The 55,247-nt window shown below is 61.1% G+C and carries 57 protein-coding genes and 1 pseudogene (2 of these 58 only partly in view); 28 read left to right on the top strand and 30 right to left on the bottom strand.

The window, feature by feature from the left end; translation table 11 throughout:
- Together RWJ89_RS05130 and ftsZ are read left to right on the top strand one after the other, a co-directional pair.
- A protein-coding gene (locus RWJ89_RS05130) for an NmrA family NAD(P)-binding protein (protein WP_168285149.1) crosses the window boundary here: on the top strand, positions 1–743 show its 3' portion. The gene continues 103 nt to the left of window position 1, outside the view; the window shows 743 of its 846 coding nt (coding positions 104–846); its start codon lies off the left edge, out of view; it ends in the stop codon at positions 741–743.
- A gap of 170 nt (positions 744–913) precedes the next feature.
- Positions 914–1,933, top strand: a complete 1,020-nt coding sequence (ftsZ, locus tag RWJ89_RS05125; RefSeq protein ID WP_003540976.1) for a cell division protein FtsZ — start codon at positions 914–916, stop codon at positions 1,931–1,933.
- A 124-nt stretch (positions 1,934–2,057) separates the two neighbouring features.
- Here the strand turns inward: ftsZ and RWJ89_RS05120 are convergent, their stop codons facing one another.
- The 4 genes from RWJ89_RS05120 to RWJ89_RS05105 form a co-directional block, all read right to left on the bottom strand.
- On the bottom strand, positions 2,058–2,336 hold the full coding sequence (locus RWJ89_RS05120) for a hypothetical protein (protein WP_168285150.1): 279 nt from the start codon (positions 2,334–2,336) through the stop codon (positions 2,058–2,060).
- A 235-nt stretch (positions 2,337–2,571) separates the two neighbouring features.
- Positions 2,572–2,781: a hypothetical protein gene (locus tag RWJ89_RS05115; RefSeq protein WP_131663707.1), complete on the bottom strand. Its 210-nt coding sequence runs from the start codon at positions 2,779–2,781 to the stop codon at positions 2,572–2,574.
- Position 2,782: 1 nt separating this feature from the next.
- On the bottom strand, positions 2,783–2,983 hold the full coding sequence (locus RWJ89_RS05110) for a hypothetical protein (protein WP_168285153.1): 201 nt from the start codon (positions 2,981–2,983) through the stop codon (positions 2,783–2,785).
- 81 nt (positions 2,984–3,064) lie between these two features.
- Positions 3,065–3,490 (bottom strand): hypothetical protein, encoded by a 426-nt coding sequence (locus tag RWJ89_RS05105; RefSeq protein ID WP_168285154.1) that lies wholly within the window; start codon positions 3,488–3,490, stop codon positions 3,065–3,067.
- Positions 3,491–3,593: 103 nt separating this feature from the next.
- On the opposite strand from RWJ89_RS05105, the gene RWJ89_RS05100 reads away from it, so the two are divergent.
- The gene (locus RWJ89_RS05100; protein ID WP_020050601.1) at positions 3,594–3,767 is read left to right on the top strand and encodes a hypothetical protein; all 174 of its coding nucleotides are present in this window, start codon (positions 3,594–3,596) and stop codon (positions 3,765–3,767) included.
- A 147-nt stretch (positions 3,768–3,914) separates the two neighbouring features.
- Here the strand turns inward: RWJ89_RS05100 and RWJ89_RS05095 are convergent, their stop codons facing one another.
- Positions 3,915–4,364, bottom strand: coding sequence for an anthrone oxygenase family protein (locus tag RWJ89_RS05095; RefSeq protein ID WP_376775300.1), 450 nt, complete (start codon positions 4,362–4,364; stop codon positions 3,915–3,917).
- Positions 4,365–4,453: 89 nt separating this feature from the next.
- Between RWJ89_RS05095 and RWJ89_RS05090 the strand changes: the two genes are divergently transcribed.
- Both RWJ89_RS05090 and RWJ89_RS05085 read left to right on the top strand, forming a co-directional pair.
- Positions 4,454–5,053 carry a TetR/AcrR family transcriptional regulator gene (locus RWJ89_RS05090; RefSeq protein ID WP_168285155.1) on the top strand — a complete coding sequence of 200 codons (600 nt, stop codon included), beginning with the start codon at positions 4,454–4,456 and terminating at the stop codon, positions 5,051–5,053.
- A 140-nt stretch (positions 5,054–5,193) separates the two neighbouring features.
- A complete protein-coding gene (locus RWJ89_RS05085; RefSeq protein ID WP_316030652.1) occupies positions 5,194–6,126 on the top strand; it encodes a hypothetical protein in 933 nt (310 codons plus the stop codon).
- 46 nt (positions 6,127–6,172) lie between these two features.
- Here RWJ89_RS05085 and RWJ89_RS05080 read toward each other — a convergent pair whose 3' ends face one another.
- From RWJ89_RS05080 to RWJ89_RS05070, 3 genes and pseudogenes are all read right to left on the bottom strand, one after another.
- Positions 6,173–6,616: an SRPBCC family protein gene (locus tag RWJ89_RS05080; protein WP_168285157.1), complete on the bottom strand. Its 444-nt coding sequence runs from the start codon at positions 6,614–6,616 to the stop codon at positions 6,173–6,175.
- 113 nt (positions 6,617–6,729) lie between these two features.
- Positions 6,730–6,822 (bottom strand): annotated as a pseudogene (locus tag RWJ89_RS05075) (GFA family protein); the annotation flags it as partial.
- A gap of 32 nt (positions 6,823–6,854) precedes the next feature.
- Positions 6,855–7,394 (bottom strand): GFA family protein, encoded by a 540-nt coding sequence (locus RWJ89_RS05070; protein ID WP_168285158.1) that lies wholly within the window; start codon positions 7,392–7,394, stop codon positions 6,855–6,857.
- 123 nt (positions 7,395–7,517) lie between these two features.
- On the opposite strand from RWJ89_RS05070, the gene RWJ89_RS05065 reads away from it, so the two are divergent.
- Both RWJ89_RS05065 and RWJ89_RS05060 read left to right on the top strand, forming a co-directional pair.
- Positions 7,518–8,186, top strand: coding sequence for a TetR/AcrR family transcriptional regulator (locus RWJ89_RS05065; RefSeq protein ID WP_316030651.1), 669 nt, complete (start codon positions 7,518–7,520; stop codon positions 8,184–8,186).
- 227 nt (positions 8,187–8,413) lie between these two features.
- Positions 8,414–8,893, top strand: a complete 480-nt coding sequence (locus tag RWJ89_RS05060) for a DUF4168 domain-containing protein (protein WP_131663716.1) — start codon at positions 8,414–8,416, stop codon at positions 8,891–8,893.
- 149 nt (positions 8,894–9,042) lie between these two features.
- On the opposite strand, the gene RWJ89_RS05055 is transcribed toward RWJ89_RS05060, so the two are convergent.
- Positions 9,043–9,411 carry an ectoine synthase gene (locus tag RWJ89_RS05055; RefSeq protein WP_312889398.1) on the bottom strand — a complete coding sequence of 123 codons (369 nt, stop codon included), beginning with the start codon at positions 9,409–9,411 and terminating at the stop codon, positions 9,043–9,045.
- On the opposite strand from RWJ89_RS05055, the gene RWJ89_RS05050 reads away from it, so the two are divergent.
- From RWJ89_RS05050 to RWJ89_RS05015, 8 genes are all read left to right on the top strand, one after another.
- The gene (locus RWJ89_RS05050) at positions 9,305–9,622 is read left to right on the top strand and encodes a LysR substrate-binding domain-containing protein (protein WP_312887172.1); all 318 of its coding nucleotides are present in this window, start codon (positions 9,305–9,307) and stop codon (positions 9,620–9,622) included. The genes RWJ89_RS05055 and RWJ89_RS05050 overlap by 107 nt on opposite strands.
- Positions 9,623–9,845: 223 nt before the next feature.
- Entirely contained in the window at positions 9,846–11,492 is a 1,647-nt protein-coding gene (locus RWJ89_RS05045) for a putative bifunctional diguanylate cyclase/phosphodiesterase (RefSeq protein WP_168285160.1), read from the top strand.
- Positions 11,493–11,559: 67 nt separating this feature from the next.
- Positions 11,560–12,051 (top strand): hypothetical protein, encoded by a 492-nt coding sequence (locus RWJ89_RS05040; protein WP_168285161.1) that lies wholly within the window; start codon positions 11,560–11,562, stop codon positions 12,049–12,051.
- Positions 12,048–13,220: a class I SAM-dependent methyltransferase gene (locus RWJ89_RS05035; RefSeq protein WP_316030650.1), complete on the top strand. Its 1,173-nt coding sequence runs from the start codon at positions 12,048–12,050 to the stop codon at positions 13,218–13,220. The genes RWJ89_RS05040 and RWJ89_RS05035 overlap by 4 nt, the downstream gene beginning before the upstream one ends.
- Positions 13,220–15,577, top strand: coding sequence for a SpoIIE family protein phosphatase (locus tag RWJ89_RS05030; protein ID WP_206116997.1), 2,358 nt, complete (start codon positions 13,220–13,222; stop codon positions 15,575–15,577). Before RWJ89_RS05035 ends, RWJ89_RS05030 begins: the two co-directional genes overlap by 1 nt.
- 3 nt (positions 15,578–15,580) lie before the next feature.
- Positions 15,581–16,141: a slr1658 superfamily regulator gene (locus RWJ89_RS05025; protein WP_131663721.1), complete on the top strand. Its 561-nt coding sequence runs from the start codon at positions 15,581–15,583 to the stop codon at positions 16,139–16,141.
- Positions 16,142–16,148: 7 nt separating this feature from the next.
- On the top strand, positions 16,149–16,487 hold the full coding sequence (locus RWJ89_RS05020) for a slr1659 superfamily regulator (RefSeq protein WP_131663722.1): 339 nt from the start codon (positions 16,149–16,151) through the stop codon (positions 16,485–16,487).
- 279 nt (positions 16,488–16,766) lie between these two features.
- Complete coding sequence (locus tag RWJ89_RS05015; RefSeq protein WP_168285163.1) at positions 16,767–17,414, top strand: hypothetical protein; 648 nt, start codon at positions 16,767–16,769, stop codon at positions 17,412–17,414.
- A gap of 169 nt (positions 17,415–17,583) precedes the next feature.
- Here RWJ89_RS05015 and RWJ89_RS05010 read toward each other — a convergent pair whose 3' ends face one another.
- From RWJ89_RS05010 to RWJ89_RS04990, 5 genes are all read right to left on the bottom strand, one after another.
- Positions 17,584–19,761 carry a beta-galactosidase gene (locus RWJ89_RS05010; protein ID WP_221997840.1) on the bottom strand — a complete coding sequence of 726 codons (2,178 nt, stop codon included), beginning with the start codon at positions 19,759–19,761 and terminating at the stop codon, positions 17,584–17,586.
- A gap of 17 nt (positions 19,762–19,778) precedes the next feature.
- The gene (locus RWJ89_RS05005) at positions 19,779–20,924 is read right to left on the bottom strand and encodes an ABC transporter ATP-binding protein (protein WP_316030649.1); all 1,146 of its coding nucleotides are present in this window, start codon (positions 20,922–20,924) and stop codon (positions 19,779–19,781) included.
- A 58-nt stretch (positions 20,925–20,982) separates the two neighbouring features.
- On the bottom strand, positions 20,983–21,834 hold the full coding sequence (locus tag RWJ89_RS05000) for a carbohydrate ABC transporter permease (RefSeq protein WP_221948948.1): 852 nt from the start codon (positions 21,832–21,834) through the stop codon (positions 20,983–20,985).
- A complete protein-coding gene (locus tag RWJ89_RS04995) occupies positions 21,834–22,718 on the bottom strand; it encodes a carbohydrate ABC transporter permease (protein WP_316030648.1) in 885 nt (294 codons plus the stop codon). The genes RWJ89_RS05000 and RWJ89_RS04995 overlap by 1 nt, the downstream gene beginning before the upstream one ends.
- A gap of 195 nt (positions 22,719–22,913) precedes the next feature.
- Positions 22,914–24,188 (bottom strand): ABC transporter substrate-binding protein, encoded by a 1,275-nt coding sequence (locus RWJ89_RS04990; protein WP_132610027.1) that lies wholly within the window; start codon positions 24,186–24,188, stop codon positions 22,914–22,916.
- Positions 24,189–24,385: 197 nt separating this feature from the next.
- On the opposite strand from RWJ89_RS04990, the gene RWJ89_RS04985 reads away from it, so the two are divergent.
- Entirely contained in the window at positions 24,386–25,603 is a 1,218-nt protein-coding gene (locus tag RWJ89_RS04985) for an ROK family protein (RefSeq protein WP_132610029.1), read from the top strand.
- Between the two features lie 161 nt (positions 25,604–25,764).
- On the opposite strand, the gene RWJ89_RS04980 is transcribed toward RWJ89_RS04985, so the two are convergent.
- Positions 25,765–26,310 (bottom strand): AAA family ATPase, encoded by a 546-nt coding sequence (locus tag RWJ89_RS04980; RefSeq protein ID WP_316030647.1) that lies wholly within the window; start codon positions 26,308–26,310, stop codon positions 25,765–25,767.
- A 278-nt stretch (positions 26,311–26,588) separates the two neighbouring features.
- On the opposite strand from RWJ89_RS04980, the gene RWJ89_RS04975 reads away from it, so the two are divergent.
- Both RWJ89_RS04975 and RWJ89_RS04970 read left to right on the top strand, forming a co-directional pair.
- Positions 26,589–26,975 (top strand): cupin domain-containing protein, encoded by a 387-nt coding sequence (locus RWJ89_RS04975; RefSeq protein WP_316030646.1) that lies wholly within the window; start codon positions 26,589–26,591, stop codon positions 26,973–26,975.
- A 296-nt stretch (positions 26,976–27,271) separates the two neighbouring features.
- Positions 27,272–27,799: a cupin domain-containing protein gene (locus tag RWJ89_RS04970; protein WP_316030645.1), complete on the top strand. Its 528-nt coding sequence runs from the start codon at positions 27,272–27,274 to the stop codon at positions 27,797–27,799.
- 79 nt (positions 27,800–27,878) lie between these two features.
- Here the strand turns inward: RWJ89_RS04970 and RWJ89_RS04965 are convergent, their stop codons facing one another.
- Positions 27,879–28,613 (bottom strand): phosphotransferase family protein, encoded by a 735-nt coding sequence (locus RWJ89_RS04965; RefSeq protein ID WP_222038192.1) that lies wholly within the window; start codon positions 28,611–28,613, stop codon positions 27,879–27,881.
- 452 nt (positions 28,614–29,065) lie between these two features.
- Here RWJ89_RS04965 and RWJ89_RS04960 point away from each other — a divergent pair, with 452 nt between their 5' ends.
- Positions 29,066–29,401, top strand: coding sequence for an antibiotic biosynthesis monooxygenase family protein (locus tag RWJ89_RS04960; protein WP_062943321.1), 336 nt, complete (start codon positions 29,066–29,068; stop codon positions 29,399–29,401).
- 191 nt (positions 29,402–29,592) lie between these two features.
- Here the strand turns inward: RWJ89_RS04960 and RWJ89_RS04955 are convergent, their stop codons facing one another.
- Entirely contained in the window at positions 29,593–30,456 is an 864-nt protein-coding gene (locus RWJ89_RS04955) for a DMT family transporter (protein WP_316030644.1), read from the bottom strand.
- Between the two features lie 88 nt (positions 30,457–30,544).
- Between RWJ89_RS04955 and RWJ89_RS04950 the strand changes: the two genes are divergently transcribed.
- Positions 30,545–31,954, top strand: a complete 1,410-nt coding sequence (locus tag RWJ89_RS04950) for an aminotransferase-like domain-containing protein (RefSeq protein ID WP_316029640.1) — start codon at positions 30,545–30,547, stop codon at positions 31,952–31,954.
- A 218-nt stretch (positions 31,955–32,172) separates the two neighbouring features.
- On the opposite strand, the gene RWJ89_RS04945 is transcribed toward RWJ89_RS04950, so the two are convergent.
- Positions 32,173–32,574: a response regulator gene (locus RWJ89_RS04945; protein ID WP_003560657.1), complete on the bottom strand. Its 402-nt coding sequence runs from the start codon at positions 32,572–32,574 to the stop codon at positions 32,173–32,175.
- A gap of 9 nt (positions 32,575–32,583) precedes the next feature.
- Positions 32,584–34,281, bottom strand: a complete 1,698-nt coding sequence (locus RWJ89_RS04940) for a sensor histidine kinase (protein ID WP_316030643.1) — start codon at positions 34,279–34,281, stop codon at positions 32,584–32,586.
- Between the two features lie 135 nt (positions 34,282–34,416).
- On the opposite strand from RWJ89_RS04940, the gene RWJ89_RS04935 reads away from it, so the two are divergent.
- Complete coding sequence (locus tag RWJ89_RS04935) at positions 34,417–34,953, top strand: GNAT family N-acetyltransferase (RefSeq protein ID WP_168287137.1); 537 nt, start codon at positions 34,417–34,419, stop codon at positions 34,951–34,953.
- A 171-nt stretch (positions 34,954–35,124) separates the two neighbouring features.
- On the opposite strand, the gene RWJ89_RS04930 is transcribed toward RWJ89_RS04935, so the two are convergent.
- A complete protein-coding gene (locus RWJ89_RS04930) occupies positions 35,125–38,004 on the bottom strand; it encodes a helix-turn-helix transcriptional regulator (protein WP_168287138.1) in 2,880 nt (959 codons plus the stop codon).
- 318 nt (positions 38,005–38,322) lie between these two features.
- On the opposite strand from RWJ89_RS04930, the gene RWJ89_RS04925 reads away from it, so the two are divergent.
- Both RWJ89_RS04925 and RWJ89_RS04920 read left to right on the top strand, forming a co-directional pair.
- Positions 38,323–38,904, top strand: a complete 582-nt coding sequence (locus tag RWJ89_RS04925; protein WP_131642774.1) for a glutathione S-transferase N-terminal domain-containing protein — start codon at positions 38,323–38,325, stop codon at positions 38,902–38,904.
- Entirely contained in the window at positions 38,901–39,755 is an 855-nt protein-coding gene (locus tag RWJ89_RS04920; RefSeq protein WP_168287139.1) for an alpha/beta fold hydrolase, read from the top strand. Before RWJ89_RS04925 ends, RWJ89_RS04920 begins: the two co-directional genes overlap by 4 nt.
- A gap of 55 nt (positions 39,756–39,810) precedes the next feature.
- Here the strand turns inward: RWJ89_RS04920 and RWJ89_RS04915 are convergent, their stop codons facing one another.
- The 3 genes from RWJ89_RS04915 to RWJ89_RS04905 form a co-directional block, all read right to left on the bottom strand.
- Positions 39,811–40,725 (bottom strand): phosphotriesterase family protein, encoded by a 915-nt coding sequence (locus tag RWJ89_RS04915; protein ID WP_131642776.1) that lies wholly within the window; start codon positions 40,723–40,725, stop codon positions 39,811–39,813.
- Positions 40,726–40,931: 206 nt separating this feature from the next.
- Positions 40,932–41,588, bottom strand: coding sequence for a Vgb family protein (locus tag RWJ89_RS04910; protein ID WP_065282502.1), 657 nt, complete (start codon positions 41,586–41,588; stop codon positions 40,932–40,934).
- A 49-nt stretch (positions 41,589–41,637) separates the two neighbouring features.
- Positions 41,638–42,858 carry a helix-turn-helix domain-containing protein gene (locus tag RWJ89_RS04905; protein ID WP_168287140.1) on the bottom strand — a complete coding sequence of 407 codons (1,221 nt, stop codon included), beginning with the start codon at positions 42,856–42,858 and terminating at the stop codon, positions 41,638–41,640.
- Between the two features lie 119 nt (positions 42,859–42,977).
- On the opposite strand from RWJ89_RS04905, the gene RWJ89_RS04900 reads away from it, so the two are divergent.
- The gene (locus RWJ89_RS04900) at positions 42,978–43,775 is read left to right on the top strand and encodes a DUF899 domain-containing protein (RefSeq protein WP_316030642.1); all 798 of its coding nucleotides are present in this window, start codon (positions 42,978–42,980) and stop codon (positions 43,773–43,775) included.
- 5 nt (positions 43,776–43,780) lie between these two features.
- On the top strand, positions 43,781–44,131 hold the full coding sequence (locus RWJ89_RS04895; RefSeq protein ID WP_131642783.1) for a hypothetical protein: 351 nt from the start codon (positions 43,781–43,783) through the stop codon (positions 44,129–44,131).
- A gap of 296 nt (positions 44,132–44,427) precedes the next feature.
- On the opposite strand, the gene RWJ89_RS04890 is transcribed toward RWJ89_RS04895, so the two are convergent.
- The 7 genes from RWJ89_RS04890 to RWJ89_RS04860 all read right to left on the bottom strand — a co-directional run bounded on the left by RWJ89_RS04890 (position 44,428) and on the right by RWJ89_RS04860 (position 51,506).
- Positions 44,428–45,069 (bottom strand): metallophosphoesterase family protein, encoded by a 642-nt coding sequence (locus RWJ89_RS04890; RefSeq protein ID WP_131642779.1) that lies wholly within the window; start codon positions 45,067–45,069, stop codon positions 44,428–44,430.
- A gap of 441 nt (positions 45,070–45,510) precedes the next feature.
- The gene (locus RWJ89_RS04885; RefSeq protein ID WP_168287143.1) at positions 45,511–46,341 is read right to left on the bottom strand and encodes an inositol monophosphatase family protein; all 831 of its coding nucleotides are present in this window, start codon (positions 46,339–46,341) and stop codon (positions 45,511–45,513) included.
- On the bottom strand, positions 46,338–47,168 hold the full coding sequence (locus RWJ89_RS04880; protein WP_222420123.1) for a glycerophosphodiester phosphodiesterase family protein: 831 nt from the start codon (positions 47,166–47,168) through the stop codon (positions 46,338–46,340). The genes RWJ89_RS04885 and RWJ89_RS04880 overlap by 4 nt, the downstream gene beginning before the upstream one ends.
- A 10-nt stretch (positions 47,169–47,178) precedes the next feature.
- Complete coding sequence (locus RWJ89_RS04875; RefSeq protein ID WP_131643034.1) at positions 47,179–48,285, bottom strand: ABC transporter ATP-binding protein; 1,107 nt, start codon at positions 48,283–48,285, stop codon at positions 47,179–47,181.
- Between the two features lie 2 nt (positions 48,286–48,287).
- The gene (locus RWJ89_RS04870; protein ID WP_077978656.1) at positions 48,288–49,205 is read right to left on the bottom strand and encodes an ABC transporter permease subunit; all 918 of its coding nucleotides are present in this window, start codon (positions 49,203–49,205) and stop codon (positions 48,288–48,290) included.
- 4 nt (positions 49,206–49,209) lie between these two features.
- Positions 49,210–50,100 (bottom strand): carbohydrate ABC transporter permease, encoded by an 891-nt coding sequence (locus RWJ89_RS04865; protein ID WP_077979233.1) that lies wholly within the window; start codon positions 50,098–50,100, stop codon positions 49,210–49,212.
- A gap of 98 nt (positions 50,101–50,198) precedes the next feature.
- The gene (locus RWJ89_RS04860) at positions 50,199–51,506 is read right to left on the bottom strand and encodes an extracellular solute-binding protein (RefSeq protein WP_077978657.1); all 1,308 of its coding nucleotides are present in this window, start codon (positions 51,504–51,506) and stop codon (positions 50,199–50,201) included.
- 208 nt (positions 51,507–51,714) lie between these two features.
- Here RWJ89_RS04860 and RWJ89_RS04855 point away from each other — a divergent pair, with 208 nt between their 5' ends.
- The 3 genes from RWJ89_RS04855 to RWJ89_RS04845 form a co-directional block, all read left to right on the top strand.
- Complete coding sequence (locus tag RWJ89_RS04855) at positions 51,715–52,866, top strand: ROK family transcriptional regulator (protein WP_017961112.1); 1,152 nt, start codon at positions 51,715–51,717, stop codon at positions 52,864–52,866.
- 387 nt (positions 52,867–53,253) lie between these two features.
- Entirely contained in the window at positions 53,254–54,135 is an 882-nt protein-coding gene (locus tag RWJ89_RS04850) for a transglutaminase-like domain-containing protein (RefSeq protein ID WP_132610073.1), read from the top strand.
- 97 nt (positions 54,136–54,232) lie between these two features.
- Positions 54,233–55,247: the 5' portion of an LLM class flavin-dependent oxidoreductase gene (locus RWJ89_RS04845; RefSeq protein ID WP_025395152.1), read on the top strand. It continues 8 nt past the right edge of the window; the window shows 1,015 of its 1,023 coding nt (coding positions 1–1,015); it begins with the start codon at positions 54,233–54,235; the stop codon falls past the right edge of the window.

Here is a 55,247-nt window from a genome sequence, read left to right as displayed (position 1 = left end):
AGGCGAGCGCGGTCGACGGTGGCAATATCGAGGCCGTGGTGCTTGATGTCCTGGATAGTGCGGCACTGAGGGCTGTCTTCCAGAGAGGTCGACGCGCTTTTCTCCTCAACCCGCCGGCACATCCCGGCACCGATACGAACGCCGAAGAGCTGAAGACTGCACGAAGCATTGCCGCGGCGCTGACGGATTCGGACCTTGAAAAACTCGTGGTGCAATCGACCTATGGCGCCAGGCAAGGCGATGGCATCGGCGACCTCTCGGTGCTGTATGAGTTGGAGCGCCTGGCTGAGGCAAGCGGCATTCCGGCGGCGATCAACCGCGCGGCCTACTATTATACCAATCTCGATATGCTGCTGGAGCCGGCGCGCAAGGGTATGATCACCACCGCCTTCCCCGAACACTTCATCTTGCCGATGGTTTCTCCCGCCGATCTCGGTAAGGTGGCCGCCGCGCGCCTGGCAGGCTCAGTCAGTGATGTCGGCATCAACTATGTGGAGGGACCGCGGCGATATGCTTTCGCCGATGTCGCCGCAGCTTTCTCCGCGGTCGTCGGAAAGTCGGTGAAGGTGAAAACGACGCCGCGCGACCAGCTCGAAGAAAGCTTTCGCAAGCTCGGCTTCTCGCCTGCCGCCGCCCGCTCCTACACGCGCATGACCGAGGCGACGCTCGACGGCCCCGAATTGCCGCGCGAGCCCAATCGCGGAGAGATCACCCTCGAAGACCACATCGCCGCGCTTCGGTGAGCGGCGATCGCGGACGCATTCCTGTCGAGAACGATAGTCACATGTGAAAAGGTTCGCTGCCCCCGAGACGTCTTTCGCCTCGCCTCTGCCTTGTTGCTCGCGTATCCTGACGCCCGATTCGCCGTCCGCATACGAGGGTGGGCATGAACGAAGCATCAAAGGAGAGCGCGATGACGGACGCCAAGGGCGGCATTTCTGGACTACGGCCGCATATTACAGTCATCGGCGTCGGCGGCGGTGGTGGCAATGCGATCAACAATATGATCGCGGAAAAGCTGGCGGGCGTCGAATTCGTCGCCGCAAACACGGATGCTCAGGTGCTGGCCACCTCCAAGGCGACGCGCCGCATCCAGCTTGGCGCGAATGTGACGGAGGGTCTCGGCGCCGGTTCGCTGCCTGAGGTGGGCCATGCGGCTGCCGAAGAGTCGCTCGATGAGATCATGGATCACCTGGCCGGCTCGCACATGTGTTTCGTCACCGCCGGCATGGGCGGTGGAACGGGCACGGGTGCTGCACCTGTCATCGCCCGCGCTGCGCGTGCCGCCGGCATCCTGACGGTCGGTGTCGTCACCAAGCCCTTTACCTTCGAGGGCAACCGCCGCATGCGGATGGCGGAAATCGGCATCGAGGCGCTTCGCCAGGCGGCCGATACGGTCATCGTCATTCCCAATCAGAACCTCTTCCGCATCGCCGATGCAAAAACGACGTTCGCCGATGCCTTCATGACGGCCGACCGCGTGCTCTATGCGGGCGTCGGCTGCATTACCGACCTGATCGTCAAGGAAGGCCTGATCAACCTCGATTTCGCCGACGTGAAGTCGGTCATGTCAGGCATGGGCCGTGCGATGATGGGTACCGGCGAAGCCTCCGGTGAGAGCCGCGCGATGAAGGCGGCGGAGGCGGCGATTGCCAACCCGCTTCTCGACGATATCTCGATGCGGGGCGCCAGGGGTGTGCTGATCTCGATCTCTGGTGGTTCGGATATGACGCTGTTCGAAGTGGACGAAGCGGCAAGCCGCATTCGTGACGAAGTGCAGGAAGACGCCGATATCGTCGTCGGCGCGATCTTCGACCGTAGCCTCGACGGCAAGTTCCGTGTCTCTGTGGTGGCGACCGGCCTCGAAGGCAGCCCGCTGCCCGCATCCGCGCCTCACGCCGCCGAGCAGATCCAGACGCGCACGCTGCAGTAAGCGCAGCGGCGCGACATATCCGAGCACGACAGCCTGCCGCGTCTTTTCAGACGCGCGGCGCTGTTGTGCTTCAATGTCATGCGCTCCGGGGAAATCGCTGCGATTACCGGTCGTTGATTCGCGATCACCTGTCGTTGATCGTGGGAAGGTGCGTTTCGACCTCTATGCGGCGCTTGTCATCCAGCGGCTCAATGTGCTTTTGCCAGAAGGCCTCGGCCTCCGGCGTGTCATCCTCCCAGTGGCGGATTTTAACGATATTGTCATCGATCTTCGCCAGCCGTTTGCCGCCAAGCCGCAGGTATTCCTCCGCCAGTTCTTTCGATCGGGTCGTTTGCATGTCGTGTTCCTCCATAGGCGAACCGAAAGGCCGATCGTCATTACCGGGTTGGCCGGCAATCGGCATCCCCGTTATCGGCGCTTCCGCGCCTTCCAGTTAAACAGTACGGCGGGATCATGGTTCCAGATCATCGGCCAAAACGGGTCCACGCGGCCGGCTGAAGGCGTCAGCCGCCATCCATGTTCCGCACGGCCCGCCGCTCTTGCTGCCGGGACAGCAGGAGACGCTCGTACTGACTGGAGAGCGGCCTGCCGGAACGAGCGACAAACATTCTGAAGCGATGGTATTGAACGACCCGGCCTTAGCGCGAGCGCCCCTCGTTCATATCGGCCGGGTCATAGTTGATATCCCAGTCCTTCTCGGGCTTCTTCCTGCCGGGCGGGTTCTTGTTCACCGTCGCATCCTCCGAGCCGGTGATGACGGTCGGCTTGGCGCTGGCGACGCCGCTGCTCTTCCGGTCGGCCCGCGACTTGGCGAACTGGCCGGCCGCGTCTTTCTCGGGGTTGGCCATATCATTCGCCCTTCTGCTTCAGCGCGTCGCTGATATTCTTCGTCTCCGGGTCGCGATTGTTTTCGCCATGCGCGTCGCGGTCGCGATCCGGATCGTCCTTGGCCTTCATGTAGCCACGAGGCTTATTTCCCTTCGGGCCTTCCCAGCGGGGTGACTGGTCGGTCGTGCCGGGGGCGCCGTCTTTCGGTGTCGTCATGCCCATCGTTGTTCCTCCTTGGTTGGAACAAGGAAAACCGAAAAGATCATCAACTGTTCCCGCGGCAACACTTTCGCGTAAAGCGGCTTACCGTATCGAGGCGAGCGTTGCGCAGCAGAAAGCAAGCAAGGTGACTGCGGCATTGACCGCATGCGAATATTCCCATTGGGCGCGAAGGCTTTCCCAATTTTCCGGCTGCACGGTCCAGTTCTCCGTCGCCGCGTTCGCCGGCTGGGTGAAGACCATGAAGATGACGAGGTTGAGCGCGATCAGCGCCGCTGCCGCGACCGACAGCATCATGGCGGTTCCATCAGCCCTGAGTGCCACGGCATTGCCGATATTCGCCAGAAGCGCCAGCGGTAAGAGGAGACCGACGACCCACCATCCGGTGTAAGCCTGTTGCGCAATGAAATAGTCCGCCTTCGCCATCCCGATCTTGTTTAGGAGCGCGAAGGCGTGCGCCGCAGGTGCTGCGAGCGCCAGACCCGTTATGATGACGGCGAGGAATCTCATGGCGGATAAACTGGCCGCGAGGCGATGGGTTCCCGCAGAAAATATGGAACAGTGTCGTCCGCCATCGGTTGACCAGAGGTCCACCACAAACATGGAACCGAAAATGAGCAAGACCAACGTTCGTAAACTTCAGAAACGCGCTGAACAGCAGGTCAAGAACACCAGCGCCGGCGGCCATCTCGGCGGCACCTATTTCGGGCAGCAACCGGACGGAAAAACCGTCTCGTCGACCACCAACGACAGCGCCAAAGCGCGGCCGAATGACGGAAGCAACTGAGTTGTTTCCGCCGCCACGCGAAAGAATCCTTTTGCGGATTACTTCATTCACGGCGCAGACGCGCCGTGGCTGGATGGCTGTGACATCCCTCGGGTCAACCCCGAAGCCGTCATAGCCTTGCCACTCCCAAAGCTGCAAGTGCCAGGGCTATTCCGGAAGCCAACGCCCTCGCCTGGTTCCAGACCTGCCATCGCGGCGAATAGTCCCGCCAGATATCCCGCGCCGCCGCGATGTCGGAGGAACGGCAGTCGCGGCCAGTGCCTCGTTCATCGGCACGTTGACCATCAATGTGAGCATCAGCCCGAAAACCAGATAGATGGCCGCCGCCGCGCAGAACCAGAAAGCCGCCGCTCCGCGGCCGCTGAAATGCGTGGCTGCGACAGTCAGCCCGAGAATAACGGGCGTGAGGAAGAAGGCCGGGAAAAACACAGCGTTGCGGACCGACGCATTCATCGCCTGCATCGCCGCGATCGCCACCCGCGGGTCGGCCCGGTCGAGCCCCCACATCGTCGAGCAGACCCAGGCGTAGAAGAAGCCGAAGATCGCCCCCGAGAAAACGATCGATGTTACCGACAGTCCCAGAACCGTGCCGCGCATGGCTTTCCCTCAAATCCGTACAAATTTATACGTCTTTACATAGGCGTATAAGACTGTACGATTACCGTCAAGAGGATGTGAGTGGCCGAATGCGGGAAGACACGAAGACTAGGCGGCAAGCCGACATCGAGCAGGCGGCCTACCAGCTTCTGAAGGAGAAAGGCTACCGCAGCACGTCCATGCTCGATATCGCCAAGACGGCGAAAGCCTCCAATGAAACGCTCTATCGCTGGTACGGCGACAAGAACGGCCTCTTCAAGACGATGGTCGAAAGCAATGCCAAGGCGACGAAAGCGGCCCTTGATGCAGCGATAAGGGACGAGGTGGATCCTCTGGAAACCCTGGGGCACGTCGCGCCGATCCTGCTTTCGATGCTGCTCGGCGACAAGGCAACCTCCCTGAACCGGGCCGCTGCCGCCGACGAAAGCGGCGAACTGGGAGCGACGATCGCCGCCGCCGGCCGCGATAGCGTCTTTCCGCTGATCGAGAAGCTGATCGGCCGCGGCCTTGAAACGGCAGCGCTGGCGGCGCCATCCGCAGGTGTGGCGGCCGAATGGTTCCTGAGCTTGCTGATCGGCGATCTGCAGATCAGGCGGGTGAACCGCACACTGCCAGAACCGTCGGACGAGAATATCCGTGCGCGCGCCGCCGCCGCCATGAGCGCATTCGGAAAGCTCTGCGGCGCATAGAGCAATCCGAGTAAAGTGCTGTCACCACCCTGCCCGCGTGATCGATGCAGCCGCTATTGATCGGCGACGCCTTCGCTCTAGCTTCTGCTCGCGGCAGAGCCGCCGCGGGATACGATCTTTGGGCGAAGGCGGAGGGCGACGTGGCATCCTATTCGATTGACGATGCGATCCGGGAACTTGCCCCGGCTCTCGGCAAGGCGCCGGCAGGCGCGGTCAGCGGCGATTGGACCGCCACCACGATGCAGGCGGGGCATTCCTCTCGGACGGGCGGCTACCTCGATGCCGAGGGAAAGCATGTCCCTGAGGATTCCAGACATCCGCTCGACATCATCGCGAATGTCGTCGAAAAGCTCGAAGCCTCAGAGGTGCCGCGTTTCAACAAGGTGGTGATCCGCTGGAAGAAGCCGAAATTTCCCTTCATGCAGGCGAAGATCACGCTCGAAACCAGTTATGACCAGACGATCGTGCCGCGCGGCCCCGACGACCCGATCTACGAGACCGCTGCCGCCGCGCGGCGCGCCTTCTGGCAGAGCCGCGGCACGCTGCAGGAGGACTTCGCCGTCGAGCGCGGAACGGCCAATATTCACGCCCAGACAAAATGGTTCGGCCCGCATCGCCGCATCCTCGCCATCCATGCGCCGGGAAGGCTGACACTTGCCACCGACGGGCTGTCGACCCCCTGGGCCGGCATATCCGAACCGGAAAACGGCGTCGAATGCGAGCTTTTCATGGAATTCGACGCCGCGACACTGGATGAGGCCGGGATCGAAAACTGGGCGAACCTGTTGATCAACATCGGCGACCTCGTGGCAGACGGTTATCGCGTCGCCCGCGATGTCGAAAAGCACGGCGCCATCCTGTTCTGCCGGCTGACGGAGGATTACCGCCCAATGACCCGCATCATGCTGAGCCGCGACCCCGAGCGCATCGACGGCCTGCCTTTCGGCTCCGTGCCGCTGATCCGGGCAACGCCGATCGCGGAAACCGAAATCGAAGGGCAGGATCTTTCCGACGACTGGGGCGCTGCGGCCGCCCGCAACGCCCTGGCCAAACGCGGCATGAGGATTGATTGATGTCGCCGAGGCCGGACGATTGCCGTCCGGCCGGCGCGATCTTTTGCTATTCCTGGATGTCGGGTTCGACGACCCTGGCGAGGTTTCGCAGTGACTCCTGCCAGCCAAGATAACAAGCCTCGGGCGGAATGACGTCAGGCACGCCTGCCTGCACGATATCCATCTCGGTGCCGACCGAAACCTTCTTCAGCGTCACGGTGACTTCCATTTCGCCGGGCAGGTTGGGGTCCTCGAATTTGTCGGTGTAGCGCAGACGTTCGCCGGGGACGAGCTCGAGATATTCGCCGCCGAAGGCGTGGCTATTGCCCGTCGTGAAGTTGCGGAAGGACATTCTGAACGTGCCGCCGACAACCGGCTCCGAATGATGCACGGTGCAGAGGAAGCCGTTCGGCGGAAGCCACTTGGCAAGCGCGTCCGCCTCCAGGAATGCGCGATAGACTTTCTCCGGGCTGGTCGCCAGAACACGGTGCAGGCGTATGGTACTCGGCATGGTCGTGATCCTTTTGAATAGACGGAATGGACGAACCTAGGACGGGTGAGGCTTGGCCGATCCGACACCGGATCGAACTTTTCTTCAAGAAAAATTTCTTGGAGTGTCGTGGTTCAACCCGGCATCCCGTCGAACTGCGGAAGATCGAGCCTTGCCCAGGTCAGCCGGCGCCGGGTGAACATCTGGACCCCCGGCTCGATCTCCTCGCGTTATGCTTTCGATGAGGATTTTTTCGTCATCAGGCATCGATAGCTCCTTTGACAGTGATGTCGGGGACTTTGAAGCCCATCGCAATCCACGCGGTGAGAAGTCTGCCATAGAAGCCGGCCGTCGCCAGTGCGCCGGAAGGCACGTCATCGGGCACGCGCGCGCGATCGAGCGCATTCTGGGTCATCGTGCGCAATTGGAGGGGTGGAAGCTCGTCCTGCTTCCAGAGATTGCCGTAGAGGCTAAGCCAGTGACCACCCTTGAACTCCAGAAAAATGGGCGTGTTGCAGCAGGATGCCAGGACACGTCGCGTTGAAGCATTGGGGCCGAGGCGGAACTCCCTCAGGTTTTCGGTTCCGGCCAAAAGGCTGATCCGATCCTTGCGATAAAGCACGTAGCGCGTACCGCCATGGATCGTCCGGATCGCCTCCGGCAAGGGAAGCGACTCCAGCCTTCCGGCTGCGTCGCTGCAGCTCTTACAGTGGCATTCCGCGCTGATGATCGGGGCGCCGCGCACTTCGAGGTGAAAGGTTCCGCAGGCACACGTCAGATGGGTTGTCTTGTTGTTCATGACATCGCTCGCTGTTGAGGATCGCTGGATAGCCGCAAAATCAAACTAGACCGTTTAGTTCTGTTATAAGAACTAGACGGTTCAGTTTGATCGTATCAAGTAGGGTTGGAGCGGAGATCGAAAATGTTGATACCGGGTATGGAAGCCGACCTGGCCCAGGGGCGGGCCGGCACTCGTTCGGAGCGCAAACAGGCGGCGATCGTCGGTGCCGCGGCCGAAGTCTTTCTGAGCACCGGTTATGCCGGAGCCAGCATGGACGAGATCGCCAGCCGGTCCGGCGTATCCAAGCAGACGGTCTACAAGCACTTCTCCAGCAAGGAGGCGCTGTTCGTCGCGGTACTCACCCCGATGATGGGAGAAGCAGATACCGCCGTTCGCACCGGCCTCCCCCAGGTGGAGAACCGCGCTCAGCTGGAAGCCTATCTCCTTGACTACGCCGTCCGCCAGCTCACCATCGTCCTGACGCCCGGGCTGATGCAATTGCGCCGGCTCGTGATTGCGGAGGCGCAACGCTTCCCGGAACTCGCCAAGCTGCTTTACGCGCGCGGCCCTGCACGGGCGCTCGAGGTCATGGGCAGCGCTTTCGAACAATTGGCCGGCAAGAAGCTGCTGCAGTTCTCCGATGCAACGGTGGCCGCATCACAGTTCAACTGGCTGGTGATGGCCGATCCCGTCAACCGGGTGATGATGCTAGGCGATGCGGCCATTCCGACGAAGCAGGAGATTCACCGCCACGCCGAGGCGGCCGTCGCCACGTTCCTGGCGGCATTTCTGCATCCAGATAAGCGATGAACGCCGTCGAAAGTCGGGGTATCACAGCGGCAATGACTTGAATTTTCCGCACGTGCCAATAGGCCGGCGGTCACAAAGCCGCCGCTCAATCGTCAGAAAATCGCCCCGTTACCGCCGCACCGTGCCCTCTTAAAGGTTCCATCGTCGTGACCTCGCCCGGCCTTCGAGCGGCTGAGCGATCGACCGAGGCGGTCTTGCTGCCGATCAAATCATGCACTTGAAGAGGAATGAATATGATCACTCGCTACACATCTGTCGCAACATTGAGCGCGGCAGTCTTCAGTCTGCTTGCTTTCAGCCCGGCATCCGCTGTCGACATGGCCCAGGCGCAACAGCAGCCTGCACAGGCGCAGCCGCCGATGCAGGAACAGCCCGGCGGCAACGGTGCGAGCGCGCCCGTCAGCGACCAGAAAATCGAGGCCTTCGCCGTTGCCTATCTGCAGGTCGACAAGGTGAGACAGGAATATTCGGCCAAGATCGGCGCGACGAAAGACGAGGCTGCCAAGCAGCAGTTGCAGGAAGAAGCCAAGAAGCAGATGGTCGATACCGTCCAAGCCTCTCCCGACATCTCCGTCGAGGAATATTCGTCGATCCTGACGGCCGCGCAGAGCGACCCGGCTCTGGCCAAGAAGGTTCTGGAAAAGATCGGCACGCCGCCGCCGGGCCAGCAGCAGCCACAGCAGGGCCAGCAGCAGCCGCAGCAATAGGCTGCGCGGGCGTACTAAGTCGCTACGAATAGGCAGCAGTGCCCGCCATTTGCCGGGCCCTGCTGTCCATCTCGGCAGTCGACGAAGAGATCGGCTGGAACAGGATGTCGTCCGAAAATCGCTCACACTTTTCGGCATGGTGCTCTGGTTCAGTATTGCGACCCGCTCTTGTTGTTCAGGTCGTGCCGTTCGGTGCCCGTCAGCGGCGGGTTGAAGATGCTGACGAGAATGAGATCCTGATCCTTGCCGCCGCGCAGATAATGCCGGTCGTGTTTGTCGAGCACATAGATATCGCCGGCGCGGATCGGAAAGACGTTGCCGTCCATATCCTCCACTTCACCCTCGCCCCTGATGCAATAGCAGGCTTCCAGGTGATTGCGGTACTGAAGCAGGGCCTCGCTTCCGGCGCCGATCTGCTGCACGACGAATCCGTCCGATGGCTGGAAGGAATGGTTCCGCAAGGCCGGCCAGAAAGCGCCGGAGCCGCTTCGATGCCCGATATTCCAGGATTTCAACATGCTGGCGACGGCCGTAATCGCCGGCCATGGCGTGGCGCTCTGCCCTGTCGAGGTGTTCCGCCGCGAGATCCAACACGGCGATCTGCTGGTACTTTCCGCCATCGCGACGGCAGAGAACCAGGGCTATTACGTCATATCGAACAGCTGGGCGAAAAAACCGGTCCACCGCTTTATCGACTGGTTCATGACGGAGTGCGGATCGGCAGCGTGAGATCCGCTACCCGCGGCTCATCGAAAGGTCGCTGCCGAGACGATGGCTGCAAACGGGCCGCGGTAATAAAGAGGTGGCATAAGCCCATCCTTGCGCGAGTTGGGTAGAGGTTGGGGATTGTTAATCAGAAATGCCTAATGTAAATCTTGGCGTGCACAAGTTGTGTGGAAGCTAATTTGCTACAATATCTGGTTATGACACGAGACTGGGGAGGGCCTCGTACATGCGGAAAATTCGTGCGGCCCCCACTGGAGAAACAGAGGCAAAAACATTGAGCTCGATCGACCGGCTCTTGTTCTTTGACCGCGATTTCAATCCCGTCGAGAATTTGCTGGGCAATGAGCTGCCTGCTTCTGTCAAACCAGCAGCGTCGTTTTGGGAGCATTTTCCAGAATTGGATAAATCGGCGATTACACTCGCCCTCCGTTCATTGGGCGACAGTGCCCAGCCCCTGCGAATATCGGGTGATCTTGGCGCGCCAGCGTCGCACGGACTGACGATCTATCGGATCGGAGATCTGTTTGCCGTGGTTCGGTCCGAGGAATCTATCGATGATGAGCGCGCAACCCTTTTGCATCTGGCCACCCACGATCCGCTCACTGGACTGCCGAACCGGCGCCAGTTCAGCGAGGACCTCGCTGTGTTGTTACGGGAGACCGCGGGCTCGGACGAGACCCTGTCCCTGATGCAACTCGATCTTGACGATTTCAAACCCGTTAACGACACGCTTGGGCATCCGGCCGGCGACAAGCTTCTTCAGCTCGCGGCAAGCCGCATTCAAGGGTGCCTGAACAAGGATGACAGAGCCTATCGACTGGCGGGTGACGAATTCACCGTCATATCAAGGGGCCCGGGCCATCCCGCCAAAGGACACCAGCTAGCAGAAGCTTTGATTGATGCATTCAAGAAACCCTTCACGATAGATGGCATCGCGCTATTTGTCGGTGCCAGCATCGGCATATCTGCTGCTCCAGCGGACGGTACAACTCCGGAGCAGCTGATGAAGGCATCCGACGTCGCACTCTACGCCGCGAAGAAGGACGGGCGCGGTCGCGCAAGACCGTTTGATCCTTCAATGCTCGAGTTGCTGGAACAACGCGAACTGCTGCGCCGCAGTCTTCGTATGGCGCTGGTCCAACAACAATTCTCTATTGAGTACCAACCCATCGCCGAGGGCGGTTGCATTGTCGGCTTCGAAGCATTGCTGAGATGGCACCACCCCCTCCTTGGGAAAATTCCACCAACGGCATTTATTCCGATGGCCGAAGCCGATGGAATGATGCCGGAAATAGGCGCGTGGGTTTTGGAGCAGGCATGCGGCGAGGCGATGAAGTGGCCGGAGAACTATATCGTCGCCGTCAATCTGTCCCCAGCTGAATTCCTGACAAGCGGCCTCACCGATCGGATCTCCCAGACGTTGGACCTGGTCGGCTTGCCGCCCGACCGTCTGGAGCTTGAGATAACCGAAAGCGTGTTGCTTGAGCGCACCGTCAACAACATCGACACACTGAATACCCTCAACGTGCTGGGGATACGAATCTCGCTCGATGACTTCGGTACCGAATATTCTTCGCTCAGCTATCTGAAGACATTCCCTTTCGACACGATCAAGATCGACAAATATTTTATCACCGATCTCGAAAGCGATCTGAAAAGCCAAGCAATCGTCCGCTGCATCGTCAACCTCGCCCACGACCTCGATATGCAGGTGACGGCCGAAGGGGTCGAGACGCCAGGTCAGGCGGAATGGCTGCGCAGTGTGGGCTGCGATAGGCTTCAAGGCTATCTGGTGAGCAGGCCGCTTCCGGTCGAGGCGATCGGCGAGTTCATCAACCGGGCTGAAACATCCGTGAGCCACGCGCTGGTATAACAAACGAGCGATTTTTCGCCGTGCTCGTGAGGACATCTGACGCTCCAGACAACTGATGGAGGCTGTATTGGAAGAGGAAGCATCTGGCTTCGATGACCATGCATTGGCGCCGATGGTATCGCTGGAACTGAACGTTGCGACGTTCAAATCTCAGTGGGAGTTTTGCGATAGGATTACCGAATATCTCTCAGACATTCTCGGCCAAGGTCACAGCGATCCCGCTCGATATTCGAATTTTCTTTCCGTCGCGGCCAACGAGCTCGTTGAAATTGCCTTCCGCTCGACGAGTGAGCCGGGAAGTATAAGTTTCAGTCTCTATCGGAGCGCGACGTTCAACCGGCTGAGAATTGCCTTTGCCCGCGAGGACCGCGAGAGCACGAGTATGGGATCAAGTGAACGCCAGTCTCTACCGGGCGCCGGGTCTGGCCTGAAGTCCGACGGGACGATTTTGCTCAGAGATCTGGCAACCATATTCCGCGCCGTTATCCGAATTGAACAAGACGGCGCCCGCGGGATGCAAATCATCGCGGATTTCCCCTCGGCCGAGGATTTCCAATGACCCTGCTTGCCCGCCCCTTCACCGTCCATTTTGATCCGACAGATCAGGAGCTGTTGCTGTCCGGCAAGATGCGGCCGGAAAGCCCCGACGAGATTGCCGATGCCCTTGAGCTTGTGCAGCAAAGTTTGGAAAAATACAGCGGCGTCGTTTACCTCAATGTCAAACGTCTGACGCATATCAACATGACGGCGTTCGCAGCCCTTTCCGAGGTGCTCGCGGCAAGCTGCCGGACCAGGCCGGAACGGAAGATCGTCATCGTTACGTCGAGCGTGGTGGCATGGTCGACCTCGTTGTTCCAGACCTTGGCGGCAGCACAACCAAACCTGTCGGTTGAAGTCTACGATTCGGCGTTTTATCCAGGCCAGAGCTTTGTCGAGGATGAGAGCTTCATTCCTATTCTGCGCACCCAGACGAAAATGACATGGCGGCACGAACGCGAACTGTTGCCTCGCCATGGTCTGCGCAATGGTCTTGCCATCGCGGACATCTGTTGCGGAATTGGTGATTTCGCAGCCTTGCTTCAACGCGAATTTAAACCCACACGCCTTGTTGCCCTGGACCATTCCGTTCGTAGCCTCGAATATGCTCGCAGGGTCGCTGCCGACTTCGATCTGCAGGGGATAGAGTATACCTATGGCGACGCCTCTCAGATGCTGCTTCGGGAAAATCAATTCGACTTCGTGACCTGCCGACATTCGCTGCAGATTTTCAACCGTCCCGAGATGCTGCTGCGGGAGCTTTACCGCATCTGCAAGCCCGGCGGCCGTGTCTACATCACCAACGAGAAAAATTCGCATTGTCTGGGCGAGCCACATGCTGAATCCATAAAATGGACTTACGAGGAAGTCGCCAAACTGTTCAAGCACTTCGACATGGATGTCGAGATGGGACCGAAAAGCCGCCATCTCCTTGCCGACGCGGGGTTTGATAACATCAAGGTCGATTGCTTTATGGTCACCAATATTGACGGCGATCCCCAGGATTTCGCAGACATCATCGAAGCTTGGGAAAATGTCTATGCAGGTGAGATGGCCGTTCGACGGGGCGACTCATCAGATTTCATTCGCAGGTTCCGGCAAGGATTCAAGGATCATGTCTTTGCTGCTCTTCACCCCAAGGGTTATGCAGGCTGGCCGATCTGGGCAGCTTCCGGCCGAAAGCCGCTGTGATGGAGGGGAGATCATCAAAGAGGTCGGCAAGACTAGGCTCGTTTCGGGCAAAGTTCATCTTGGTAGTCGGTGGCGCTGTCCTCTTTGATTTGCTGGTCAGCGGTGGGCTGGCACTTTGGAATGTTCAGAGACTGTCGCGCGACGCCACCCTCGAAGTCGGACAGGGTCTGGAAGCGGCAAGCCAGGAATACATCCGCACATATGCCGATTCCACCGCAGCACAGGTGAGTTTGCTCCTGCGGCAGGTTCACAACGACGTCAGCACCTTGGCGGGTGTACTTCAGGCGCAGATCGACGATCCCGAGCGTAATTCCGATGTCGGCGCGGCGATCGCCCGCACATCTCCCGGCAGCGTAAGCCTCTCTTACGATCAAAAGGCGAACTGGTCTCAGAACGTTCCGGGCTCAGTCTCCGTTGTCAGCGTCTGGAGTTACTTGCTCGGAGTAGACCACAACCCAAGACCCGACGTTCAGACCGATATCCGGACCAGCGCGGTTCTGGACCTTGTTGCGCCGAGCTTGCTGCAGCACGGTGCTTCAAAGCTGCAGATGTATTACATCGGATCGAAAGAACGGCCAATCTTCAGAACAGCGCCCTATACCGACCAGGCTCAGACCTTCGACCGCCTTTATCCTGGTCATAACGAGGCCAATTTCTGGGACTTCTTTTTTCCCGGACTTTATGAGTCCTGGCAGGGCTGGGCCAAGGATATGAAAACGCGGCCGGTCGCGGACGATATAACCCAGACAGCACCCTATACGGACGCGATTACCGGGAAACTGATCGTTTCTTTCTTTCAACCTCTATGGACAGCCGACAGGAAGGATGTCGCCGGGACGGCTGGCGCGGACATCACACTCGATCAGCTCGCGCAGACTGTTGAAAATGTGAAAGTGGCTCAGTCCGGCTTTGGATTTCTCGCTATGTCCGACGGAAACGTTGTGGCGATCAACAGCACAGGCGAAAAAACCCTCGGTCTGCGTTCTGCGAGCGATGCGAGCGGAAGCGGAGTGACCGGACTGGAACGCTCCCTGAAGGGAAGCTCCCAGCCTGCGATAGCAAAACTGGCCCTTGATCGCGAACTGGGCATCCAACATTTGTTGTTGCAGCAGGAGGGTAACGAGGTCCCCTATATCGTTATCGTCAAGAAACTCCCCGCGACCAATCTCTGGTCCAGCGGCCCGGTTCGGCAAGAGGCGATGTCTCTTGGAGTGGTTGTGCCTGAACGAGAAATCCAGGCCTCCCTCTATGCGGCCCAAGCCAAAATTTCGGAAGCTACCAACCGGATCGTGATCTACCAAATCCTGGCGATCCTAATGTCACTGCTTGTTGTGGCTATAGCAGTAATTGCGGCTTCGAAACGAATAACGAGCGGAATTAGTGCACTTGCAGATGCCGCCAAACGGATTCAGGCGAAGGATTATTCGGTCAGGGTGGCCATAACAAGCAAAGATGAGGTCGGCGAGGCTGGTGAAGCATTCAACCGGATGGCCGAACAGATCAGCTATCACACGGAAAATCTCGAGCAGCTTGTCGAAGAGCGAACGGCTCAAATCGAAGATGCAAAGGAAGAGATTTCGACGCTGAACGCACAGCTCCAGCGAGAAAATAGACGTCTCGGAACAGAGCTGGCCGTCGCCGAGAGGATCCAGCTCATGGTTCTTCCGCTGCACCAGGAGCTTGAGGAATTTCAGGCCCTTGAGATCGCAGCCTATATGAGACCTGCAGAAGAAGTCGGCGGCGATTATTACGACGTATTGAAGAACGGAAGCCGATTGAAGATTGGCATCGGCGACGTCACCGGACACGGGCTCGAAAGCGGCGTGCTGATGCTGATGGTTCAGTCCGTCGCGCGCGCGCTGCAGGAAGCCGGAAACACCGATGCAGTCAAATTTCTCACCGACCTGAACAGCGCCCTGTTTAAAAATATCGTGAGAACTAAAATCGATAAGCATCTCACTCTGGCGTTTCTTGACTATGACGGCAAAGAGATGATCCTGTCGGGACAACACGAGGAAGTTGTCGTCGTGCGGGCGAACGGCGAGGTCGAGCGCATAGACACCATGGATCTGGGTATACCGATCGGGCTGGAAGCCGATATTTCTGCCTTCATTAAAACCCGTGAAATAACCTTCGAGACGGGAGACCTCATACTCCTGCACACGGACGGCGTAACAGAAGCCGAAAACGACGCGGGAGAACTGTTTGGCATCGAGCGCCTGTGCCGCGAAGCACTGCGCTTGAAGGACCAGAGCGCTGAGAAAGTCGTCGCCGGAATTATAGCGACATTAATGCTCTTCATCGGATCGCAGAAGATTTACGACGACATCACGCTTCTCGCAGTGCGACATAGGTGAGACATGACGCCAACGGTATATGGTATCGAATCTCTGGCGGGCATAAGCTTGGATTTAAGCACTCGCCTCACGTTGAGCGACGGACCGCTTCAGCTTGGGTGGAAGCACTCAGGAATGACTTCGGACTTTATAGCGGAAGTCATGGCTCTGCGGTATTCCCGTTCAAGGAAAGACTACGTGCAGGCGCATCATGACATCGGATATCTCAGCAATGAGTTGATCGAAAATGCCGTTAAGTTTCGACAGCCTGGGGAGATCCTCATTGAAGCCGGCATATTCGACGGTACTTTTTTAATAAGGGTGAAGAACACGATCGATGGCGTGACATCGTCTCGCTTTCAGCAACTGCTGCATCGCCTTCAATCGAGGGACCCCGGCGAACTTCTTCTTGAGCAAATCGAAACCAATGCCATATCGGCAGAAAGCGGTTCGGGCTTGGGGTTACTGACCCTTCTGAGCGATTACGATGCAAAAATGGCATGGGCATTCGAAGGGAAAGATAACCAGCGTATCATACTGACGACGACTGCAGCCGTGGCGATGCCGCCCCCCTCCAATCTGTGAGCGAAGAATGGAAATCAGCGACGAAAACTTCCGCGTATGGGCTGAGAAAAACGAAGTCTATTTCGATGGCGTATTCCGGCTGGCAGGACCGGACGCCTATGCGCCTATTTACTCACTGGTATCCGGCCTGCTCCATGAGGGGCACAAACAGGTGACGTTCAACCTGACGGGTCTCGAGTTCCTCAATTCCTCCGGCATAAATCTCCTGGCCAAGCTGACGATTGAAGCCAGAAAGATGGACAGCCTCCTGCTCGTCGTCAAAGGCACCAATCAATATCCCTGGCAAGCGAAGTCCCTGCCGAATCTCAAGAAGTTACACCCGCTACTCGATTTGCGCTTGGCGTGAGTCTCTTTCGGAGGTGCCCTACGAACTGAGACGGATTCGCCGCCGCCATGTTGCACCCCTCCCGCGACGCGTCGGCAGACGAGACAGCTGGAAAACACGAACAACAATCAGCTCAATCCGATAATGCAAGGATTCGTTAAGTATTTGACGCCGCTTAGGACCATAGCCGGGATCGGCATCGGACCTCGGTCCGATGTGCGATGCGCGATCTCCGTCTAACCTCTCGAACATGCTCAAGCTGTGCATCTAAGCTGCGCTTGATCTGATTTGGAGGAAAACATGCGGATAGCAACCTTAACGTCCTTGGCCGTGCTCTCGCTGGCTGTTGCGGCAAGCCCGATAACCATTGCCGGGAGCGACATTGCCGCGCTGGCAAAAGACGGTGGGAACGGCGGGGGAAATGGCGGTGGCAACGGGGGCGGTCATGGCGGAGGCAACGGAAATAGCGGCAGTCATGGCAACGGCAGCCAGGGTAGCGGTTCAACCCATGGCAGCTCCAAATCTCAAAGCGTGAAAGGCAAGTCCAGCGAGGCGGCAAGCAAGTCCAAGTCCGCGAAGGCTGACGAGACCAAAAAGGTTACGAAAGAGAAAAACCTGTCGGCGCAGCTAGCAGGCCTGAACTCCTTGAAGCGGAATTACCGGGCGCTGATGCATACGTCGGACCCGCGCATGACCGCCATCGCGGCCTATGCCATGGCTTATGCCCAGTATGAACTCGACAACGGAATCGAGCCCGCGGCCGATGACCCTCTGTTGGGGGATGAGGCCCTCGAGGACGCATTGGCTTCCGCAACGAAAACCGGTGAAGTCAGTCCGGCGGTTCTGGACCAGGCCAAAACCATCCTCGGGGTTGGCGACGCAAATGGAAAGATCGATCAAATTCGCACCTCGCTGGAGAACGCCGCGCCGGCGACATCAGACGAATAGCCGCGATTTCAGGTGCGAGCAGTGTGGAGCTGACAAGTATAGCTCCGCACTAAATTAAGAGAGCATTTCCGTTTTGTTTGAGTGCGGAAATGCTCTTTTTTTGACATTCGCGCACACTCAACCAGGCGGATGAAGAGCACGAGCCGCTCGCTAACCGATGCCGATCGGTTCAAGGCAGGTTAGCCGCCGCCTCTGCCTTGCGCGTGAAAGCCGCCTCACCCGCGAGTTCGATGATCGCGCAGCCGTAGCCTTCGAGATCGAGCCTGCCGGCAACGGGCTTTTCGTCATCGAGGAGATCACGGCCAGCGGGAACGCCGCCAATGGCGGCCGGCTGGTCGGTATAGTTCTGGATGAACAGCAACCGGCGGTCGTCATTCATCCGCATGGTCACCTCGACGCCCTCGGGAAGGTCGCCGATCAGCGGCTCGATGCCGACGGGTGCAAATAGCCGCTCGGCAAGCGCTGCCGTCAGATCCGGGGTGAGATAGGTGCCGACATAGACCACCTGCCCCTTGCCGAGCTCGCGCGACGTCGCCATCGGCTGGCCCTCGGCATAGCGGTTGGACCAGGCCGCAACCACCTCGACATCGCTTGCGATCGCCAGGTTTTCATAGAAATAGCCGCCGACCAGTTCGCGGTTGCCGATCTTGAAGCGGCGTTCGCGGTGGCGCGATTCCGCCGGCTTGTTGGGCGGAATGACAAGCCCGCCCGAACGTTCCATCACATCGAAAAGCCCATTGGCGCCCGGGGCGGCGAGACGGCCGAAATCCTCGACACGTACGCCTGTGAGCTGCGACAGCGAGGTGCCGGGCGCGGTCTCGCGGATGACGTGGTTGTCTTCGTTGCGCGTGCCGGTGCGCGCGCCGATGACGACGGTGCCGCCCTGCTCGGCGAAGGATTTCAGCCTCTCGGTCCATTCGTCCTTCCACATCACCCAATGGGGCACATAGAGCAGCTTCAGCTTGGAAAGATCGTCCTCGGGATGAATGAAGCCGCAGGCAATGCCGCGGTCGTAGCAATATTGATGCAGCAGGATCGCATCGTCCTGTGGGCTCGGCAGGCCGATCGGATAGGTCTTGTGGGCTTCCTGATTGTCGAAGTCGGAGCCGGCAATGCCGACATCCATGCGCACATGGGTGCCGAGGATCTTGGGCGCTAGCGCGGTCATCTCGGTTGCGAAGCGTTTCGCCTCGTCATAGCGATGGCGGGCGACATCATCGTGGTCGATGATGCCCATCCAATAGATCTCGGCGCCGAAATGGGCAGGGCGCCAGCGGAAGAACATCAACCCGTCGGCGCCATGGGCGACCGACGAAAGCGCCATGCGGCGCAGTTCGCCCGGTTCCGGCGTCAGCGTGCAGAAGCCCGGTTGGCTGCCGAAGCCCGACTGCTGCTCAGGCACGATGTAGTTGCCGGAGAAGCCGCGGCAGATATCGAGGTGCAGCGCCTGGACCTTGGCATGGTTTCCGAGCCGCTGGAACTCGTCATAGAGCATCGGATAGATGTCGTAGCCGACGAAATCGAGATCCGTGCTGAACTGGCCACGAAAATCGATATCCCTCAAGCCGCCGAGATTGTGGAAGACGAACCAGGAAGGCTTCACGGCGCGCAGGATCTCGACCTGATCGTGCTGGAAGCGTGCCGTCGAAAAGGCGAGGAAACGGTGATAATCCTGCAGATGGCCGGGGCTCGGGAAGGTCGGGCCGAACTCGATCGGCAGCACCACCTGGTCGAAACTGTCATAGGCAGTCGCCCAGAAATCGCCGCCCCATGCCGTATTGAGCTTGCCGATCTCGCCATATCTGCCGGCAAGAAAGGCCTGGAATTCGGTGAGTGTCGCCTTGGAAAAGCTCTCCGGCATGCTGGTGTTCAGCTCGTTATCGGTCTGCCAGCCGACGACAAAAGGATTGTCGCGATAATGCTCGGCCATCGCTTTGGTGATGCGCCGGCTATGTTCGCGAAAGACCGGACTTGCCGTGTCGCAATGCTGGCGCGAGCCATGGCTCATCGGCCGGCCCTTGCCATCGACCCTTAAGATCTCCGGATGCGCCACGGTCAGCCAGCGCGGCGGCGTTGCCGTCGGCGTGCACATGATCGTGTCGATGCCGTAGCGTCCGAGCATGGCGATGGCACGGTCGAACAGGTCGAAATCGAAGGTGCCGAGCGTCGGCTCTAGAATATGCCAGGCGAATTCGGCCATTCTGACCACGTTGAAGCCGGCCTTCGCCATGCGCTCGGCGTCGCGCTCCCAGTAGCTTTCATCGACGTGCTCGGGATAATGCGGGGCGCCGACGAGGAAGCGGTCGGTGTTGACGGGGTTCCATACGGAGAGAGTCTTGTCGGACACGGTGATGTTTCCTGTGATTATCTGTCGAGGGTCGTCTTGCGGGCGCTGATCGTGCGTCCGCCATCGGGTGAGAAGAGATAAAGTTCGTTGGCGTCGAGCTTCAGCGCCACGTTCTGGTCGGCGGCAAAAGGCGCGACGTAGCTCAGCTGCACCGTGATGTTGCCGGTGCCGCTTTCCGAGGCGATGGTCCTGAGATTGCCGGCATCGACATAGAGAATGGTTTCGCGCCCGAGATGCTCGACCAGCCGGACCGCACCGTTGATCGCCCCGCCCTGCGCCCCGTCGGCGACCATCGATATGTTTTCCGGCCTCACACCGAGCGTCAGGCTGGTGCCCTTCGCCAGCACCGTCGCCTCCGCCAGTTCCACCGTCACCGGCACGAGGCCCGGTGCGGAGACCGTGACATTGCGGCCGGACACCTCGTCGACGGTAACGCCGAGGAAGTTCATCCGCGGGGCGCCCAGAAAGCCCGCGACGAAGAGATTGTCTGGGTTGCGGTAGAGTTCGAGCGGCGAGCCGACCTGCTCGATCATCCCCTGGTTCAAGACGACGATCCGGCTTGCCATGGTCATGGCCTCCACCTGGTCGTGGGTGACATAGACCATGGTGGCGCCGAGTTCGGCGTGCAGGCTGCTGAGTTCGACACGCATCTGGGTTCGAAGTGCCGCATCGAGGTTCGACAGCGGTTCGTCGAAGAGGAAGACGTCGGGCGAACGGGTGATCGCCCGGCCGATCGCCACGCGCTGCCGCTGCCCGCCGGAGAGCTGCTTCGGCCGTTTCCCCAGTTGGTCGGTGATCCTCAGGATCTTGGCTGCGCGCGCCACCGCCGCCTCGATCTCGGCCTTCGGGCGCTTTGCCATGCGCAAGCCGAAGCCCATGTTCTCCGCCACTGTCATATGCGGATAGAGCGCATAGGACTGGAAAACCATGGCAATGCCGCGATCCCCTGGCTCCTGTTTGCTGACGTCACGGCCGTTGATCAGGATCTGGCCGGAGGAGATCTCCTCCAGGCCGGCGATCGTCTTCAAAAGCGTGGACTTGCCGCAGCCGGAGGGGCCAACCATGACGATGAACTCGCCTTGCGCGACGGAAAGATCGATGCCGCGCAGCGCGTGATAGGCGCCGTAATTCTTGTTGATCTGTCGGAGTTCGAGACTGATCATGCGTCCTGGCTCTCTGCTGTTGAAATCGGAACTTCCAAGGGCCTGTTGTCGAGATCGCTCATCCCTTCACCGCGCCCATCGTCAGACCGGCGATGAAGTGCCGCTGCATCAGGAAGAACATGACGACGGGCGGCACGGCGACGACGATGGTGCCGGCGGAAATCAGGTTCCAGGCCGAGACCCACTCGCCGCGAAGATTGGCAAGGCCGGCAGTCACAGGTTTGACGGAGTCGCTGACGGTCAGCACCACGGCCCAGAAGTAATCGTTCCAGATGAAGGTGAAGATCAGGATGGCGAGTGCGGCAAGCGCCGGCCGCACCAGCGGGATCGCCACATGCCATAGCGTCTGGAAGGGAGACGCCCCCTCGGCGCGCGCCGCCTGAAACAGCTCATCGGGCAGTGCGGCGATGAAATTGCGCATGAACAGCGTCGCAAAGCCGGTCTGGAAGGCGACGTGGAAGATGACCAGCGCCGCCGTCGTATCGATCAGGTCGAGCCGGACCATCAGGTCGCGCACTGGGATCATCATGATCTGGTGCGGCAGGAAATTGCCGCCGACGAACAGCGCGAAGATCAGCATGTTGCCGGGAAAGCGATAGCGCGACAGCACGTAGCCGGCGAGTGTAGAGAGCACCAGCACGCCGATCACTGAGGGAATAGTGATCGTCAGGCTGTTGAGGAAGTAGCGGGCCATCGGCGTCTGCGTGAAGACATCAGCATAATTGTCGATGACGCCGATGCCGGTCGGCCATCCCCACAGATTACCGCCCATCACATCCTCGGTCGAGCGGAACGAGGTGAGGATGATCGCAAACAGCGGGCAGAGCCAGAGCAGCAGGACAATGACGACGGCGAGCACGTAGAGGCGGCGCTGCCAGATGGCGGCATCAGGAATGGGACGAGGATACATCAGCCTCCCCTTTCTTCGGTATGGATGATGCGGCTGAGATACCAGACGATGAAGACGGCCATGATCACGAACAGCACCGAGGCGATCGCCGCGCCGTAACCGAAGCGGTAGGAGAAGATCGACTGTTCGAACATCTGATAGGCGAGAACCGAAGACGAACCGAAAGGGCCACCATTCGTCATCACCGACACCATGTCGAAGGACCTGAGTGCCCCGACGACGGTGACGGCAATGGCGATGAAGGTGACCTGGGTCAGCTGCGGCAGCACGATGTGCCGCAACATGTTCCAGCCCCTTGCCCCGTCGACGCGCCCTGCCCCGATCAGCTCTTCGCTCAAATTGTTGAGACCGGCGAGATAAAGCACCATGCAGAAGGTGATCTGCGGCCAGAGCGCGGCAATCACGATCGCGAAAGTGACGAAATGCTCGTCGGAGAGAACCGCCGGCGCCGTCGCCCCGAACGCCCTGAAAATCAGCGCAAGCAACCCGAACTCCGGCGTATAGACCCATGTGAAGACGACGCCGACCGTCACTGAGGCAAGCACCAGCGGAATGAAGAACAGCGACTTCAGGAAGCGCATGCCACGGATTTTCTGGTTGACCAGCAGCGCGATGGCGAGCCCGAGAGGCGGTGCTGCCATGAACATCACCAGCCAGATCAGGTTGTTCTTCAGCGATACGTAGAATTGCGGATCGTTGTAAAGCTCGACGTAATTACCGAAGCCGATCCACACCATCGGGCCGAAGCCATCCCAGTCGTGCAGGCTGATCCAGAGACTTCTGACCGCCGACAGCAGGATGACCGTGAAGAACAGCACGAACGCGGGCGCGATGAGCAACGTCGGGGTAAGCCACCAACGCTGGCGGCGCCATAATGTCTGCATTTCTGGAGCCTCATGTTAGAGGTGCGGAGCCTTCAAGCTCAACTGCTGACAAAGCCGCCAACCTTTCTTTCGTCATGCTCGGGCTTGTCCCGAGCATCTGCCCACGTCGATGCGCAGCAGATCCTCGGCACAAGGCCGAGGATGACGTCGAGTGACGGGCGCAGCTCGGCAACAAGCTGGGCTGCGACGCCCGAGTTAGATCTTGTATATTCGCTTACGCGTGCCTTCGAGGCGCGTCAGGATCGCCTTCCGTCGCTCGGGCTTGGCCATGAACTCCTGGAAGCCGACGAGACCTGCCTGCGCCATGTCGGGGTCGCTGTCGCGGTCGTAATATTGCGACGTGCCCTGCACCGTCTTCATCGTCTCGACGGCGACGTTGACCAGAGGATCTTTGCTCGGCGGCAGATCGCTGCGTGGCGGCACGTTGCCGCCCGGCTCCAGATAGGCCGCCAGATTCTCCGGCTTGTAGAAATAAGCGAGGAAATCACGTGCGCCCTGCTTGTTCTTGGCCTTTGCGGGAATGTGGATCGAATTGACCGAGAACTCCTCGAAGTGGCCGACCTTGGCGTCGAGCACCGGGAAGGTCGCATAGGAGAGCTGCGGCAGATCTTCGGCGGTGAAAGCCGAGCGCAGGAAAGCGCCGAGGTTCATCATGCCGGCCTTCTTCTGCGCCAGCAGCGCCGCGGCCTCCTGCCAGCCGAAGGACGTATGGTTCTCCGTGAAGAACCCCTTCGAAATCATCGCCTCCCACTGATCGAAAACCGCCGTCAACGCGGGATCGAGATAGCTCATCTCGCCGTTCATCAGCGCCATATGCTTGTCGAGGCCGTTGATGCGAAGGTTCATCTGGTCGAACCAGCCGGCCGCCGGCCACAATTCCTTGGTGCCGATCGCGACTGGCGTGATGCCCGCGGCCTTGCACTTGTCGCCATAGGCCATGAACTCGTCGGCCGTCTTCGGCACGGTCAGACCATGCTGCTCGAACACATCCTTGCGGTAGAACATGCCCCAGAGCGTGCCGCCGGTGGGAAGGCCATATTGCTTGCCCCCGTCGGTGACGGCGCCGGCCGTAGCACCCAGGACGTCCTTGTACTTCTCCTTCTCGAATAGGTCGGAGATGTCGTCGAACAGGCCCCGCTTGACGAAGGCGCGCATGCGGTTACCCGAAAACCAGGAGCAAATGTCAGGCGCGCCGGCGACGAGATAGTTGCGAATGGCCGTCTTGTGGGCCTCGTGGTCCATATTGTTGATGACGACGTTGACGCCGGCTTCCTTGCTGAAGCTCGCGGCGATCGCCTTCAGCGCGTCGAGCGCTGCGCCATTGTTTTCGGCCGAGATGATCGTGACCTCTTGGGCCTGCGCGATCGCAGGGATGGGAAAGCTGCCGCTGACCGCTGCGGCGGAAACCATGCCCGCGCCTTTCAGGAAGCTTCTGCGGGTCGTCGACGGAAATTGCTTCGAAAATGCCATTGAATTCCTCCCAGTTGATCGATCAAACACCACCTTCCCGGCACCTCCTCCACGAAGCGCTCGATCAGGTATTCAACGCTGCGATCCACCCGCGATCCCGGCATATAATCCGCCTAGCTCACTTGATCGGCGGCCAAACTTATGCATAGATCGAACCAGCCTGCAATAATTAATTTACAAAATTAAGGAACTCAATCGTGAAGCTGAAAGGCGACCAGACCACGGCGAGAGCCATGAACCGACGCCTCATCCTCAATCTCCTCCGGCGCGAGGGGCCGAGGAGCCGCGCCGATATCGCCACCGTCATCGGCTTGAGCCCGGCCGCCGTCACCTTCGTCGTCGCAGACCTTTTGGAAGAAGGCATCGTCATCGAAGGGAAGACCGTGCCCGGCCTCACCGGTCGTCGCCCGATCCCGGTGGATATCAACTACGAGCACGCGCTTGCCATCGGCTTCAAACTCATGGTCGATTCGGTGGAGTGCGTGGCAACCGACCTTGCCACCAACCCCGTTGCCGCCATGCGGGTAGGTCTCGACGGCCACGACCCGGATAAGGTCGCCGACTTGCTGGCGGGCACCGTTCCTGAACTGGTGAAGCTCGCCGGCCGGCCCGACGCCAAGCTCGCCGGCATCGGCATATCCATGCCCGGCGTCATCAACCACGAACAGGCGGCCTGCGTGCGCAGCTACCGATTCAAATGGGACAATGTCCCCCTCGCCTCACTGGTCGCCAGCCGCGTCCATGTGCCGGTCTGGCTGGAAGACGACACCAACGCCTATGCCATTGCCCAGCAGCTCTTCGGGCTCGGCCGCCAGCATCGCAACATGGCCGTTCTGGCCGTCGGCGTCGGCATCAGCTGCGCGCTTGTCGTCGACGGCAAGCTCTACCGCGGCGCCAACGGTGCTGCCGGCAAATTCGGCCACACTCTCTACGAAGAGAACGGCCGGCTCTGCGAATGCGGCAAGCGCGGCTGTCTTATGGCCCATCACTCCGAAGCCTCGATGCTGAGACGCTGGCGGGAGGCGACTGGCCGCGAGCAACTGGGACTGCCGGAACTGACGGCTGCGCTCGCATCAGGTGATGCCGCGGCTCTCGCCCTCGTCGCCGATTCCGGCCGCGGCATCGGCACCGCCCTTGCCAATCTCGTCAACATTACCGATCCCGAAGTCATCGTCGCCGGCGGCGAAGCCGTCTCCCTCGGCGACCCTTTCCTGACGCCACTGCGCGAAGCTCTCGCCGCCCGGACCTTCCGAACCGCCCCGCCCCTCTTGCCTGACTGGGAGGACAATTCCTGGGCCCGAGGTGCCGCCGCGCTGGTAACGCAGAAGATATTCGACTTTGAATCGTCTGGCGGGGTGACGGATATTGCCAGCCTGGCGGGTGTCAGGGTCCCCGGTTCGTCGTCGGCGGCGTGATTCAGGCAATGGTGTCGCCCCACGCTCCCTCATCAAGTCAGGTCAGTCATGGGTAGGCATCTCATTTAGGCCCGCCGTGCCGCCTCGCCAAAGTGGGCACGCCGTGAGGTCACGTTCCAGCCAAATTCGCCATCGCCTACGGAAGGTACCGCGTCGGGGCCTCAACCGTTCCCCAGCCAGCCCACCTCCCGCAAAACCGCCTTCGACAGCGTCTCGGGCGCCTTGCCGTCCGTGTGCACGACGATCATGCCCGTGGCATCTTCACTCGCCATGCGCCGGGCTTGTCGAAGCGAGCGCTCTGCCTGCTCTTCGGCACCGGAGCCACCCTCGCGCTGGGCGAGGCGCGCCAGGATCGTCGGCTCCGTGGCGGCCAGGCGAACCACTGTAATCTCTGCATCAGGTATCGCGGCCATAATCCACCGCCGGTCAAAAGCGAGGTGCATCATGACGCCTGACATGATCAGGCGCGAGTGCCCCAAGGCCCGGTATGTCGACCAGATCGCCGCCAGGTTGATGCTGCTGACGTCGAGCGTTCCAGGCCGGTGCCTCTCAAGATCGTCCGGGCTAGGGCGCGGGAACAGGCGATCGAGTTCGTCCGTTTCAATAACCGCATGCGCCACGCCTTCAGCGGCAAGCTGAGCGCTCATCTCCCAGCACAGAGTGGATTTTCCGACGCCAGCCGGCCCAGTGACCAGGACGATTTGCATACCGTCTCCTCATGTCGATGCAGTGCTATTTCTCCAAATAACGGCAGGTTGGCAAGGGCGACGCGACGGAATGTCTGTATCGCTTGGCAAAGAACTCATCTCAATATCACAAAGAGTAGCTGTTCCCAGCCATCCAACCCCACGCAATCCTACCGCCCCCGCAGGATACACTGGCTTACAAAAATAGGGGTCCGCAGACACATCCCTGGTTCAATCATCGACTTAAATCCCGATGCGGCCAACCGGTCGGAAATGGTCAATTCAGGAAGGATGACGACATGAAAATGATCCAGGCTATCGCGCTCGCCCTTGTTCTCGGCGGCGCAGTGACAGCACACGCGGAACAGCCGCTACAGCGCACTGATCTCATCAAGAACGATATCGATGTGCCCGGCCACGAGGTCGTCCAGGTGCGCGTCGATTTCGCGCCCGGCGTTCTCGCCCCCAGTCACTCGCATCCCGGCGAGGAGATCGCCTTCGTCATCGAAGGAACGCTGGAATACCAGCTCGATGGCAGGCAACCGGTTACCCTTAAAGCCGGCCAATCCTTGTTCATTCCCAAGGGCGTCGCTCACTCTGCGAAGAATGTCGGCAGCGGCAAGGCTTCGGAACTGGCAACCTACATCGTCCTCAAAGGAGAGACACTCGTCGTGCCTGCCAAGTGAGCCGTTCGTATAACCAGTGATCATGCCGGCACCACCTTTCTTCCCATTCCTGTGCTCGCCGCAGGAATGGAGGAAACGTGGATTTGGCTGCCATTGATAAGAATTCGCTTTGCCGACGCCGCCCCTCGGACCCGCTTATTGGAAGAGGGTTAGCGCGAAGGACGCCCGAGCCGAATGGCGAAGGACAGCCACGCCACTTGCGTGGAGCCGCCGTTTCACGCTTGCGGTCTCCTTCCATTCACGGCAGCATGTCCGTGTCCTCAATCATCCGAACCTCTCACATCAGGAGGATTGCCATGGCAACGTTGGAGCGGCCGGCCTTTGTCGTCCATTGGAGCGAGATCGAACGGCCTGACAACTCGCATTATGACGATGACGACGAGCTGATGAGCATCGGTGCGCCTTTCGGACGCTATTTCGGCCTGGCCAAATTAGGCATTCATCACGAGCGCCTGCCGCCTGGCCGGCGCACATCCTTTCCGCATGCCGAGAGCGCCGAGGAAGAATTCGTCTATGTCATCGAAGGCGCGCCCGACGTCTGGCTCGATGGCCATCTCCATCGGCTGAAGCCCGGCGACGCCGTCGGATTTCCTGGCGGCACCGGGATCGCCCATAGTTTCCTCAACAACACGCAAGCCGAGGTGCACCTCCTCGTCGTCGGCGAGCGCCATAAGGCCGAAAACCGGATTTTCTACCCCCTCCACCCTCACCGCCGACCGCTGCACGATGATTGGTGGGATGACCATCCCACTCATGCCCTCGGTCCGCATGACGGGATGCCGGATCTGGTGCGGGAAGCAAAGGGCCGAGGAAACAGCGAATAGGTCAGCCGGGCCGATAGCCGGCCGCAATGGCGGCTTCGCGCAAAGCGGAGACCAACGCTTGCTTGAGCTTCGACAGTTATCAACTCACGCCAGCCAACCGCAACAGCTCGTCATTTTCCTGCGCAACGCCTTCCGTCAGCCGGGCGGCGGCAATCGGCGGAAGCCAGGCCAGAATGCCGCCGACCTCCGCCCCGGTGACCGAGGCGTAAGCTTGGACATAGCTCATCGCCCGGTCCGGCATCGCATGGTGCAACAGGACGTATGTTCGGCAGACATCGGCCAGAGGATTGCCGCAGCAGGCGTCGAGCCAGTCGACGATCATAAACCCCTGCCCCGAACCATGGATATTCCAGGGGTGAAAATCGCCGTGACATACCCTGTCGCCATCCGGAAGCGAATCGAGTTCCAACAGGAGCCGCTTTCTGGACGCTGCGTCCAAGCCCTCGGCTCGCCGGATCCTGGCGGAAAGCCTGGCCATGAGAGACGGCAACCCGTCGCCGGGTTTTTCGTGAAGTCTTCGATGCAGTTGCGCCATGTCTTCAAACGGCGCTCTTCCTGCCGTCGAGACGAATTGGTCGGCAAAACAGGAGCTGGGCGCGCGATCCATCAACACGCCCCAGCGCCCATCGAATTCACCGACCGCATGGACCTTTGGCGCCGGCAGCGCAAGCCTCTCAAGGACCGACAGGTTCGCGGCCTCCCTGAATGACGACGCCTTGGAGGCGGCTCGCCTGTACAGCTTCAGCGCCAAGGCGCCATATTCGAAAACCTCGGCCTCTTTACCCGAACCAAGGATCCGACCGATTTCGGTCATTGCAGAGCCTCCATTTAAAGTCAGGACAGCTCGCGGAGTTGTCGCGATCACCGTCATGGCAATCTGCCATATCGGCGAAAACAGTGGAACGAATGTCGAGGCCTGCTCCCGCCGCCACAAGTTCCACACTGATTTTATCGCCGGATTAAAGTGCATCGCGGAGTGCCGATCGCGCAGGCTGACAGGATCATCCCCGTCAAGCCAAAACAAAACCCGTCAGTTGGACGTGTCATTCCCTTGTCGCACATCGGCCCGCCGCATATCTTCTCGGCAGCGGCCGCGCTCCGATATCAGGGCAGCCATGGCGGAACCACATCGAGCCACCATGGCGGATGCCTCACGATGAAAGGCAATCCGCCGCATCTAAGATTACTCGTTTTCGCAGTATGCCGAGAGCATTGCGATCGCGGCGCTGAGCCGCGCATGATGACGTTCAACGGATCGGAGCCCAAATGTCCATCGCCGCTTTGCCTGAACCGCCATACTACATGGTCAGTTTTTCCTCTCAACGAACAAAGGTCGACAACGGCTATGGCGAGATGGGTTATGCGATGACGGAACTCGCAAAACAGCAGCCGGGCTATCTGGGCTTCGAAAGCGCACGCGGGGCCGACGGTTTCGGCATACTCATTTCGTATTGGAAGGATGAGGACAGCATTCGAGCCTGGAAATCCGTCGTCGATCACGTTGAGGCGCAAAATCGCGGTCGGTCAGACTGGTATACTCGGTATGAAATCCGTATTGCGCTCGTCGAGCGAGCCTATGGATTCAATATTGAAGAGACATGAGTTGGCTTGTTGAAGGGAGTTCTACGACAGCCCAAGAGCAGATTCGATCTCCTCATGCTCAGATGCTGAGTGACTTCACGGCCGAATTGGCGAAGCGCCTTATTCGCTTGCCGGCACCTCCCCGCTTACAAGGAGGACGCGGTAGCGGTCTCGCCCTCCTAAACTTATCCTCTGTAAAGCGACTGACAGGCCTACCGCGCAAACCTGCGGGCGCCGGCGACGCAGAGGATGACGGCAACGGTCACGGCGAGCATGGCTGAGGTCACGGGCTCGTGCAGCAGGGTTGCGGCAAGCGCCAGGCCGAAGAACGGCTGGAGCAGCTGCAGTTGCCCGACGGCGGCGATGCCGCCCTGCGAGAGGCCGCGATACCAGAAGATGAAGCCGATCAGCATGGAAAACAGCGAGACATAGGCAAGGCCGAGCAGCGCCGGCGTTTCGATGCCGGTGAAGGTCTCCGGCCGATGGAAAAGTGCCACCGCGACCGTCACCGGCAGCGACAGCACGAGCGCCCAGGAAATCACCTGCCACCCGCCGAGCGTGCGTGACAGCCTGCCGCCTTCGGCATAGCCGAGGCCGCAGACGACGACAGCCGCCAGCATCAGCAGATCGCCGACCGGCGAGGCCGTCAGGCCCTGCGTCAATGCGAATCCCGCCACCAGCGCGCTGCCGAGAACCGAAAAGACCCAGAATGCCGGCTTCGGCCGTTCTTCGCCACGGATCACGCCGAAGATCGCGGTTGCGAGCGGCAGCAGGCCGATGAAGACGATCGAATGGGCCGACTTAACATGCTGCAGCGCCAGCGCCGTCAGCAGTGGGAAACCGACCACGACACCGAGCGCGACGACCGCCAGGGAGAGGATATCACCTCGGCTCGGCCGCTTCTCTCTGAAAGCAATCAGCAGGCCAAGCGCGAGAAAGCCGGCGATCGCCGCACGTGCCACGGTGAGGAAAACCGGATCGAACTGCATCACCGCCACGCGCGTCGCCGGCAGCGATCCGCTGAAGATCACCACCCCGATAAAACCATTGATCCATCCCGATGCCATGCGGTCCATGATGTGCTGCACTCCTTCATTCTGACTCTTATCGGCCAACACGGATGGTCATGATAGTGACAATCTGATACGATTTTGCGAAACTGTAGTGATGCAGAAAGCAATACAGATGAACGAGGGACGCACACGCGTAGAGATGGTCGTCGCGACGATCAGGCAGCGCATCGCCGGGCGCAGCCTGACACCGGGCGCAAGACTGCCTTCCGTCCGGGGGCTGGCCGCGACGTTGAAGCTGTCGACTTCGACCGTCGTCGACGCTTATGAGCGGTTGGTCGCCGAAGGCGCGATCCTGGCAAGACCAGGCTCGGGATTCTACGTCGCCAACCAGGCAGCGCCCTTTGCACTTGCCGAGACTGGCCCGAAGCTCGACCGCGCGGTCGATCCGTTCTGGATATCGCGGCAATCGCTGGAGGCCGGCGAAGCCGACCTGAAGCCCGGCTGCGGCTGGCTGCCGCCCTCCTGGCTGCCGGGAGACGGCATGCGCCGCGGGCTCAGAACACTTGCCCGCGCCGATGGGCCGGCGCTTGCCGACTACGGCTCGCCGCTCGGCTTGCCGCAACTGCGCCAGCTGATTTCCCGCCGCATGGGCGAACGGGGGATCGAAGCCTCTCCCGACCAAATCATGCTGGCCGATTCCGGCACGCAGGCAATCGATCTGCTCTGCCGTTTCCTGCTGGAACCCGGCGACACCGTGCTGGTCGACGATCCCTGCTATTTCAATTTCCATGCGCTGCTGCGCGCCCATCGGGCAAAGATCGTCGGTGTGCCCTACACGCCGTCCGGTCCCGATATCGATGTATTTGCCAAAATCGTCGCTGATGAACGTCCGCGGCTCTACATCACCAACTCTGCCATCCACAATCCGACCGGCGCAACCTTGTCTCCCGTTACGGCTCACCGGGTTCTAAAACTCGCCGACCAGTTCGACCTGACCATTATCGAGGACGATATCTTCGCCGATTTCGAATATACGCCGGCACCCCGCCTTGCCGCCTTCGACGGGCTCGAGCGAGTCATTCACATCGGCAGTTTCTCGAAGACCCTGTCAGCCTCGGCCCGCTGCGGTTTCGTCGTGGCGAAACCGGAATGGATAGACGGCCTGACAGACCTGAAGATCGCCACCTCCTTCGGCGGCGGCCGGCTGACGGCGGAACTGGTGCTGAATGTCTTGAGCGACGGCAGCTATCGCAAACACATGGAGACGCTGAGACACCGGCTCTCCCGGGCGATGAGCGAGGTCTCGGCCAGACTGAAGAATCTCGGCATAACGCCTTGGCTGGAGCCCCAGGCCGGAATGTTCCTCTGGTGCCGGCTCCCCAACGGCATCGATGCGGCTGATGTGGCGCGGGCCGCACTCGAAAAGAGGATCGTTCTGGCTCCCGGAAACGCATTCAGCCTGTCGCAATCGGCAACGAATTTCATGCGCTTCAACGTGTCTCAGATGCTCGATCCGCGAGTGTTCGAGGTGTTGGGCAATGCGCTGGCAAGAAGAGGATAATGGAAGGTGGGCGGTAACGGATCAAGCGCCCTCTTCTCGCGGCGTCCACCAACGGTGATTGTTTAGGAGCGGTATTCACCAACGTCCCTCATCCTGAGGCGCGTAGCCCGGAGGGCGACGCAGCTCCTTGCATGCATCCACGCCGGCGCGCCCGCCTCGCCCTTCGAGGCCCCTGCGGGGCACCTCAGGATGAGGCTCTCTTAGGTGCCGCCCAACCATCAGAACGACCGGTGAACCGCCTTGTCGTTGGCAAGACGCGTCACGCAGCCTTCGAGCTTGGCGAGCAGCAGATCGAAGTCGAGCGGCTTCGTCAGATAGTCCGCCGCTCCGCCGCGCAGGCCGGCCAGCGTGTTTTCCCGGTCGGTCAGCGCCGTCAGCAGGATGAAGGGGATATTGGAGAGCTCCGGGTGATTGATCTGAATTTCCGCCAAAAGCTGGTGCCCGTCCATGACAGGCATCGAAATGTCGCTGATGACGATATCGGGCCATTTCGACAGGATCATTTCCAGCCCTTCGGCGCCATTCGAGGCCTCGAGCGTCTTGTAACCGGCTTCGCTCAATTCTTCGACGAGGAGATTCCGGATCTCGACTTCGTCTTCTATGCACAGAACTGTAACCATGACTCTTCCTTAAGCTGCGACTTGTTGATCCGACAATAGAAACGCTATTGGCAGAAGAATGGTGAACGTTGTGCCTTTGCCGAGGTCGCTCGTCACCTCGACGGTACCGCCATGCAGTTCGACGACCTGCTTGACGACGTTGAGGCCGATGCCGGTTCCGGCAATGCCCGTCGCGCTGCGGGCACGGTAGTAGGGCTGGAACAGCTTCGGCAGATCCTCCGCATCCATGCCGATGCCGCTGTCGGAGATGGCAATCTCCACCGTCTTCTCGTCGGTCCGGGCGCGAAGATGAATATCAGGCGCGTTCGGCGAATATTTGACGGCGTTCGAAATCAGATTGGTGAAGACCTGTTCCATCGCGCTGCGGTCGAATGTCAATACATCAGGTATGGGCTTGAGATCGAGATGGAACAGATGCGAGCGGCTGAGCTGGCGCTGTCTGTCGCAGCAGGTGACGAGTACCGCTTTCAGATCGCCTTCGCTCCGCTTCAGTGTGATCTGTCCGGTTTCGAGCCGGCCGCTGGCGAGGATGCTCTCCATCAGATCGACCATGCGCACCACCGCGCTGCGGATCACGCCGGCTTTTTCGTGAACGTAATCACCACTGACATTGGTTATCGAGCGGCAGAGCCGCTGGGCAGCGGCATCGATGATGGCGAGCGGCGTGCGAAACTCGTGAGAGGCCATGGCGACGAACTGGCGCTGGAGCGCATTCACCTGGCGTTCGTGCACCAGCAGGCGATCCAGCTCCTCTCTCTGCCTTTCGATCTCGGCCGTTCGATCGGCCACCATCTCCTCCAGATGGTTGCGGTGGTGGGTGAGCTGCGCCTGGCTGTCCAGCAGGGTCAACGAGGTGCGATGCAGACCTCGTCCGAGCCAGAAGACGACGGCGATTAGCAGCGCCAGGCAGCCGAGCCCCGCCGGCGCAATCTGTTTAAGCAGCATAAATCCGGGCAGGATAGGCGGCCACACGAGATAGCCGATCGTGCCGCCGTCATGGGACGGCACAGGCACCTGCGCCCGCTCGTCCTCACCCTTCGAAGGCGCGAAATGTAATCCTTCAAGCCGCGCATAATGGGCGATGCTTTCGGCAGCTTTTCCATCGATGAACTTGACCGAGACGGCGATGAACTCCTGGCCCGCCTCGATCTGCATCCGGGCCGAGCTCGGCAGAATGGGACGTGCGCTGGCAATTGCCGGCCTGTTGCCGATCATGATCGTGCGAACCACAGCCAGTTTACCGAGCGCCTCTGTGCCGGGCTTCGCAGACCGATCGACGAGAACGGCGCGCATCTCTGCGGCAAGCGCGGTCATTTCTCGGCCGTCGTCATTACCGAGCCGGGGCGGCATGGCATCCGCGCCGTCGCGAAACGCAAACATCAGGCGATTGGTATCGTCGAAGATATAGGTCCTGTCGTGACCAAAATACCGGCTCGTCCACTGGCCTACATTATCAAGCAGCCATTCATGGTTCCGCTGCTTGGCATAAAGGAAGGCATCGTCCCATTTGGTGACGCTTTCCTGCTCCCGGGGAAGGGCCGCGATCTGCTCTTCCAATCCGTGGCCGACGAAGTCGGCCTGCCGGCGCAAGGAGAGATCATCGACCTTCACCGCGGCGAGCCACGCAAACCCGCACAGCAACACGGCCGCCGCGCAGGTGAGCGTCACCAAGACGAATGTAATGTGGGATGTGAGCCCGACCTTCAATACCTGCAACCTTTTGATGGCGCCCGCTGCCTGGAAGTTGACACGTAAAGGTTGACGGAGCGTGAATTATGCGCTCCCGTATCGGTCTGCGGCAGGTCTCAGATAGGCATTCCGCAATCGTTGAAGGAGAAGCGCATGGATGCAGCAGCGTTGTCGGATACGCCGGGCATCAGGATCGAGCCGATCGCTGCCGTTCATATTGACAGCTTTCATCATGCGCTCGACGTGGTCGCGCGGGAGAAAAAATACCTGTCCATGCTGGAAGCAACGCCCCTGCCGCAGACGCGTGAGTTCGTGATGGGCATGATTGCGAAAGGCAATCCGCAATTCGTTGCCACCGCTGAAGGCGAGGTCGTTGGTTGGTGCGACATCAGCCGGCACTTCTTCCCGTCGCACGCCCATCGCGGAAGGCTAGGAATGGGGATTCTTCCCGCCTATCGGGGCAAGGGTCTCGGACGACGGCTCATCGAGACGACATTGAGAGCCGCACAGAAAAGCGGTTTTGCCCGGGTCGAACTCGATGTTTATGAAGACAACGCCCGTGCTATCGCTCTCTACGAAAAGACGGGATTTGCCCACGAAGGTATCGTCCGGCGTGCGGCGTGCATCGATGGCCGGTTCATCGATGCGATCAGCATGGCACTTTTGTTCGATGAGCGCGGCTTCTCATAGATCCTGGTATCGCCGTCGATTTTTGGAAAGGCTCCAGCAAGCCGACAGAGCCGAAGCGGCCGTCGCCCTCGGCAGCCGACGGCTGAGGACGCAATTTTGCTTGATCACTCCGGTCCAGCCGAATTTCCTTGTCCAATCCGTATGCGCACTGTGCATCCAAACCATCAATCCCTATCCCAGATCGATGATCCTGAGCCGGTGTGCGACCGCCGCGGCGGCGCCCCGGCTGGGGACGGAAAGCTTGCTCAAAATGTTGGACACATGAACGCTCGCCGTTTTCGAGGAAATGAATAGGTTCTTCGCGATCTCCCGATTGCTCTGGCCAGCCGCGACTAGCCGGAGGACCTCGAATTCCCGATCTGTCAGGCCGAGGGGCGCCTTCGGCGCCCCCTCATCCTCTTCATCTCGTAAACTAATACGCGCTTTTGCAGCGATGGCTTCAATCTGGTTGCCCAAAAGGCAGGCGCCGATCGAATGAGCAAGCTTCGCGCCGCGCCTGAAATGGCGCGCCCCACTCGTCCGCTTGCCGGCGCTCACTGCGGCGGCACCTGCCTGCATAAGGGCGTACGCCTGCCGAAAGGGCTGGTTCAATCCAGCCCAGCTTTGGGCAACCGCAGCCCATCCATCGAGATCAGAAACCGTGGCGCGCGACATCTCAGCCAAAATCGCCAGCCTCTCGGTCTGCTCTACCATATTTCGGCATGGGACCTGAGCGGCAAGCTCGGCCAGTTCCAGAGCAACGTCTCTCTGGTTCGTATCGACGGCAACGCGGATGGCGGAAGCCAGGAGCGGCCAGGAGGCGCCCCCTCGCTTCTCCAGGTGAGCCAGAGCAGATCTCACCAAAAGCGCCGACTGATCCATGTCACCTGATAACGCTGAGCTTTCAATGTCAAATTTCAGAAGGCTGGCTGCCATACCGGTGGCAACTTGAGGCCCCGGGGGGAGAGCCCGCAACGATCTTGCCGCTGCAGCAATTCGATCCGCATCCCCTAATGCCAAGGCGATCTCGGCTTGGCATTCGAAGACGTGAACAAGCCCCAATGGCAGCGGATCCAGGGCCGCCATCCGTTCGCATGTCTCAGTGGCTGCGGAGACATGGCCCAAGACCAAGAAGGCGCGGCAAAGGGGCGAACCGACCAGTGCTCCTATATACCGTGCCTGCCCGAGTTCGACCGTCCGCGCAAAAATCGCCGGTCCGATCTCAATGATCTGACCATATTCTCCTGCGTCGAGCAGCGCCTGCAGCAGTGCTGCGCCCGCAAGAATCTCGACTCGGCCTATGGACACCTGCTCCGCCCGCATTGCGACGGTCCGATGGGCATCGATGCGAGACACGTTCGGCGTCATGTCCAGCGACGCCGCAATGATCAGGGCCTCGATACGGTATTCCTCATCGTCGAGCCTCTCCGCCAAATCCCTCAGTTCCTCGCCCAAGCACCTGGCGCGATCGAACTCTCCCCGTAAAATCAGCGCACGGGAAAACTGTCCGAGGGCATCAGCGCGCAACCTTGTGGGACGGACTGCATGATCGAGCGCGCGCTCAAGGTCTGCGATCTCGCCTGGAAGAAGCGCGTGCTGACGCATTACCGCGCGCTGCAGAAGAAGCGCCGCCAATTGTTCGCCGTCGCCGTCGGCATCCAGTTCGGCGAGCGCGCGTTCGACAAAGGCGAGCCCCTGCTCCGCCTCCGCTGCCCAGCAGGCGGCGTCAGCAGCGAGTTCCAACACCTTGCAATGGTCCACGCCGATCAATCCAGTCGCATCTTCGACCTCGGGCCACGCCGCTAACACGAGCTTCAGCATCTCCATCTGGTCTACATAGGCGAAAGTGGCAGCGGCTTCCGCCGCAGCATGCCAGGCCCATTTTAGGCAACGTTCTGCTTGGCCGGCGCCGTGCAGATGACGCGCGAGCGCTACGGAATGCCAAATCCGGTAGCTTGGAACCGGTCCGCGTTCGAGCACGTCGGCATAGAAGCGATGGATGGCCACCTTTTCGCCGGCGATCAGGTCGCCCCGCACAGCGTCCTGGATGAGTGCGTGGCGGAACGCATATCCATCACGATCGGCCGCGACGACCCCCGCCGAAATCGCGGGGCGCAACAACTCTGCGAGTTCGAGGTCATGTTTGTTCGCCACGTTGCGAAGTAGCGAATGGGTAATATGCGGTCCGCCGAGCGCCATCACTTTCAACAACTTGGCCGTGGATGCCGGCAGGTCTCTCACGCCTCTCAGCAGGTAATCGTTGAGCGAGCCTGGAACATCTGTGCGCAAGCTTCCGCTCGCATCGATAAGTGCCTCGGTAAACAGCGGGATTCCGCAGCCCCGCAAATACACGCTGTTAATTGTAGCAGGCGTTGGCGGCGATCCGAGCAGGCCCTGGAGCTGCATGGCGATCTCCGCGCGGGTGAGGCGAGGAAGTTTCAGCACTTCAGAACCCTCGGAAAGAGAGAGGTCCACGATGGTTGTCCGCAATGCGTTGGGGCCGTTCGCCTCCTCGGGTCGATAGGTGACGATCAGCATGAGCCGTATTTTCTTCAGCCGCGTCGAAAGAAAGCGAAGCAAATCGCAGGTTCCCTGATCGGCCCAGTGGATGTCCTCGATGACCAGGACGAGCGGCATCTCTCGCGCCAATTCCTCGAACAACATTCGAAGTGTCTCGAACAGCCGTGACCTTGCGATGCCCGCATCAAATCGCTCGGAGGTTTCGCCGAGTTCGGGAAGAAGCCACGCCAGTTCTCGGGCACCCTCGCCGCTGACAAGCGATCCGACTGCGGACTGGCCGCGCAGGCGAACCAATTCATGCAGAAGAGCTGTAATAGGCGCGTAAGGTAAGGCCGATTCCTGGTGCTCAATGCACCCACCTTTTAGGATCAGGGCCCGGCCTGAGAGTCGATCGGCGAACGCGTCGACCAGCCGGCTTTTTCCGCCACCTGCTTCTGCCCCGAGAAGAATGCAACATTGCCGACCGCCAGAGACATCTCGGAAAGCGGTTTCCATGGAATTGAGTTCTGCGGCTCTGCCCGAAAACCGCGCCCTTTTACGGAAAGTCGACACAAAATGCTCCGATACCTGAAATTCGAGATTGCAGAGATGAAGCCATAATCATCCCATGTGTACAACCGGCAGCAGGCTGCCCGATCCCGACGGTTAGTGCCGCCGACTAGATGCGCTCAGTCGGTTCGACTGGATTTTTCTGCCCCCGGACATGCATTTCAAAGCGGTCCTACTCAATATGCCCGATGCGGCACCCCCACCTTAGGCGCAGTATGCGGACATGAAGAGAACGTCTGAACGCGGGCGATCGGGTAACCGCCTGACGCTGCCCACCTCTTCTTGGACCAGGGCATATGAAACGAAGAAAGGAGCGGTTGGATGAAACTTTACTTTGCGCCCGGATTCACCAGCTTGGCGGACCACATCGCCATGCTGGAGGCTGGAATTCAATTCGACCTGGTCAAGGTCGACCTGGAGACGAAGCAGATTGAAGGGGGCGGCCGATACATGGACATCAATCCGACGGGCTATGTGCCCGCCCTTATGTTCGACGATGGAGAGGTGCTGACCGAAAATGTTGCCATCCTGGCTTGGATCGCCGAGCGCGCACCGGAGTTGGCACCGCAGGGTCATCTGGGCCGCGTCCGCCTACTCGAGATGCTGAGCTTTATCGCGACCGAGATTCACAAGCGCTTTCCCACCTACCTATCGCTTCCGGAGGAAGTCAGGGAGCCGACGGGTCAGCAAATAGTGCACTGGTTCGGCTTCGTCGCCGGCCGACTTGAGCGGGGCTATCTGTTCGGAGAGACCTTCACGGTCGCTGATGCCTATCTTTTCCAACTCGCGTGGGGCGCGGCTCAACTCGGATTCGCTCTGCCCGAGCCGTTAGGCGAATACATCGCACGGATCGAACAAAGGCCTGCGGTGCAAGCCGCGCTGCACCGCGAGGGCCTCGCATGAGTGGGCTGATGATCCGCACTGACGGGGTCGAGCTCGCAACGCAGAGCTTCGGCAATCCGAACCAGACGCCGTTACTTCTGATCATGGGCGGAATGGCGTCGATGCTGTGGTGGCCGGAGGAATTCTGCCGTCGGCTCGCCGAACGGGGTCGCTTCGTGATCCGCTACGACCAGCGCGATTCCGGCCTTTCGACCAAATATCCGCCCGGTCGACCCGGCTACACCTTCGAGGACGCCGTCGATGACGTCTTCCGTGTACTCGACGGCTACGGAATCCCGAACGCTCATATCGTCGGATTTTCCCTCGGCGGCATGGTCGGGCAAGTGGCCGCACTAAAGAGCCCGGAACGCGTGCTTTCCCTAACGGCGATCAGTACCTCGCCGGTCGGTGTGGACACGTCCCATTTCCCTCCGAGCGGCGAGGCCTGGCTGGAACATACGGCCGTGGAAGCGGACTGGTCGGACCGGGCGGACGCGGTCGCGTACCTGGTCGAGGATGCGCGCCTGACCGCCGGAACGGCACGTCCATTCGACGAAGCCGGAACTCGAGCATTCCTCGAACGGGACTTCGACCGCTCCGGAGGCTATCTGAGCGCCACCAACCACAGCGTCCTCTTTGAGATCGGCGAGACATGGCGGGGCCGGCTCGACGAGATGAACGTACCGCTTCTCGTCCTTCACGGCACCGCCGATCCGGTCTTTCCGCCGATGCACGGAGAGACGCTCGCGCGGACTGTGACAGATGCGAAGTTCGTGAAGATCGAAGGTGGCGGCCACGAACTTCATCCCGGAGATTGGGAAGAGATCATTTCCGCCATCGACGAACATGTCGAAAGATCGATGTGCGTCTAGTAACAGAGACAAGCCAATTGGGGATTGAGATATTGGGTCGTGCCCGGCCACTCCCCTATCGGGCGAAAGCCTCAAACGGATTCTCATGGGTCAGGCGCATCAGGGTCCCGTCATCGATGCCCCGCCGTTTCAACTCGGGCAGCAAGACCGTGGAAAGATGGGTGTAAGGCTTGGGTATCCCGCCCATCGGCAGCGCCGGATCGAACCAGCCCCGGTCATGGCTCAGCAACAGGCGGTCGCCGCAGCCCGCCTCCAGCGCCTTGATCACCAGCTCCGCCACCTCGTTGTCCCCGGCCCGGCCGACATGGTCATACTCGATCCAGGCGCCGCGCTCGGCGACGGCGACATTAACGGCGAAATCCTGTTCTTCCTGCGTGTGGATCGAGATGAACCTGTCGGCCCGGTAGCCCTCCGCCTCGATGACGTCTAGCTGATCCATGACGACCCGTCCTCTGATCGTATGACTGCCGATGACGGCGTCCGTCTGCGCCGCCGCGCGCGCGGCTGCGCGCAGGATTTTCGTCTCGAGCGCCGTCATGCCGTCATCGCCGGCGCTGAGCTTGATCCAGCCCGCCTGGAAGCCGGTCTCGCCGATCTGCTCGGTCAGCTCGGCAAGCATCCACGCCTCCAGTTCCTTCTCGGAAGCATGGCGAACCCATTCGGGAATCCAGGGCTCGCGGTAATTGCCGGTGGGAACGACGATCGGAAAATCCGTCGCGAGCGACACGGCAAGATCGATATCCGCGCGGCGCCCGACGCCGCCCGTCGAGCATTCGACCAATGCCGTCACACCGAGCTTCTTGATCCGTTCGATCTCAGGGGCCATCAGCCGAACGACGTCTTCGATCTCTGCTTCAGCATAACCGGGCTGGTCCGGCGTCCTGAGGTCGACGAAGACATGCTCGTGCGGCAGGATCATCCCAAGTTCGGATTTGCTCTTGGGCCCGAGCGTCGTGCGCAGATGTTTCAAAGTCTCTCCCCCGCGATCATACCGGCTTTGCCTACAGGCATCGACTGACACTGCCGCCAAAGTAGATCGTCACGTAACGAATTCAATCGCTCACTCGGTTGAAATTCCCGCAACCTGATCCTTGATGTCGACTTCCGACTTGCTGGCAGGCCGCCTGTCGCTGGGGAAGGATATGCTGCATTGGCCTCTTCAACGTCGCATCGCGGCTACTTCCCCTTCCCCTCCTTGCCCTGCGCCGGCCGGCTGATCGCGCGGACCTTGCCGCTGGCGCCGCCACCGCAAAAGAAGCAGTCGGCGCCGTCGGATTCGAGGCCGGAAACGCCGGTTCCCTCGGGCATCTCCAGCCGCTCCAGCACTTCGCCGGTTTCGGGGTCGATGCGCCTGACGTCGCTGTCATCGCCCTCCCAGGTACCGTGCCAGAGCTGGCCATCGACCCAGGTGACGCCTGTCACGACGCGGTTGGATTCGATGGTGCGGAGGATCTTGCCCGTCTCCGGGTCGATCTGATGGATCCTGCGGCCGCGGTGCTGGCCGACCCAGAGCGAGCCCTCGGCCCAGGCAAGGCCGGAATCGCCGCCATTGCCGGGCGCCGGGATGGTGGAAAGGATACGTCCGGTCTTCGGGTCGATCTTATGAATGACATCCTCGGCGATCTGATAGAGAAACGTGCCGTCGAAAGCCGTTCCGGCATGGGACGCAACCTCGATCGAGCGCACCACCTCGCCGCTTGCGGGATCGAGCGCGTTCAGCCTGTCGCCCGAGGCGAACCAGACATGCTCACCGTCGAAGGTGACGCCGTTGACGCGCTCGGCGCCGGGAAAAGGTCCATATTCACGAATGATCGTCGCAGCCGATTTTTTCATCTCTTCCATCCTGTTCGCCCGTAGGGCCATCTTCATCGGTCAGGCCATACTAGTCGCTTGGCAAAGGTCCCGGGAGTAACAAGATCGTCGGGAAACCGGGCAGCGGCGGGCTCATCCAGCGCCGCGCCCGTCCACGCCCGAAGGATTGCACTTTGGCCTCCCCGGCAAGCGAATCCAGCGCCCGCTGCACGGTGCGCGGGCTGGCGCCGAGCGCGATCGCCAGCGCCGAGCTCGACCACGCCTCGCCATCAGCGAGAAAGGCGAGCACCGCCCCATGCTGGCCTTCGACCAGCGGCGCCAGCACGACGGTCTCGCCGGCTCGCCGCGGCGAAAGCGCAAAACCGCGTTTCGTCGCCGAAACCTCGGCGAGCGCCCGCAGCTCGGCGCGCAACCGGCCGATCTCGACGCGCAGCCGGGCACGATGCGATTCATCGGCATGTTTCCCGCGGAAGGCGCGCGCGACGAGCGTGCCCCTGGCCATGTCCCCCGGCGAGGCTTCGGCGAGCGCTCGAGCGAGCGCAAAGAGCACCGGCCGCGTTGCCAGCGACACGGAAAGCTGATCGTCTCGCACGACATGGCGGCAGGCATCGACGACGAGCGCACCCGAGCCTAGCAATTCTTCCACCTCCTCAAGCCGCAGCGGGCTTTCCCGCCAGCGCGAGATCAGCCGTGCCACGGGTGCGTTGAGTACGTCGGCGGCATTTTCTACCTCCGCCGTCAATACGGGCATACCGGCCTCGCGCGCCGCCTGCCTCGCCCTATCAAGCGCCGCACGCGCCGCTTTCGTCTGCAGGCGCCGGATCGCGATACCCGCCACCACTAGCTCGTGGGCAGCCCTTGCCGCCGGCGGCAGCGGCGTCGGGTCGAGTGTTTCGAGCGCCCGCTCGGCCTCGTCGAGCCGGCCGATCAGCACCAGCCGGCGAAGCTCGACATTCCTGGCATGGGCAGCGTTGATCCTGTCGCCATGTGCTTCGAGCACCTTGCGCGCCGCCTCCAGCGCTTTGGGCGGCCAGGTGAGATCGCGCGAGACCAGCGCGATCTCGGCCTCGGCGACCACGCAGCGGGCTCGCGCCACCGCCTCCCGCGGGCCGAAAGCACGCGCCGCACTCTTCAATAGCGCCTTGGCACGGACGAGATCGCCGAGCTGCGCCATCGCAATGCCGCGCAGCGCCAGCGCCGGCGCATCGTCGCGCAGCGCCACCCGCTTCAGCGCGCCGAGCGCATCTCCCACTGCCAGCGCCCGCGCCGCTGCCGTGATCAGCGAGTCCATTCAAATCCCGTCACACTTGTCACTCCCACCATTTCCCCACCCGGCCTTAGATTTGTCGTCGACCGGCAAGCAAGCCTGCGCCGGATGCTACGACGAGAGACAGGCAAAGGAGAAGACCCATGACGACAGAGCTGAACGCAACACGGCAGCAATGGCTGGCGGCTCGCCTCGATTTGCTCGAAGAGGAGAAGGCGCTGACCCGGCAGAGCGACGCGCTGGCGATCAAGCGCCAGCAATTGCCGCGTGTCACGATCGACAAGCAATACCGCTTCGACACCGACGCCGGCAGCATCTCGCTGAAAGACCTCTTCGGCGGGCGCTCGCAGCTTCTCGTATATCACTTCATGTTCGGGCCGGATTATACCGCGGGATGCCCCTCCTGCTCCTCGATCGCTGACGGTTTCAACGGCTTCTTCGTTCACCTGGAGAACCACGACGTCGCCTTTTGGGCGGTCTCGCGGGCGCCGCTCGCAAAGCTCGAAGCGTTCAAGCAGCGGATGGACTGGAGCTTTCCCTGGGCCTCCTCCTTCGGCAGCGACTTCAACGGCGATTTCAGCGTCTGGTTCTCTGCCGAGCAGCAGCACCAGGGCGAGGTAGACTATAATTACGGCCGCGAACCGCCCGCTCCCGAACCGCTCCCAGGCAGGACTGTCCAGGAATGGCAGCCGCGCGACAGCGAGGCCCCGATCACCCAGATCGCTGCCATGACCGGCACCGATGTCCCCACCTATACCCGCGACCGGCCGGGCGTCAGCGCCTTCGAGCTTATCGACGGCGCCGTCTACCATAGCTATTCCAGCTATGCGCGCGGGCTGGACGGGCTCTGGGGCGTGTACCAATGGCTCGACCGCGCACCGAAGGGCCGCAACGAAACCGGCATCTGGTGGCGCCACCACGACCGGTACGGCAAGGAGTGACGCCGATGCTGCTCTCCGCCCACACTCCAAAGGGAGCCGACGGCAACGCCACACTCAACGCCGCCGAATGGCTCTCGCTGGCCGCCTCAGCAGACGGATCAGTTGCCAAGCCGAGCAGTGGCATCGCTAACACGGGCGGCCGGATCGCCGCCCACAGCGCCAACTGGCTGTCGCTCGCCGCCGCCCCGACATTCGGGGTCATGGCGCTGCTGACAGCCACGATCGGCAGCGCCGACATGATCTGCACGACGACGCCGGATACCTTCGCGATGGGCGGAATGGTGCCGATGTATCTGCTGATGAGCGGCTTCCACCTGGCGCCCTGGCTACGGCTCGCCGCCGGCTGGCGGGTCTGAGTGGGCGGTGATGGTCCCAAGCGCCGCCACATCTCTCCTCCGTCATTCCTGTGCCCGTCACAGGAATCCAGTGCGCCCAAGTCCTTGGGCGCGGGAGAACGACTTCCTTCTGAGAGTCATTCACGGCGCCGACGCGCCGTGGCTGGATTCCTGTGACAAGCACAGGAATGACGGAGATTGGGGTGGCGTCTCGCCAAACTTTCTGCTGACGAGTCATGGCGGGGCGATAGGCCTCCCCACTCCGCAATGCTCCACCCGCCATCTCCGGCTTTATACCCTTACCGACACGACCGAGTTCACGCCCTCACCTCGATAAAGTCGATCGGCCCGCCGGCAACATCGTCGTCGAAGACCGCACAGGAAAGCTTGCCGCCGAAGACGCAGCCGCTGTCGATGTTGGTGCGGTTTCCTGTCGTCATGGGATTGGACATCGATGGGGTATGGCCGTGGACGAGGTGCTTGCCCCAATATTCGCCTGGCTCACCGGCCACGAACCGCATCCATAGAAGATCGTCCTGGCTCTGCCGGTCCAACGGAAATGCCGGATCGACGCCGGCATGGACGAAGATGCGATGCCGATCGACATGCATGAGCGGACGATCGGTCGCCCATTGCAGATGCTGCGGCAAAACCCTGCCACCATAGGATATTTCGGTCTCCAGCCCGCCGTTGCCAAGCCACACGGCTCTGCTCTGACCGTCGGCATAGGCAGCGACCATCATATCCTCATGATTGCCTTTCAGGCAGATCCATCTCCACGGCTCCGATGGACCGGCAATGATCCGGTCGAGGACACCTTTGCTGTCAGGCCCGCGATCGATGTAATCGCCAACGAAGACGACCGTCCCTTCAGACGCATAAGCCTCGATCCGATCGATCATCCTTTTCAGCGGATCGATACAGCCGTGGATATCACCTATGGCGAATGTGTAGCGCATGTTTCATTTTTAGCGCCTGTCGGGGGCCAGGTGAAGTCCTGATCGCCGCGGCGGATCTCAATACTGCCGACAGAAAATCCGGCTCATTTCCCTGCACTTACGGCAATTGCCTCGCCTTTGGCTTGAGTTCACATATTGATCGCCGCATCGGCCATCGAGGACCTCTCCTCCGTCATTCCTGTGCTCGTCACAGGAATCCAGTGCGCTCAAGTCCTTGAGCGCGGGAGAAGGGCTTCGTCATATGAGAGTCCCTCACGGCGTGGACACGCCGTGGCTGGATTCCTGTGACAAGCACAGGAATGACGGAGATTGGGATGGCGTTTCGCCTGAGATCGCGTCGGCACACTAGGAACAGCACGCCGAATGCTGGAAACTGCATGGCCGGAATGGCGCGTCGCAAGCCGCGGCGCGCCAGAGCGTCCTGCCGAACCACAACCGCTATCACCCCTCGACAAAACCCCGCCGGATCGCCTCCCAACTCTCCGCATCCGGCGCCAGTAGCAGCCGGCCCTTGGTCATCGCAGGACGATAGGCTTCGCCGCTGAGCAATGCCCCATAGCCGCCGGCTTCGTGATGGATCAGCACGCCGGCGGCGTGGTCCCAGGGTTTGAGCTCGGCGTTCAGCGAAAAGCTCATAGCGCCTGTTGCCACCGCCCGGTATTCATAGGCCGAGCAGCGCCACGTGGTGGTGCGGGCAAAGTGCAGCATGCTCTGAGCATAGACCGACTGCTCCTCGGCGGGAAACATATGCAGCGGCACGAAGCCGTGCATTTCCCCGATCGGCCCCGGTGGCGCGACGCTGAGCCGGGTCTGCGTGCCATCACGGGCAATATGCCACACCCCTCGCCCCGGCCGGGCGGCGAGGAAATCGCCGGTCACGGGATAGTGGATCAGCCCGGCCACCGTCTCGCCGGCAGAGACGATCGCCACGATCATGCCGAACAGCGGCAGGCCATGGGCGAAATTCCAGGTGCCGTCGACAGGATCGATGATAACGGCGAGATCGGCGTCGGCAAGCCGCGTCAGAATCGACAGATCGGCGGAGACCGCTTCCTCGCCGACCAGCAGCGCCTCGGGAAAGTGCGCCGACAGCGCTTCGGTGAGCCGCCGCTCGGCACCGATATCGGCATCGGTCACCAGATCGTCAGGCGCGGTCTTGGTGCGAATACCCTCGGCGGTGACGCCGAGGAAGCGGGGCAGGATTTCCGCCTCCGCCGCCCGGCGCATATCCTCCATCACGGCGAAGAATATGTCGTCCGACACGTCCCTCATGCGCGGCGCGCCTCGATATAGGCCTTAAGCGCGGCGGGCTGGTCGGTCTGGATGACGCTGATGCCGGCCGCCATCATCCGACCCCAGATCGCATCGGGATCTTCAAGGGCCGCACTATCGGTCAGGCCGCAGCAGGAGACCGGATCGAGTGTGTTGACCCAGAGGGAGATCCCGGCGTTGCGCAGACGTTCGTGCTGGCCGGCCAGCGTCTCAAGCTCATCGAACTTGGCTTCGCACATGAAGGGGCGCGCCGCGATGACTGCCTTGGCTGTCTCTTCGGCGCTCCCGACCCTGAAAAACGCCTGGCCCATGAACGGAATGCCGTCGATCCCGGGCTGCCTGGCGAGCCAGGCCAGCGCCTCCGGCGTATCGGCGCGAGCCTTGAGATCGACCTGGTCGGCCATGCCCATCTCTTTGACCTTGGCCGCGACGATATCAATCATCTCGAGGTCCTTGAGGTCGAGATCGACGAAGATGCGGCCACGTACGGTTTCGAGCACCTGTTCCAGCGTCGGAACCGTCTGCGTCGTGAACGGCTGGTCCGGCCCGCCATCGGCCATGCGCAGCCGCAGGCTGGTGATCTCGGCGATCGTCATCTCCTCGGGGATGCGATCGATGCCGGCCATGCGCTCGAGCGTGTCGTCATGCAGGATGAACAGCACGCCATCGGCGCTCTGGCGGATATCCACCTCGACGATGTCATAGCCGCCGGCAATCGCATTCTCGATTGCGGCAAGGCTGTTCTCCGGAGCCTGATGCCAGGCGCCGCGATGGGCGACGATGGCGCAGGAACGCGACGGATCGGCAATGTGGTCGATGTATTTCATGGGACTTCCTTTAGTTTGCGCTGAGGGCGCCGGGTATGGCCCTGCCGCTCGCTGCATCGAAGAGATGCAGGCGGGAAGCCGGGAGATTGAGAAGGAGTTGGCTGTGATCCGGTATCTCGACGCCGAAGGGCGTCGCGATCCTGACGACCGAGCCGCCCAGCTCGGCTGCCAGGATCGCGTGCGAGCCGAGATCCTCGCGAAACCGCAGAGCTGACGTGACCACATGTCCGTCGGCCCCGCCGTCAATCAGGACATCCTCTGGCCGGATGCCGAGCTGATAGGCGCCGGTAAGCCGGGCCTGCGCCACCACCTGCCCGTCGGCGAGCCTGAGTACCGTGCCGTCGCCGATGACAGGCAGGATGTTCATCGGCGGCGCGCCAATGAATTTGGCGACGAAGACCGAGGCCGGCTGGTGATAGATCGCTTTCGGCGTGTCGAACTGTTCGATCCGCCCCTTGTTGAGGATGAGGATGCGGTCCGCCAGCGTCATCGCCTCCACCTGATCGTGGGTGACGAAGACGGTGGTGGCGCCGATGCGCCGGTGCAGTTCGGCAAGCTCGACACGCATGTCGTGCCTGAGCTGAGCGTCGAGGTTGGAGAGCGGCTCGTCGAATAGAAGCACGCCGGGCTCGCGTACGATGGCGCGGCCGATCGCGACGCGCTGGCGTTGGCCGCCGGAAAGCTGCCCGGGCTTGCGGCCGAGGAAGTCCGACAGCCCGAGCATCTTCGCCACCGCGCCGACCCGCTCGATGCGCTCGGCCTTCGCCATGCCTGATACCTTGAGGCTGTAGGCGATGTTGTCGAAGACGCTCATATGCGGGTAGAGCGCATAGTTCTGGAACACCATGGCGCAGCCGCGATGTTTCGGCTCCAGATCCTGCACCTGCCGGCCGCCGATGACGATCGTGCCGCCGCTCACCCGCTCCAGCCCGGCGATCATCTGCAACAGCGTGGACTTGCCGCAGCCGGAGGGACCGAGCACGACGGTGAATTCGCCGGCTCGGAGTTCGACATCCATCGGCGGGATGACGACGGTCTCGGCGTCATAGGCCTTGGTGACGCCTGATAGCGTGATGTTGGCGGCAGCGGCGCGGATGGCCATGTCGATGGCGTTCATGCCTATTTCTCCGTGAGAGCGAGGCCCTGGACCAGATAGCGCTGCAGGAGCGCGATCATCGCGAGCGGAATGATGGAAACTATGACGGCGCCGGCCATGATCATCGGAAAGTCGGGGATCTCTCCGTCCGAATCCGGCACGAGCCGCGCCAGCCCGACGACGGCGGTCTGCATGTCTGACGTCGAGGCGGCGACCAGCGGCCAGAGATATTGCGTCCAGCCGCTGAGGAAGGTCAGCACGAAGAGCGCGGCGAAGCTGGTGCGCGACAAGGGCAGCAGGATATCGAAGAGAAAGCGGATCGGCCCTGCCCCATCCATGCGCGCCGCCTTGAACAGATCCTTGGGCAGGGTGAGGAAGAACTGGCGGAACAGGAAGGTACCGGTGCCATGCGCCACAAGCGGCGCGATCAGGCCGAAATGCGTGTTCAGCACGCTCCATTCGAGCTTGACCGGCGCGCCGAAGTACTGGGCGATCAGATCGTTCAGGCCGGTGATATCGAGCAGCGCGTTGACCGGCGAAAACACGTTCGACGCCACCTGATAGGTGGTGATGACGCGGATCTCGATCGGCAGCATGATGGTCGCAAGGATGAGCGCGAAGACCACGCCCGCCCAGCGAACACGGAAATAGACGATGGCATAGGCCGACAGAAGCGACAGGACGCAGGTCGCCAGTGCATCGCCAAAGGCGACCACAAGACTGTTGAACATCTGGATTGGGATTGATGTCTCGGTGAAGATGTGCGCCGCGTTGGCGAAAAACTGGTCGCCGGGATACCAGGCGAGCCCGTTGCGCAGGATGAATTCATAGGATTGCGAGGCCGTCGCCAGCGTCAGATAGAGCGGCCCGAGGATATAGACGATGCCGACGATGAGCACGAAGCCGGCTGCGATGTTGAGGGAACGTGCGTTTTCGATCATGGGGTCACCGCTCGTAGTTGATGCGCCGGCCGAGGAAGAGGAACTGGGCGGCGGTGAGGAGGACGATGAAGACCATCAGGATCGCCGTCTGGGTCGAGGCGCCGGAGAGGTCGTAGCCGCTGAAGCCGTCGGTATAGATCTTATAGACCAGCAGCGTCGTGGCGCCGCCGGGACCGCCATCGGTGATCGTATCGATCAGCGCGAAGCCCGAGGTGACGCTTTCGGTGAACTCGAGCACCAGCGTCAGGAAGAGCTGCGGCATGATGAGCGGCAGTTGCACGTCGAAGATGCGCCGCCACGGCCCTGCCCCATCCATTGCGGCTGCCTGGTGCATGGTCTTCGGGATCGACTGCAGGCCGGCGAGCAGGATGACGAAATTGAACGGGATGCCGCCCCAGACATGCGCGGCGATCAGCGTGATGAAGGCGTCTGTGCCGTCGATGCCGGGCGCCCATATGCCGGGAAAGGCTGAGTTGAGCGGCGCGAGCACGCCGACGAAGGGATTGAAGATGAAGGCGAAGACGATGCCGATCGAGGCGCCGGCAACCCCCTTCGGCCAGACGAGCACATTGCGCGCCGGCAGCGACAGGCGGATCTTCCGGTCGGCCGCGACCGCAAGGATCAGCGGGACCGCGACCGCAAGCGCTGAGGCAGTGACCATGAAGACGATGGTGCGCCAACAGCTCTTCCAGAATTCCGGATCGGAAAACACGCGGGCAAGATTATCCCAGCCGACGAACATCGAGCCACCGCCGAAGGGGCGCTCGAGGAAGAATGACCAGTAGAAGGCCTGAAAAACAGGCACGTAGAAGAAGAGTGCGATCAGCAGCATAAGCGGCGCTACCAGCAGAAGCGGCAGCCAGCGGTGGCTGAAGAGAGAAGATTCCGACGTCATGGAGAAGCCCTGCATTGGAAGACCGCACGGGAGCGCGGGACGCGCCCGTGCGTAGGACGCGCGGGACGTTCAAACGTCCCGCGCGTGAGATGTCGGGATCACTGCATCCTCACGCCCTTGTAGGTCTGCTCGAAGCGGCGCAGCAGCTCGTCGCCACGCCTCTTGGCATTGTCGAGCGCCACCTGCATGGTCTCCTGGCCTGCAAAGGCCTTCTGCGTCTCTTCCACGAAGACTTGACGGAACTGCACATAGAAGCCCAGACGGATGCCGCGGGTATCCGGGGTGCGCGGCTGGTTCATCGATTCGATGCCGACGGCGGCCGTCGCATATTTCGGCGAATTCGCCTCGCCGCTCTTGGCGATCGCATCCATCACGTCGTTGGTGACGGGGACGTAGCCGGTGGCGGCGGTCAAGAACATCTGCTGTTCGGGACGGCGCACGAAGTCGAGGAAGGCCTTGGCGCCTTCGACCTCGGCCTTGTCGTGACCCTTCATGATGTAGATCGAGGCGCCGCCGACAAGCGTGTTGTGGCGCTCGTAACCCTCATACATCGGCGCCATGCCGACTGACAGTTCGTATTTGCCTTCGAACGCCTTGGCCGAGGCGCTATAGGAGCCCGAGGAATTCTCCATCATCGCGCATTCGCCGGTGTTGAAGGCGGCGGTGAAGTTGCCGGCCTTGGTATCGGCATTGAGCTTGACGAGGCCTTCCTTGCGCCAATCGACCAGGTTCTGCAGATGCTGGGCGGCGAAGGTCGTGTTGAGCACATATTCGGCGTCGAGACCGTCATAGCCGTTATGCTTTGAGGCGACCGGCAGCCCGTGGCGGGCGGAAAACTGTTCGAGCACCCGCCAGGTGTCGCCATCGGTGGTGAAGGGGCAGGCATGACCTGAGGCCTTCAGCTTGCGGGCGGCCTCGATGATCTCTTCCCAGGTCGCAGGCGTCTTGGTGATGCCGGCTTTCTCGAGCTCGGTCTTGTTGGTGTAGAACAGCAGCGTCGAGGCATTGTAGGGCTGCGCGAAAAGCGCGCCGCCGGAGGTTTCGTAATAGGCCCGCGCGCCGGCGATATAATTGTCCCACTTGACCTCGGGCAGCGCCTCCTGGACCGGCACGACGGCATCGGACAGCATCAGGTCGAGCGTGCCGGCGTCGAAGAACTGGATGAGAACGGGATGTTTTTTGGCGCGGAAGGCGGCAATCGCCTTCTGCATCGACACTTCGTAGCTGCCTTGACCGACGCAGGTGACGTGATGCTCCGATTGCGCGGCATTGAAAGCGCTGCACTGGTCCTGGATCGCCTTTTCGACGACACCGGTATTGCCGTACCAGAATTCGATATTGGCGGCCTGCGCGGAACACGCGCCCGCCATCAGCGCGGCCGCAGCCGCCAGAATGGAAATCTTCATCTTGTCCTCGCCTGATTTGATCGGCCGGCTTCAAGCGCCGACGCCGTGACGGCGGATTACTACACGCTACGTGTAACAATTTAGTGACGAACGGAAGCGCTTGTAGCGCGGTGAGGCTGCTGCTATAGGCTGCATATCGGATATGCCGGCGGAGGCGACACTAATTACTACACGCCTATGGTAATTATTGACGGCAGAGGTGTTGGATATGGCCTATTTCCCGGAGCCGCTGATTGCGCCACGTTTCCTGCGCGAAGGCGGCGGCGTCGTCTCCTCTAACGAACGCGATCTCCTGCGGCTGATCTGGCGCAATCCCGGCCTCTCACGCTCCGAAGTCACCAGCCACACCGACCTCACCCAGCAATCCGTCTATCGCATCATCGACCAGTTGGAGGAGCGCGGCATCATTTCCTTCGGCTCGCCGAAACCCGGCGCCGGCCGCGGCCAGCCGAGCCCGACGCTCCGGCTCGACGGCCGCTACGCCTATTCCTGCGGCATCTCGGTCAATACCGACGTGATCGGCATCTGCCTGATGGATCTCGCCGGCAACGTACTGGCCGAGAGTAGCGTCGCCTTGCGGGAACGTTCGATGGCCCAGGCGCTCGATCTCGTTCGCCAACAGCTCATCGAACATCAAAGGATGAACAACCTCTCGGAAGAGACTTTCTTCGGGATCGGCTTTGCCATCGCCGGCTTTCACGTCAGCGGCACCCGCTACAATGCCCCGCTGCCGCTACACGAGTGGTCGCTCATCGAACTCGGACCGCTACTGTCGGAGTTTTTCGGCAAGCCGGTCTGGGCGCATAATGGCGGCAAGGCGGGAACGGTCGCCGAATCCATGTTCGGCGCCGGCCGCTACATCAGGCACTTCGCCTATCTGAGCTTCAACTACGGCTTCGGCGGCGGCCTGATCAGCAACGGCGAGCTGCTGCATAACGGCATCGGCAATGCTGGCGAATTCTCGGGCATCTACGACGCCGAGGAGAATAAGCGCCGGCCGGCTTTGCAATATCTGATCGAAAATCTCAACCGCAATGGCGTCGACGTCCCCTCGATCAGCTATATGCGCAAGCATTTCGACCCGAAATGGCCGGGCGTCGTGGAATGGGTGGACGAGGTGACGCCCGCCTATAACCGCCTCATCAATGCGATCTGGGCGATCTTCGATCCGCAGGGGATCGTTTTCGGCGGCCAGATTCCGCCGGCCCTGGCGCAGATGCTGATCGATCGCACCGAGATCTACGACCGCCCCCGCTACGGCGTGCCACGCCCCCGCCCGAAGCTGATCATCTCCGAGATAGCAAGCGACGCATCGGCTATGGGGGCCGCCATCGCCCCGTTCAAATCGGCCTATTATTGATCCGAGCGATTTCGCCGCCCGTCGCGCGAAATCGACACCCTCTCAGCCGCTTACGGCAATTCTCTCTGCTTCCGCTTGAGGACATCATGCATTTTTCGCCCGGAGGCAACGCAGGCGATTTTCGGCCGCGCGGTTTCTGCGCTATGATCTGATTCTGGCGCAGCCCACGCCTCCATCCTACCAGCGATCGCAAAAGCCCTGCCTGATATCGCCGATATCAGGCTGCCGAACCCGCTCGACTTGAAACTGTTCGACAGGACGTGCTTCCTGAACAACGGCCAGGTGGCGTTTCAGGCTGCGCGATAAGGACCCGTGATCCGCTCGCGGGCCTCACGCATGGTCCGCGGGACCTTGCTCCGTTGGTCTGGTTTTATCATACTGCCCGGCATGAGCGGATATGAGAGCCCTGTCGATTTCTACACGCGCCCCGGCCAGATGACATCGGCCGGGTCGCATGCCCCCGCCCTTGCAGCGCTCAAGGGCGTCGAAACCGTTGCTGCGGCCGTGCAAGGCGCGCTGCTGCATGAAGCCTGGGCTCCGCGCTACAATCAGCCGCTCACCCCGGCGCGAAGGGCGCAGTCACACACGCGGCCGGCGCGAGAGATACTCGATACGATCATGGGGATCGATCCCGCCCCACTCGACATCCCGCGCCCACCGGAGAAGCGCAGCATCGGCGTGTGCCGCCATTTCACCGTGCTCGCCTGCGCGGCACTCAAGGCCCAGGGCATCCCGGCACGTGCCCGCTGCGGCTTCGGCATGTATTTCGAGGCCGGCGAGGGCATCGATCACTGGATCGCCGAATATTGGGACGGAGAGCGCTGGGTATCCGCGGATTTCCAGATCGACGATCTTCAGCGCGCCGCCTTGCAGCTCGATTTTGATCCCCTCGACCAGCCGCCGGGCAAATTCCAGAGCGCCGGCGAAACCTGGCAGCGCTGCCGCGCCGGCGCCGCCGACCCCGGCAAATTCGGCATCTTCGACGAGTTCGGTTTCTGGTTCATCGCCATGAACCTCGTGCGCGACTTCGCCGCCCTCAACAACATGGAGATGCTTCCCTGGGACGATTGGGGAGCGATGCCGCAGCCCGAGGAAGAAATATCTCCGGATGGCTTGGCGCGCTTCGATCGTCTCGCTGCGCTGACGGTCGACGTAGACCAACGCTTCGGCGAGCTGCAGGCCCTCTACCAGGACGATGCCGGGCTGCGCGTGCCGGCGCAGGTCTTCAACGGCGTGCGGCAGCAGATGGAGAATGTTGGCGGCGCGTGATCTTGAGATGGGACTTCCGGTCCCGATTGTCTTCCGGGCCGAAACTGTGCGATGACCGGTCGACCCCAGATACAACAGATCAAGGTGCGGCATCGGCATGAAGAAGATCGGTTTCCTCTCGTTCGGGCACTGGACGCCCTCACCTCAATCGCAGACGCGCTCGGCCGGCGATGCGCTGCTGCAGTCGATCGAGCTTGCGGTGGCGGCCGAGGAACTCGGGGCTGACGGAGCGTATTTTCGCGTGCATCATTTCGCCCGACAGCTGGCCGCACCCTTCCCGCTGCTATCAGCCGTCGGTGCTAGAACCAATCGGATCGAGATTGGCACCGCCGTCATCGACATGCGCTACGAGAACCCGCTTTATATGGCCGAGGATGCCGGTGCGGCCGACCTGATCGCCGGCGGCCGCCTGCAGCTCGGCATCAGCCGCGGTTCACCTGAACAGGTGATCGATGGCTGGCGCCATTTCGGCTATGCCCCGCCCGAAGGCCAGAGCGAGGCCGACATGGCTCGCCACCATGCCGAAGTCTTCCTCGAAGTGCTGCGCGGCGAAGGGTTTGCCAAGCCGAACCCGCGGCCGATGTTTCCCAATCCGCCCGGCCTCTTGCGCCTCGAGCCGCATTCCGAGGGCCTACGCGAGCGGATCTGGTGGGGCGCAAGTTCCAACGCCACCGCCGTCTGGGCGGCCAAGCTCGGCATGAACCTGCAGAGTTCGACGCTGAAGGACGACGAGACGGGCGAGCCCTTTCATGTCCAGCAGGCCGACCAGATCCGGGCGTACCGCGAGGCGTGGAAAGAGGCCGGCCACACGCGCCAGCCGCGCATCTCGGTAAGCCGCAGCATCTTCGCGCTGGTCGATGATCGCGACCGCGCCTATTTCGGTTACGGCAACGACGGTGAGGACAAGATCGGCTTCATCGACGAGAAGACCCGCGCAATCTTCGGTCGCAGCTATGCCGCCGAGCCCGACGCCCTGATCAAGCAGCTCGCCGACGACGAGGCGATTGCCGAAGCCGACACGCTGCTGCTCACCGTCCCCAACCAGCTTGGCGTCGATTACAACGCCCATGTCATTGAAGCGATCCTCACCCATGTCGCGCCTGCGATGGGTT

The organism is Rhizobium sp. 10PS4 (genome assembly GCF_032464805.1).
In the GTDB taxonomy this organism is placed as follows: domain Bacteria; phylum Pseudomonadota; class Alphaproteobacteria; order Rhizobiales; family Rhizobiaceae; genus Rhizobium; species Rhizobium laguerreae.
The sequence above is the reverse complement of the archived record's forward strand: the minus strand, read 5'-3'. Positions and strand labels throughout refer to the sequence as shown.

Coding starts and splice junctions, on each gene's coding strand:
- ftsZ (WP_003540976.1), top strand. CDS start 914: ATGACGGACGCCAAGGGCGGCATTTCTGGACTACGGCCGCATATTACA.
- RWJ89_RS05120 (WP_168285150.1), bottom strand. CDS start 2,336: ATGCCGATTGCCGGCCAACCCGGTAATGACGATCGGCCTTTCGGTTCG.
- RWJ89_RS05115 (WP_131663707.1), bottom strand. CDS start 2,781: ATGGCCAACCCCGAGAAAGACGCGGCCGGCCAGTTCGCCAAGTCGCGG.
- RWJ89_RS05110 (WP_168285153.1), bottom strand. CDS start 2,983: ATGGGCATGACGACACCGAAAGACGGCGCCCCCGGCACGACCGACCAG.
- RWJ89_RS05105 (WP_168285154.1), bottom strand. CDS start 3,490: ATGAGATTCCTCGCCGTCATCATAACGGGTCTGGCGCTCGCAGCACCT.
- RWJ89_RS05100 (WP_020050601.1), top strand. CDS start 3,594: ATGAGCAAGACCAACGTTCGTAAACTTCAGAAACGCGCTGAACAGCAG.
- RWJ89_RS05095 (WP_376775300.1), bottom strand. CDS start 4,364: ATGCGCGGCACGGTTCTGGGACTGTCGGTAACATCGATCGTTTTCTCG.
- RWJ89_RS05090 (WP_168285155.1), top strand. CDS start 4,454: ATGCGGGAAGACACGAAGACTAGGCGGCAAGCCGACATCGAGCAGGCG.
- RWJ89_RS05080 (WP_168285157.1), bottom strand. CDS start 6,616: ATGCCGAGTACCATACGCCTGCACCGTGTTCTGGCGACCAGCCCGGAG.
- RWJ89_RS05070 (WP_168285158.1), bottom strand. CDS start 7,394: ATGAACAACAAGACAACCCATCTGACGTGTGCCTGCGGAACCTTTCAC.
- RWJ89_RS05065 (WP_316030651.1), top strand. CDS start 7,518: ATGTTGATACCGGGTATGGAAGCCGACCTGGCCCAGGGGCGGGCCGGC.
- RWJ89_RS05060 (WP_131663716.1), top strand. CDS start 8,414: ATGAATATGATCACTCGCTACACATCTGTCGCAACATTGAGCGCGGCA.
- RWJ89_RS05055 (WP_312889398.1), bottom strand. CDS start 9,411: ATGTTGAAATCCTGGAATATCGGGCATCGAAGCGGCTCCGGCGCTTTC.
- RWJ89_RS05045 (WP_168285160.1), top strand. CDS start 9,846: ATGCGGAAAATTCGTGCGGCCCCCACTGGAGAAACAGAGGCAAAAACA.
- RWJ89_RS05035 (WP_316030650.1), top strand. CDS start 12,048: ATGACCCTGCTTGCCCGCCCCTTCACCGTCCATTTTGATCCGACAGAT.
- RWJ89_RS05030 (WP_206116997.1), top strand. CDS start 13,220: ATGGAGGGGAGATCATCAAAGAGGTCGGCAAGACTAGGCTCGTTTCGG.
- RWJ89_RS05025 (WP_131663721.1), top strand. CDS start 15,581: ATGACGCCAACGGTATATGGTATCGAATCTCTGGCGGGCATAAGCTTG.
- RWJ89_RS05020 (WP_131663722.1), top strand. CDS start 16,149: ATGGAAATCAGCGACGAAAACTTCCGCGTATGGGCTGAGAAAAACGAA.
- RWJ89_RS05015 (WP_168285163.1), top strand. CDS start 16,767: ATGCGGATAGCAACCTTAACGTCCTTGGCCGTGCTCTCGCTGGCTGTT.
- RWJ89_RS05005 (WP_316030649.1), bottom strand. CDS start 20,924: ATGATCAGTCTCGAACTCCGACAGATCAACAAGAATTACGGCGCCTAT.
- RWJ89_RS05000 (WP_221948948.1), bottom strand. CDS start 21,834: ATGTATCCTCGTCCCATTCCTGATGCCGCCATCTGGCAGCGCCGCCTC.
- RWJ89_RS04995 (WP_316030648.1), bottom strand. CDS start 22,718: ATGCAGACATTATGGCGCCGCCAGCGTTGGTGGCTTACCCCGACGTTG.
- RWJ89_RS04990 (WP_132610027.1), bottom strand. CDS start 24,188: ATGGCATTTTCGAAGCAATTTCCGTCGACGACCCGCAGAAGCTTCCTG.
- RWJ89_RS04980 (WP_316030647.1), bottom strand. CDS start 26,310: ATGCAAATCGTCCTGGTCACTGGGCCGGCTGGCGTCGGAAAATCCACT.
- RWJ89_RS04975 (WP_316030646.1), top strand. CDS start 26,589: ATGAAAATGATCCAGGCTATCGCGCTCGCCCTTGTTCTCGGCGGCGCA.
- RWJ89_RS04970 (WP_316030645.1), top strand. CDS start 27,272: ATGGCAACGTTGGAGCGGCCGGCCTTTGTCGTCCATTGGAGCGAGATC.
- RWJ89_RS04965 (WP_222038192.1), bottom strand. CDS start 28,613: ATGACCGAAATCGGTCGGATCCTTGGTTCGGGTAAAGAGGCCGAGGTT.
- RWJ89_RS04960 (WP_062943321.1), top strand. CDS start 29,066: ATGTCCATCGCCGCTTTGCCTGAACCGCCATACTACATGGTCAGTTTT.
- RWJ89_RS04955 (WP_316030644.1), bottom strand. CDS start 30,456: ATGGACCGCATGGCATCGGGATGGATCAATGGTTTTATCGGGGTGGTG.
- RWJ89_RS04945 (WP_003560657.1), bottom strand. CDS start 32,574: ATGGTTACAGTTCTGTGCATAGAAGACGAAGTCGAGATCCGGAATCTC.
- RWJ89_RS04935 (WP_168287137.1), top strand. CDS start 34,417: ATGGATGCAGCAGCGTTGTCGGATACGCCGGGCATCAGGATCGAGCCG.
- RWJ89_RS04925 (WP_131642774.1), top strand. CDS start 38,323: ATGAAACTTTACTTTGCGCCCGGATTCACCAGCTTGGCGGACCACATC.
- RWJ89_RS04920 (WP_168287139.1), top strand. CDS start 38,901: ATGAGTGGGCTGATGATCCGCACTGACGGGGTCGAGCTCGCAACGCAG.
- RWJ89_RS04910 (WP_065282502.1), bottom strand. CDS start 41,588: ATGAAAAAATCGGCTGCGACGATCATTCGTGAATATGGACCTTTTCCC.
- RWJ89_RS04905 (WP_168287140.1), bottom strand. CDS start 42,858: ATGGACTCGCTGATCACGGCAGCGGCGCGGGCGCTGGCAGTGGGAGAT.
- RWJ89_RS04900 (WP_316030642.1), top strand. CDS start 42,978: ATGACGACAGAGCTGAACGCAACACGGCAGCAATGGCTGGCGGCTCGC.
- RWJ89_RS04895 (WP_131642783.1), top strand. CDS start 43,781: ATGCTGCTCTCCGCCCACACTCCAAAGGGAGCCGACGGCAACGCCACA.
- RWJ89_RS04890 (WP_131642779.1), bottom strand. CDS start 45,069: ATGCGCTACACATTCGCCATAGGTGATATCCACGGCTGTATCGATCCG.
- RWJ89_RS04885 (WP_168287143.1), bottom strand. CDS start 46,341: ATGAGGGACGTGTCGGACGACATATTCTTCGCCGTGATGGAGGATATG.
- RWJ89_RS04880 (WP_222420123.1), bottom strand. CDS start 47,168: ATGAAATACATCGACCACATTGCCGATCCGTCGCGTTCCTGCGCCATC.
- RWJ89_RS04875 (WP_131643034.1), bottom strand. CDS start 48,285: ATGAACGCCATCGACATGGCCATCCGCGCCGCTGCCGCCAACATCACG.
- RWJ89_RS04870 (WP_077978656.1), bottom strand. CDS start 49,205: ATGATCGAAAACGCACGTTCCCTCAACATCGCAGCCGGCTTCGTGCTC.
- RWJ89_RS04865 (WP_077979233.1), bottom strand. CDS start 50,100: ATGACGTCGGAATCTTCTCTCTTCAGCCACCGCTGGCTGCCGCTTCTG.
- RWJ89_RS04860 (WP_077978657.1), bottom strand. CDS start 51,506: ATGAAGATTTCCATTCTGGCGGCTGCGGCCGCGCTGATGGCGGGCGCG.
- RWJ89_RS04855 (WP_017961112.1), top strand. CDS start 51,715: ATGGCCTATTTCCCGGAGCCGCTGATTGCGCCACGTTTCCTGCGCGAA.
- RWJ89_RS04850 (WP_132610073.1), top strand. CDS start 53,254: ATGAGCGGATATGAGAGCCCTGTCGATTTCTACACGCGCCCCGGCCAG.